This is a genomic window from uncultured Cohaesibacter sp. (assembly GCF_963556055.3).
In the GTDB taxonomy this organism is placed as follows: domain Bacteria; phylum Pseudomonadota; class Alphaproteobacteria; order Rhizobiales; family Cohaesibacteraceae; genus Cohaesibacter.
The window spans coordinates 55,507-104,263 of record NZ_CAUVYE020000011.1 but is presented as its reverse complement, the minus strand read 5'-3'; the positions used below and the strand labels follow the sequence as shown (position 1 = coordinate 104,263).

The 48,757-nt window shown below is 55.8% G+C and carries 44 protein-coding genes, 1 pseudogene and 1 riboswitch; of the genes and pseudogenes, 28 read left to right on the top strand and 17 right to left on the bottom strand.

Translation table 11 applies throughout. The annotated features are described in order from the left end of the window. Positions 1-115 precede the first annotated feature (115 nt). The 5 genes from ACHZB8_RS06340 to ACHZB8_RS06320 all read left to right on the top strand — a co-directional run bounded on the left by ACHZB8_RS06340 (position 116) and on the right by ACHZB8_RS06320 (position 5,237). Positions 116-1,183, top strand: coding sequence for a DUF2157 domain-containing protein (locus ACHZB8_RS06340; RefSeq protein ID WP_316859422.1), 1,068 nt, complete (start codon positions 116-118; stop codon positions 1,181-1,183). Beyond that, a complete protein-coding gene (locus ACHZB8_RS06335; protein WP_316859421.1) occupies positions 1,183-1,509 on the top strand; it encodes a hypothetical protein in 327 nt (108 codons plus the stop codon). The genes ACHZB8_RS06340 and ACHZB8_RS06335 overlap by 1 nt, the downstream gene beginning before the upstream one ends. Before the next feature lie 206 nt (positions 1,510-1,715). Beyond that, the gene (locus ACHZB8_RS06330; RefSeq protein WP_316859426.1) at positions 1,716-2,408 is read left to right on the top strand and encodes a DUF4401 domain-containing protein; all 693 of its coding nucleotides are present in this window, start codon (positions 1,716-1,718) and stop codon (positions 2,406-2,408) included. Continuing rightward, positions 2,401-2,931 (top strand): GDYXXLXY domain-containing protein, encoded by a 531-nt coding sequence (locus ACHZB8_RS06325; protein ID WP_316859420.1) that lies wholly within the window; start codon positions 2,401-2,403, stop codon positions 2,929-2,931. The genes ACHZB8_RS06330 and ACHZB8_RS06325 overlap by 8 nt, the downstream gene beginning before the upstream one ends. A gap of 131 nt (positions 2,932-3,062) precedes the next feature. Further along, a complete protein-coding gene (locus ACHZB8_RS06320) occupies positions 3,063-5,237 on the top strand; it encodes a hypothetical protein (RefSeq protein ID WP_316859419.1) in 2,175 nt (724 codons plus the stop codon). Positions 5,238-5,421: 184 nt separating this feature from the next. Here the strand turns inward: ACHZB8_RS06320 and ACHZB8_RS06315 are convergent, their stop codons facing one another. Continuing rightward, complete coding sequence (locus ACHZB8_RS06315) at positions 5,422-6,147, bottom strand: hypothetical protein (protein ID WP_316859418.1); 726 nt, start codon at positions 6,145-6,147, stop codon at positions 5,422-5,424. Positions 6,148-6,167: 20 nt separating this feature from the next. After that, the gene (locus ACHZB8_RS06310; RefSeq protein WP_316859417.1) at positions 6,168-7,199 is read right to left on the bottom strand and encodes a hypothetical protein; all 1,032 of its coding nucleotides are present in this window, start codon (positions 7,197-7,199) and stop codon (positions 6,168-6,170) included. 352 nt (positions 7,200-7,551) lie between these two features. Between ACHZB8_RS06310 and ACHZB8_RS06305 the strand changes: the two genes are divergently transcribed. Further along, complete coding sequence (locus ACHZB8_RS06305) at positions 7,552-7,929, top strand: hypothetical protein (RefSeq protein ID WP_316859416.1); 378 nt, start codon at positions 7,552-7,554, stop codon at positions 7,927-7,929. 670 nt (positions 7,930-8,599) lie between these two features. Here the strand turns inward: ACHZB8_RS06305 and ACHZB8_RS06300 are convergent. After that, positions 8,600-11,230 (bottom strand): bifunctional acetate--CoA ligase family protein/GNAT family N-acetyltransferase, encoded by a 2,631-nt coding sequence (locus ACHZB8_RS06300; RefSeq protein WP_316859415.1) that lies wholly within the window; start codon positions 11,228-11,230, stop codon positions 8,600-8,602. A gap of 493 nt (positions 11,231-11,723) precedes the next feature. Here ACHZB8_RS06300 and ACHZB8_RS06295 point away from each other — a divergent pair, with 493 nt between their 5' ends. After that, the gene (locus tag ACHZB8_RS06295; protein ID WP_316859414.1) at positions 11,724-12,098 is read left to right on the top strand and encodes a hypothetical protein; all 375 of its coding nucleotides are present in this window, start codon (positions 11,724-11,726) and stop codon (positions 12,096-12,098) included. Positions 12,099-12,182: 84 nt separating this feature from the next. Here the strand turns inward: ACHZB8_RS06295 and ACHZB8_RS06290 are convergent, their stop codons facing one another. The 4 genes and pseudogenes from ACHZB8_RS06290 to rsmD form a co-directional block, all read right to left on the bottom strand. Beyond that, the gene (locus ACHZB8_RS06290) at positions 12,183-12,929 is read right to left on the bottom strand and encodes a universal stress protein (RefSeq protein ID WP_316859413.1); all 747 of its coding nucleotides are present in this window, start codon (positions 12,927-12,929) and stop codon (positions 12,183-12,185) included. A 370-nt stretch (positions 12,930-13,299) separates the two neighbouring features. Further along, positions 13,300-13,422 (bottom strand): hypothetical protein, encoded by a 123-nt coding sequence (locus tag ACHZB8_RS06285; protein ID WP_316859412.1) that lies wholly within the window; start codon positions 13,420-13,422, stop codon positions 13,300-13,302. An 8-nt stretch (positions 13,423-13,430) separates the two neighbouring features. After that, a complete protein-coding gene (locus ACHZB8_RS06280) occupies positions 13,431-14,207 on the bottom strand; it encodes a DMT family transporter (protein ID WP_316859411.1) in 777 nt (258 codons plus the stop codon). A gap of 299 nt (positions 14,208-14,506) precedes the next feature. After that, positions 14,507-15,065: pseudogene (rsmD, locus tag ACHZB8_RS06275) on the bottom strand (16S rRNA (guanine(966)-N(2))-methyltransferase RsmD). Positions 15,066-15,374: 309 nt separating this feature from the next. On the opposite strand from rsmD, the gene ACHZB8_RS06270 reads away from it, so the two are divergent. Next, complete coding sequence (locus ACHZB8_RS06270; RefSeq protein WP_316859410.1) at positions 15,375-15,761, top strand: GntR family transcriptional regulator; 387 nt, start codon at positions 15,375-15,377, stop codon at positions 15,759-15,761. Beyond that, the gene (locus ACHZB8_RS06265; protein ID WP_316859409.1) at positions 15,758-16,177 is read left to right on the top strand and encodes a MotA/TolQ/ExbB proton channel family protein; all 420 of its coding nucleotides are present in this window, start codon (positions 15,758-15,760) and stop codon (positions 16,175-16,177) included. Before ACHZB8_RS06270 ends, ACHZB8_RS06265 begins: the two co-directional genes overlap by 4 nt. Positions 16,178-16,244: 67 nt before the next feature. On the opposite strand, the gene ACHZB8_RS06260 is transcribed toward ACHZB8_RS06265, so the two are convergent. Further along, positions 16,245-18,167: a pseudouridine synthase gene (locus ACHZB8_RS06260; protein WP_316859408.1), complete on the bottom strand. Its 1,923-nt coding sequence runs from the start codon at positions 18,165-18,167 to the stop codon at positions 16,245-16,247. Between the two features lie 109 nt (positions 18,168-18,276). Here ACHZB8_RS06260 and ACHZB8_RS06255 point away from each other — a divergent pair, with 109 nt between their 5' ends. Continuing rightward, positions 18,277-18,765: a nucleoside deaminase gene (locus ACHZB8_RS06255; protein WP_316859407.1), complete on the top strand. Its 489-nt coding sequence runs from the start codon at positions 18,277-18,279 to the stop codon at positions 18,763-18,765. 88 nt (positions 18,766-18,853) lie between these two features. Here ACHZB8_RS06255 and ACHZB8_RS06250 read toward each other — a convergent pair whose 3' ends face one another. Then, on the bottom strand, positions 18,854-19,144 hold the full coding sequence (locus tag ACHZB8_RS06250; RefSeq protein ID WP_316859406.1) for a helix-turn-helix transcriptional regulator: 291 nt from the start codon (positions 19,142-19,144) through the stop codon (positions 18,854-18,856). A 118-nt stretch (positions 19,145-19,262) separates the two neighbouring features. Here ACHZB8_RS06250 and ACHZB8_RS06245 point away from each other — a divergent pair, with 118 nt between their 5' ends. Next, positions 19,263-19,487: a hypothetical protein gene (locus tag ACHZB8_RS06245; protein ID WP_316859405.1), complete on the top strand. Its 225-nt coding sequence runs from the start codon at positions 19,263-19,265 to the stop codon at positions 19,485-19,487. 14 nt (positions 19,488-19,501) lie between these two features. After that, a complete protein-coding gene (gene mutL, locus ACHZB8_RS06240) occupies positions 19,502-21,538 on the top strand; it encodes a DNA mismatch repair endonuclease MutL (protein ID WP_316859404.1) in 2,037 nt (678 codons plus the stop codon). Here the strand turns inward: mutL and ACHZB8_RS06235 are convergent. Next, the gene (locus ACHZB8_RS06235; protein WP_316859403.1) at positions 21,521-21,916 is read right to left on the bottom strand and encodes a hypothetical protein; all 396 of its coding nucleotides are present in this window, start codon (positions 21,914-21,916) and stop codon (positions 21,521-21,523) included. The genes mutL and ACHZB8_RS06235 overlap by 18 nt on opposite strands. Before the next feature lie 194 nt (positions 21,917-22,110). Here ACHZB8_RS06235 and ACHZB8_RS06230 point away from each other — a divergent pair, with 194 nt between their 5' ends. Then, entirely contained in the window at positions 22,111-22,461 is a 351-nt protein-coding gene (locus tag ACHZB8_RS06230; RefSeq protein WP_316859402.1) for a diacylglycerol kinase, read from the top strand. Positions 22,462-22,478: 17 nt separating this feature from the next. Then, positions 22,479-23,009 carry a hypothetical protein gene (locus tag ACHZB8_RS06225; protein WP_316859401.1) on the top strand — a complete coding sequence of 177 codons (531 nt, stop codon included), beginning with the start codon at positions 22,479-22,481 and terminating at the stop codon, positions 23,007-23,009. A gap of 69 nt (positions 23,010-23,078) precedes the next feature. On the opposite strand, the gene ACHZB8_RS06220 is transcribed toward ACHZB8_RS06225, so the two are convergent. After that, positions 23,079-23,339 carry a DUF2061 domain-containing protein gene (locus tag ACHZB8_RS06220; RefSeq protein ID WP_316859400.1) on the bottom strand — a complete coding sequence of 87 codons (261 nt, stop codon included), beginning with the start codon at positions 23,337-23,339 and terminating at the stop codon, positions 23,079-23,081. Between the two features lie 223 nt (positions 23,340-23,562). Here ACHZB8_RS06220 and ACHZB8_RS06215 point away from each other — a divergent pair, with 223 nt between their 5' ends. Next, entirely contained in the window at positions 23,563-24,414 is an 852-nt protein-coding gene (locus ACHZB8_RS06215) for a helix-turn-helix transcriptional regulator (protein ID WP_316859399.1), read from the top strand. A 26-nt stretch (positions 24,415-24,440) separates the two neighbouring features. On the opposite strand, the gene ACHZB8_RS06210 is transcribed toward ACHZB8_RS06215, so the two are convergent. Further along, positions 24,441-25,079: a hypothetical protein gene (locus tag ACHZB8_RS06210; RefSeq protein WP_316859398.1), complete on the bottom strand. Its 639-nt coding sequence runs from the start codon at positions 25,077-25,079 to the stop codon at positions 24,441-24,443. 251 nt (positions 25,080-25,330) lie between these two features. Between ACHZB8_RS06210 and ispH the strand changes: the two genes are divergently transcribed. From ispH to ACHZB8_RS06190, 4 genes are all read left to right on the top strand, one after another. Continuing rightward, a complete protein-coding gene (ispH, locus tag ACHZB8_RS06205) occupies positions 25,331-26,338 on the top strand; it encodes a 4-hydroxy-3-methylbut-2-enyl diphosphate reductase (RefSeq protein ID WP_316859397.1) in 1,008 nt (335 codons plus the stop codon). Positions 26,339-26,424: 86 nt separating this feature from the next. Further along, positions 26,425-27,390 (top strand): homoserine kinase, encoded by a 966-nt coding sequence (locus ACHZB8_RS06200; RefSeq protein WP_316859396.1) that lies wholly within the window; start codon positions 26,425-26,427, stop codon positions 27,388-27,390. A 124-nt stretch (positions 27,391-27,514) separates the two neighbouring features. Beyond that, positions 27,515-28,096, top strand: coding sequence for a hypothetical protein (locus ACHZB8_RS06195; RefSeq protein WP_316859395.1), 582 nt, complete (start codon positions 27,515-27,517; stop codon positions 28,094-28,096). Between the two features lie 98 nt (positions 28,097-28,194). Continuing rightward, a complete protein-coding gene (locus ACHZB8_RS06190) occupies positions 28,195-28,851 on the top strand; it encodes a hypothetical protein (protein ID WP_316859394.1) in 657 nt (218 codons plus the stop codon). Positions 28,852-29,093: 242 nt separating this feature from the next. Here the strand turns inward: ACHZB8_RS06190 and ACHZB8_RS06185 are convergent, their stop codons facing one another. Continuing rightward, positions 29,094-29,774 carry an invasion associated locus B family protein gene (locus ACHZB8_RS06185; protein WP_316859393.1) on the bottom strand — a complete coding sequence of 227 codons (681 nt, stop codon included), beginning with the start codon at positions 29,772-29,774 and terminating at the stop codon, positions 29,094-29,096. Positions 29,775-30,177: 403 nt separating this feature from the next. Here ACHZB8_RS06185 and ACHZB8_RS06180 point away from each other — a divergent pair, with 403 nt between their 5' ends. The 3 genes from ACHZB8_RS06180 (at position 30,178) to ACHZB8_RS06170 (ending at position 33,630) form a co-directional block, all read left to right on the top strand. Next, positions 30,178-30,849: an HAD-IA family hydrolase gene (locus ACHZB8_RS06180; RefSeq protein WP_316859392.1), complete on the top strand. Its 672-nt coding sequence runs from the start codon at positions 30,178-30,180 to the stop codon at positions 30,847-30,849. A 163-nt stretch (positions 30,850-31,012) separates the two neighbouring features. Beyond that, entirely contained in the window at positions 31,013-31,570 is a 558-nt protein-coding gene (locus ACHZB8_RS06175) for a molybdopterin-dependent oxidoreductase (RefSeq protein ID WP_316859391.1), read from the top strand. Further along, a complete protein-coding gene (locus ACHZB8_RS06170) occupies positions 31,567-33,630 on the top strand; it encodes an EAL domain-containing protein (protein WP_316859390.1) in 2,064 nt (687 codons plus the stop codon). The genes ACHZB8_RS06175 and ACHZB8_RS06170 overlap by 4 nt, the downstream gene beginning before the upstream one ends. A 225-nt stretch (positions 33,631-33,855) precedes the next feature. Here ACHZB8_RS06170 and gcvH read toward each other — a convergent pair whose 3' ends face one another. The 3 genes from gcvH to ACHZB8_RS06155 all read right to left on the bottom strand — a co-directional run bounded on the left by gcvH (position 33,856) and on the right by ACHZB8_RS06155 (position 36,851). Next, complete coding sequence (gene gcvH, locus ACHZB8_RS06165) at positions 33,856-34,230, bottom strand: glycine cleavage system protein GcvH (protein ID WP_316859389.1); 375 nt, start codon at positions 34,228-34,230, stop codon at positions 33,856-33,858. A 68-nt stretch (positions 34,231-34,298) separates the two neighbouring features. Beyond that, positions 34,299-35,435 (bottom strand): glycine cleavage system aminomethyltransferase GcvT, encoded by a 1,137-nt coding sequence (gcvT, locus tag ACHZB8_RS06160; protein WP_316859388.1) that lies wholly within the window; start codon positions 35,433-35,435, stop codon positions 34,299-34,301. A 237-nt stretch (positions 35,436-35,672) separates the two neighbouring features. Beyond that, a riboswitch (glycine riboswitch) is annotated at positions 35,673-35,785 on the bottom strand. Between the two features lie 226 nt (positions 35,786-36,011). After that, positions 36,012-36,851, bottom strand: coding sequence for a methyltransferase (locus ACHZB8_RS06155; RefSeq protein ID WP_316859387.1), 840 nt, complete (start codon positions 36,849-36,851; stop codon positions 36,012-36,014). Between the two features lie 638 nt (positions 36,852-37,489). On the opposite strand from ACHZB8_RS06155, the gene rnhA reads away from it, so the two are divergent. Further along, entirely contained in the window at positions 37,490-37,927 is a 438-nt protein-coding gene (rnhA, locus tag ACHZB8_RS06150) for a ribonuclease HI (RefSeq protein WP_316859386.1), read from the top strand. Between the two features lie 179 nt (positions 37,928-38,106). On the opposite strand, the gene ACHZB8_RS06145 is transcribed toward rnhA, so the two are convergent. Beyond that, positions 38,107-38,469 (bottom strand): hypothetical protein, encoded by a 363-nt coding sequence (locus ACHZB8_RS06145; protein ID WP_316859385.1) that lies wholly within the window; start codon positions 38,467-38,469, stop codon positions 38,107-38,109. 768 nt (positions 38,470-39,237) lie between these two features. On the opposite strand from ACHZB8_RS06145, the gene ACHZB8_RS06140 reads away from it, so the two are divergent. From ACHZB8_RS06140 to ACHZB8_RS06120, 5 genes are all read left to right on the top strand, one after another. After that, positions 39,238-39,618: a type II toxin-antitoxin system ParD family antitoxin gene (locus ACHZB8_RS06140; RefSeq protein WP_316859384.1), complete on the top strand. Its 381-nt coding sequence runs from the start codon at positions 39,238-39,240 to the stop codon at positions 39,616-39,618. A 202-nt stretch (positions 39,619-39,820) separates the two neighbouring features. Then, complete coding sequence (gene thrC, locus ACHZB8_RS06135) at positions 39,821-41,239, top strand: threonine synthase (RefSeq protein ID WP_316859425.1); 1,419 nt, start codon at positions 39,821-39,823, stop codon at positions 41,237-41,239. Between the two features lie 108 nt (positions 41,240-41,347). Next, positions 41,348-42,640, top strand: a complete 1,293-nt coding sequence (locus ACHZB8_RS06130; protein WP_316859383.1) for a pitrilysin family protein — start codon at positions 41,348-41,350, stop codon at positions 42,638-42,640. A 277-nt stretch (positions 42,641-42,917) separates the two neighbouring features. Beyond that, positions 42,918-43,520 carry a GNAT family N-acetyltransferase gene (locus ACHZB8_RS06125; protein WP_394706131.1) on the top strand — a complete coding sequence of 201 codons (603 nt, stop codon included), beginning with the start codon at positions 42,918-42,920 and terminating at the stop codon, positions 43,518-43,520. 473 nt (positions 43,521-43,993) lie between these two features. Further along, positions 43,994-48,622, top strand: a complete 4,629-nt coding sequence (locus ACHZB8_RS06120; RefSeq protein ID WP_394706130.1) for an EAL domain-containing protein — start codon at positions 43,994-43,996, stop codon at positions 48,620-48,622. Positions 48,623-48,757 lie beyond the last annotated feature (135 nt).

Below are 48,757 nucleotides of genomic sequence, written 5' to 3'. Positions count from 1 at the left end.
ACAGGCAGATCTCATGTGTGTGGACGCGTCAAATCCGTGCTTTAGATTGTCCTGTGTCGTGATATCGTCAAGATTTGCAGGAAAATTGTGAAGGTACCACAGGAAAGTCGACGTCATGCCATCGCAGTCAAAAGGTCATACACCATCGGACCTGCTCAAAAGCATCACGGTTGATCGTCATCTGCTTGATGAATTGGCTGCCCAGGGCGTTATCGATCAGGATACCCGGCTGAAGAGTCTCGGCTGGTTGCATCCCCCCCATGAATGGGCGCGCTGGGCGATGCTGCTGCTTCTGGCGTTTGGCAGTGGGCTCGTTCTGGCCGGTATCGTCTTTTTCTTCGCCTTCAACTGGGCCTCCATTCCCGATCTGGTGAAACTTGCGATGATCGAAAGCGGTATCGTGATCACGGCCGGGTTGAGCTGGTTCCTGTCTCTCGAGCGTTTCCTGTCCCGTCTCTTGTTGCTGTCAGCTGCCGTGTTGACGGGCGTTTTCCTTGCGGTTTTCGGGCAGATCTACCAGACCGGAGCAGATCAGTGGCAGTTTTTCGCCCTTTGGGCCGCACTGATAACCATCTGGACAGTGATAGCCCGCTTTCTGTCTCTTTGGGTGCTGTGGCTGGGGCTTGTCAACCTCTCGCTGTTCCTGTTCTGGAGCAATGAGCCGGGTCTGCGCGATGCCTGGCAGCCGTTGGTGTTGCTTGCCCAGGCAGGCTTGAACGGTGCCTTCCTTCTTGCCCGAGAGCTGTTGGCCCCAAGTGCCGCAGAGGTGAGGCAAAGTCGGATCGAGCTGGATTTCGAGTGGCTTTCTCCCCAATGGACGCGCTGGCTCCTGCTTGCCGGAATGCTGCTGTTTCTCTTTCCCACCATGATGATCTGGGTGTCGGACTGGCAGACCTCGGACATGATCATCAGAGTGAGCGCGCTGGGGGCAGCGCTTCTGAGCGCATTGCTATTCATAGCCCACCGCTATTGGCGTCCCGATGTGGCGGCTCTGGCGCTGCTGATGCTGATGATCTGTATTCTTGCGGTCATCGCATTCGCGGTCATCCTGTTCGACAATGTCCTTGAAAGCATTGGCACCACCTTTTTCACCGCGGTTTTTGCCATCATCAGCTTTGCGGGCGCGGCGGCCTATCTGCGTCATCTGCTCTCGCTTGATATTGAGGCAAGGGGAGGGCAGTGATGGAAGACAATACATCGAGCGGTTTTCTGGGCGAAGCGCCAGGCATTCTGCAATGGTTCAATTTCCTCCATAACGAGGAAGGCTTCGACCGCCCGCGGCTGATGATGATCAGTCAGGAACTCATTGCCATGAAAACCCGAAGAGTGGCCGAAGCTCCTCTTTATTTGCGGGCCTTGAGTGCGGTTGGGGCGATCATTTCCGGCTTTTTGCTGCTTTACCTGCTTTGGCTGTTTGGCCTGTTTGACCTGAGGCAAGATCAGCCTCACGATCAACGGGCTGCTGTTTTGTGTCCTTTCAGCCTTTCTCTACCGGTTGGGCTCGCATGATGGCAGGCGACTTCAGGATTTCTATATCCAGCTCGCGCTGACTTTCCTCCAGGTTGGCAAATTTGCCCTCGTTGCCGGGCTGGTTCAAATCGGTCATGACCTGTTTGCCCTGAGCTGGTTCTGGACAATCTCGGTGATACTCGGGCTCGTTGCCATATTGAGTTTTCTTGCCTTTCCCTCATCCATAGAACGCTTTTTTCTCAGCCATCGCCTTTTTGCTCTCTCTCTGGGTCAGCCTGCTTGCGGATTGCCCCAGGGAGCTGCAATTGATCGGGTTTGATGTGCTGCTTGCTGCCCATCTTTTCGCTTTGGCGGCCTTTCTTGTCTGGCCGGTGGTGCGCCAGACCCTGACGAGCCTTTATGGTGCCTTGCTGATCTCGCTCTGTCTGGCGGTTGGGGTGATCAGTTCTCTCGTGCATATCGACCGGACATCCTGGGTCGACATGCCCGATCAGTTCGCCGGCATTTTTGGCTTTGGCTATAAATGGTCGGTGCTGGTGGCGCTGGCGCTCGCTCTGGCGGCGCTCATCCTTTGGGTGGCAGGGCAAAGAAAACGGCGTTTCAACGAACCGCTTGTTGTCTCTCTTGTCGGCGTGTTTTGCCTTGCACTTCTGTCTGATCCGGGGATCCTGCTGGCGCTCGGTTTGATGATTCTGGGATATGCGACCCACCGGCCCGCGCAAATTCTTCTCGGTCTTGCCTTCGCGCTGTTGTTCGGTTTCTTCTATTATTACATGCTCGAGCTTTCCCTGATGCAAAAGTCTATGGTGCTGATTGCCTCCGGGCTCCTGTTGCTGTTCGGGGCCGGCTATATTTATCGGCGCGGCTGGCACAGGCCACCCCGCGAGGCGACAGAACTCCGCAGAAGCGATATGTCCAAGAGAGGTGGTCATGCGTAACCATCTGATCCTGCTGGCACTGCTGCCGATTCTGGCCTTTGTGAATCTCGGTATTTTTGACAAGGAAATGCTGAAGCGCGATGGCGAACCGATTTTGCTGGAACTGGAGCCGCAAGACCCCCGGTCTCTCATGCAGGGTGACTATATGCGACTGCGATATTCCCTTGCCTCCGAGGCGCGTCTTGATTGGCAGCAAGCCATTGAGCAAAACGGCGAGAATGTCCGGGAGATCCCACCGCGCGGGTTGCTCATCGTCACGCTTGGCGAGCACAAAAGGGCTGTCTTTTCCCGCTTTTATCAGAAGGGCGAGTCTTTGGCGCCAAACGAGCGGCTGTTCGCGGCCCGTTTTCCCACCAAACGGACAAGCTCGGACATAGAGATCGAACCGCAATCTTTCTTCTTCCAGGAAGGCCATGCCGCGCTCTATGCAAAAGCCCGGTATGGCATCCTGAAACTTGGAAAAAATGGCGAGCATTTGCTGATCGGCCTGGCTGACGAAACCGGTACGCAGATTTCCCCATGATCGTGTGGCTCGTCCCTTGCTATCTGTTCAGCTCATTAACGGGACAATAACCATAAACCACTAGACTCCGGGTTTGACAGCCGACGCGCCGAATGGTGGCGTTTTACGCTCATCATACCCATGAGAATTCTATGCTTGACCTTGCCAGATTGCTAATGTCCGTTGCAGGCCTGTTCATTCCGGCCGGGCTTGTCATGTTGATGTCTGGCCGGGTCAAATACCGCAATGAGCTGGACACCAATGTGCGGATCTTGACCGCCTTCAGCCTGTCCCTCATCTGCTATTGGCTGGTCGGCTATGGCTTGCTGAATGGTGATACATTTCATGGGTTTGTTGGCTGGAATGGATCGATCATAGGGCGGTCCGACCTGTTGTCGGGAGAGGCGGATCTGCGTGTCGTGAGCCTGTTTACCATTCCGCCGATCGCTGCTGCCTGCGCGATGACCGAGCGCGGTAGCGTCTATTCGGGCAATCTGCTTGTGGTCATCGTGGCGGTGCTGGTCGCGCCAGTGACCACGCATTGGAGCTGGCCCCATGAAGGGGGCACCGGCTGGCTGATGGCAAGCGGCTTTCAGGACGCCGGTGGTTCCGTCGTCATCTTCCTGTCTGCCGGATTTGTTGCCGTGGCCATCTCGCTGGTGCTCGGTCCTCGTATGGGACGGTTCCCTGAGGAAGGCGGGCGCCCCAGAGGTCATAGCCCGACCTGGCATGGCCTTGGTGCAATCTGTCTGGTGACCGCTCTTGTTCTGCTCACGGCGATGCGGGCCGAAAGCCTGCAAGACATATCGGCGGCCATTTTTGTTTTCTTCCTTGGTGCCAGCTTTGCGACAATCGCCGGAAGCCTGATGATGAAAATCTTGCGCAGCAATGATACGACGCAGGATCTGACAACATCCGTTTTGTCCGGAACCGTGGCTCTTACCTCGGTTGCCTCTTATGCCGAGCCCGTGGATGCTGCCCTGACCGGCATTCTTGCCGGGGCGCTTTCCGTGAGTTTCAAGCGTATTCTGGCCGCCTCCGAAATTGATGATCCCGGTGAGCTGATATCTGCCTTTCTCTCCGGTGGACTGATTGGCTGCTTGCTGGCTCCGCTCGCCTGGGCCGGGCTCATGGATTCACTGACGCAGCATCTTGTGACCCAACTCATCGGAATTGGAGCCATCGCTGCCTGGTCCTTTGGCGTGGCATTCATCTTCGCCCTGATACTGAAGCGCTTCTTCAATCTTCGGGTCAGCGAGGCCGACGAGAAAAGAGGGCTTTCCGTCGCGCACTATGGCTATATCAGCGAGCCTGACTATGTCATATCGGCCTTCGTACGCAGTTATGGGCGCGAATATCACAATGCCAGCGACCACGATGGCGAACTGTCCAGACTGTCGGAACAATTCAGCAAGGCTATCATCAAGCTGCATGGTGAAACCGGAAAGGCGCAGGACCGGATCGTGTTTGGCTGCACAAATCCCCAAAAGGCGGCGACCATGGTCTCGCGCATCCGGTTGGCCGAAGATAGCGTCCGGGTCAAGGCCGAAGACATCCTGATGTTGATGGAGAACCTGCTTTCCGGGCCGCAGAGCCAGAGGATAAGTGAGGATTTTTCCCTTTGGCAGCAGGAAGTGTTGGAAATTCTCCTCGAGCCGCTCTTGCAGGATCTGGAAAAACTGGTCCGCCATCTGCCTTTGCAGGCCGAACTGGATGAACTGGAGGGGACGGTCATCACGTCGGTCGAAAGCATGGCCCGATGTGCACATAATATCGAGTTGCTGCGAGATCTGTCGGAAGCACAGTCAAGCGGTTATTTCTCGCAAGATCATCCTTGCGATCTGGCGGTGCTGCTGCAAGAGAAGACCGAGCGGATCATCGCCCTGTCCGAGATTCACAACCGCCCGGTTCAGATCGATTGCCCTGTCAAAAGCGGCTTGATGGTCAATGGCGATGCCAATGGCTTTGCCAAACTCATGTCCCTGACGGTGGAAGGTGCGTTCAATCGCTTGCTGAAGCAGGCGCAACGACCAATCCGCCTCGAGTTGCGCGAACACAGCTCAGGCAACTATATCGTGCTTGATTGCATCGATACCGGCACCACCCTGTCTACCCGTCAGATACATTGCATCAAGGATCCGCTTTCCGAGAGCCTGCGCCTGAGGGAAATCGGCCTGCCGCAAATCCTGCCGCTTATTCTCGTGGCTCGTATTGTCGCTGCTGTCGGTGGAGAATTTGCAATTTCCAGCGAGTATGGTGCAGGCACGATCTTGCGTTGCCGCTTCAGGAAAAGCAAGGTAAAGGCCAGGGCGGCGGCCGCTGCGTGAGCCCCGGTCCCCGGACAAAATCCGCTTCATCCTCTCGAAACACCAATCCATCGCCACAGGCAGCGCAGGACCATGGCAGAGCGCTATCTGTTCATTCTCTTGCCAGTTTTCAGGGTGAAGGCCTCAAGCATGTCGCGCCCAGACCGAGGCTGGCCCGAATTGCGTCGACGTTGAATAGCGGGATCTAGTGCAGGATTTCCCGCGTGATGGAAGCCCGTGCGATGGTGATGAAATTCAGCGCCTTGCCCAGCTGGTCGCCGACAGATCGGGAGCAATCAAGCTCGATCCAGCGCGTCCAGTCATGATCAATGCCCGCCATCGCGAAGGCATCGGATCCCGAATCTGGCCCGTTGGCGCTTTGCATTTCAATGTTGCTGTTCCGACTGTCGCCGCCATCGATCGCTTTTTTCATGTCATTGCGGCTTTGCACCAGATTGAACGCAATAAGGGAGTTTTCGAGACCGAAATCGGATGCCAGATCACTCAACTGCTGTCTGTTGACCGGATTGCCGAACCATCCTTCCATGATGACCGAATACCCGGCCGCCAGAGCGAGGCGGGCCTTGTCTGCCATCCGTCGGTAAACCAGCTCCCAAACCGAAAAGCGATGCGCCGTTGTCGGCAGGCAATGCAGGTCGGAAATTTCGTATAGAGCGAGGATTTCCTGCTCTGCCGACAAATAGAGCGCGCCGGGCATCCTGCCAACCAGAGGTGCGAGCATGCGCGAGAAATGGGAGCGGTCCCGCTGGCGTCCACCACCCACCGCAATGATCCGTGTCTCGTCCTGCAACAGGCTGTCCCGAGCGGTCCTCAAGTGGTTCTGAAAGCCGAACTCATGTGGTTGAGGCGCATTGGTCGTTGTGATGGTCCGTTTCTGATACAGGCTTCTTGCCGCTTTCAGAGACTGCATGAAGACATAGAGGTCAAAGGTCAACAGACCGTTGAGGGCATGGCTGTCAAACTGTCGGCTGCAATAATGGGAAATACCCAGTTTGCCTGCTTGTTGAGATTTCGCGACCATAACTCGCCGACAAGCGCGGCAATATCATAGAAGGGATCGCCAATCAGCTCTGTCATCGCGCCGTGTTCATCTTCGACCCGTGGATTGATCAGGCAGAAATTGTCCCTGAGATCAACAACATTGCTCAGTTTCACATCGCCATGAATATGGCGGAAGAGCCCATGGTCCTCGCGATGCAGAATTGCTGGCTTGGACCGGTCAAGCTGGCCCTTGGCGCGGTTAAGGCAGGCGCGCAAGGTGTTTTTCTTGGTCTTGCTGTCACAGGATCGGACAAAAGGCTCCAGATCCTCAAGCGACTTGTAAAGGAAGGTCAGCCAGCTCTCGCCCTGCTGGTCAATCACCTCTTCGCCGGATTTGGGTTCGAACAGATGAGCCAGCTTCTGGCATTCGATATAGTTGGGCTGATAATGCTCAACGAACCGGTCAAAGCTGTTGGACGCATCGTAGCGATGCAACACGATCACCCAGTCTGCGATGACATCCTGCTGAAGCGCGACATGCTTGAGGCTTGGCTGCTCGCCATTGGCTGTCTGGGGAACCTGCATGAACAGCGCGGCATCCCGTTGCCAGACCGGAACCAGCCCGAGATAGAGTTTGGGCGAATAAAGCTGTCCGAACTCGATTTCCCGCAAGGCAAGCTGATAGCGCTCTTCCAGAGAATGCCGTCTTGGTGGTTCGCCTGACGCCGCATCTTTGGGACACTGGCGAAAGAGTTTGAAACAGTAGGGGCCGGACAGGAAGAGATAGTAATTGGCGGTCTCAATGCACTCTACCGGACCCGGCAAGCCGTAATTGGAGGCCGACGCGAGGAAATTCACCACATGCGTCTGGTCGTGCGCATCTACGCTCCCATGCTCGGCAAGGGCGCTATAGAGCGTCCGCTTGGATTCGCGGGAGCAAACAGAATAGTCTTGATTGCTCTGGGGACTGTGAGCGTCCATGGACCTGCCTCGAAAAAGATTGCAAAACTCTTGCAAGCCAGTCACGGGCCAGAAGCCAGCCTGCACGTCGAGTTGCGCAAAGTCTGTCTTTAAACCTCCCCAAGGGCATTGATGAAAATCAAGTTAAGTAAAACGCCATAGACTATTTAAGCAATGTTGTTTTTCTCCCTTGGTTTTTAGTATTATTGAACAAATTCATCGCTTCATGCAAAGATTATTTGAGAAAAACGTAAGAATTACAGTCGGGCACCGTGTTGATGGTGCGGGTTTCTGTAGCACAAACCTGTATTGGGGTGGAAATGCACGGAATCTGACTGTATGGGGACGAGAAATAGCTGAAACGGAGAAGAAAATGGCCGAAAGCGTAATGACCAAAGTGCGTCTTAACCTGGCGAGAAATGCCGACTTTCCCAGCGGCAGTGCGCAACACGGCTATGAGTTTGTCGCTCCTCTTGATGAAAATGGCTATATCGATGCCGAAGTCTGGCGTGTCCGTCGCAAGGAATGTCGGGTCCGCCGCTTCTGGGAGGGCGAACTGGACGAGCATGGCCATCTCATTCACAGACCCGGAGGTAGCTGGGCCTTTACTTATGACATCGACGGCGAGGATGATGTCGAGGCGGGCTATCGTTTCGGTCTCCATGCATTCAAACGTGGCGAATATGTTTCGATCAAGGATGAAGATGGAGATCTCTATACTTTCCAGGTGGCGACGCTGGTGCCTGTGTAGGGCATAAGCAAGGATCCTTAGGGTAAAAGCACGGTGGGCTTTAGTCTATAACATCTTGATTATATTGCTTGATTTAAATCAAAGAGCGATAGGTAAAGAATCAGGATGCTGGGTTTGCTTGCGAATAAAAAACACAGCCATACAAAAAAACTTTTGTTCCTTTTCAAATTGAACAATACCCCGTCGCCAGCAATCAAAAGCTAGGATGGCAAGGCACAAGGCAAGACAGCAATTGGAAAAGCCAGAGAGACGTTTTGCGGCGAAATTCTCAAGACTGCGCTTTTCTGTGGGGCGGGAATGCAAGTCCCCCAAAGTTGCATTCCCGCTTTTTCATGCCCGCACGGCTGGTGCGGATCAAAAAGCTCAAAAATGTGCGAATCGGGTCGGTCGATGTGACGGTTGAAGAATGGCCTTTGCCCGGCGGAGCCCCTAATCGTCGGCAGAGCCATTTGTGTAGCGAAGCAGCACAAGACGGATTTCAATGAGAGAAAGCTTCCCTGACCTTGGCACATATGAAAAGGGCCGCGCGCCTCTTGGGGCGTCGGTCGACTTGGCCAGAAAACCGGAAGCTGGAAACCAGGAAGCTGGAAACCGGAAGCTGGAAACCAGAGGCCAGAGAACCGGAGGCCAGAGAACTAGGAAGCCGGGAACTGTTAGCCTCGCTCCACCTTCAGAGTTTGCGCGAAATTTTCGGCACGTCGAAAACCATATGGACCAGATCCGGATCATCGGGATCCATTTTTGTTTCAAATCCAAGTGCCTCGCACATTTGTCGCATGGTCTTGTTGGTGCGCAACACCTCGCCAGCCACTTCCCTGAAACTGTCCTTTTCAGCATAGGCCAGAATCAGTTTCATCAGCATCCAGCCCAGCCCCAAGCCCTTGAGGTCTGAGCGGACCATGACCGCATATTCTCCGCGTTCATGGTTGGCATCTCCCATCAGGCGTACAGAGCCGAGCATGTCGCCGCTTTCCTTGTCGAGCGCAATAAAGGCCATCGAGCGGGCATAATCGATCTGGGTAAGGCGGGCGGCAAAAGCATGACTCATTGTTCGCGCTGCCGAGAAGAAACGCAAGCGCATGTCCTCATCCGTGACATGGTCGAAAAAGTCAGGGAACAGGGCCTCGTCCTCGGGGCGCATCGGACGAATGACGGCCACACGGCCATCCTTGAGTTCCCGTTCCTGTTCCCATTCGTTGGGGTAAGGCTTGATTGCAAAGCGCTTGTGAGGGTGAATGTGTTCAGAAACAGCCGAGACCCGCACCCTTGCATCGGCAATAATGTTGCCATGGGCATCGGCCAGAACCGGGTTGAAATCCAGTTCATGAATCTCGGGGAAATCGGCGATCATCTGGCTCATTCTCACCAGCATCTCGGCAAGGCTGTCCTTGTCGCATGCCGGTGTGTCGCGATAGCCCTCAAGACGCCGGTTGACGCGGGTCTTCTCGATCATGTCGCGGGCCGAAAGCAGGTCGAGGGGGGGCAGGGCAAGGGCCTTGTCGCGGATGACTTCAACCGCCGTTCCCCCGCGTCCGAACACCATGACCGGCCCGAATATGTCATCCACCAGCATGCCGAACAGAAGCTCGATCGCATGGGGCTTGCGGATCATGGGATGCACGGTGACGCCATTGATTTTGGCATAGGGATAGGCCTCGCGTGCGCGTTCGAGCACCTGCTGGGCGGCGGTAGCCACCGCACCGCTGTTATGCAGATCCAGAACCACACCACCGATATCGGACTTGAACTGAATGTCCTGGCTGTCGATCTTGACCACCGCAGCCCCATATTTCGAGATGATGGGGGCGGCCAGCTGCGCCGCTTCACTTGCTGTGCTGGCGGCATAGGATGCGGAAATCGGCAGGCCATAGGCCTCCAGCAACGTCGTCACCGAGACCGCATCAAGGCATGTCTTGCCCGCCATGATGGCTTCGTCAATCACGGTTCTTGCCGCTTCATAATCAGGCTGGAAAGACCCAAGGGCAGGGGGCATCCGCATCAACTGCTCTTGTGCCTGCATGTGCTTGACCACATAGGAATAGCCGCGAATGGCATCTGCCGGGGTCTCGAAATGAGGAACGCCCGCCTCTTCGTAGAGCCGTGCCACATCGGTCCCGCCGCCAAGATGAACCGCAAAGACCGGGATACGGCGCTTGCCTTTCTTCTTCCGCTCCTCAAGAAGATCGATGAGGCAATGGGCGCTTTGTTCCCCCGATGCGATGGCCGAGGGGCAGAAAATCGCCAGAATTGCATGGATATGCTTGTCATCCATCAGCACATCCAGCGACTTCTTGTAGCGCCCGAGATCCGCATCGGTGACGATATAAACCGGATTGCTGCGAGACCATGTCTCGGGCAGGATGGCGTCCAGACGCTCGATCGTGTCCTTGCCCAGAGTTGCCAACTCTCCGCCTTCATCGACCAGATTGTCAACCGCGAGCACACCGATGCCGGAGCTGTTGGTGACAATCGCAATGTCCGGCCCCTTGAGGCTGCGCACATGGGTGAGGGTCTCTGCCGCATCGAAAAACTCGTGCAGATCATTGACGCGCAGCAGACCGGCCCTCTCGAATGCCGTGCCATAAATGGCATCAACCCCGGCGAGCGCACCCCTGCGTGAGGCGACGGCCCCTTGCGGATGGCGACCCGATTTCATCAGGATCACCGGTTTTGTGCGCGCCGCAGCTCGGGCGGAAGACATGAATTTTCGGGCATTATGGATTGATTCCACATAGAGCAGGATGGCGCGCGTCCGGGAATCCATGGCGAAATAATCCAGCATGTCGCCGATATCGACATCCAGCTTGTCACCGAGAGCCACAAGTCCGGAAAAGCCCAGTTTATGGTGCGCTGTCCATTCTGCAACACTCGTCACCACGGCGCTGGACTGCGAAATCAGGGCAAGGTCGCCCGGCAGCCCCGGCACATGGCTGAAGGAGGCGTTGAGGCCTGCCGCTGGCGACAGCACGCCGATGCTGTTCGGGCCGACAAGGCGCATCTTGTATTTCTGTGCAATAGAGAGAGCTTCCTGCGCCAGGGATCCTTCTCCCTGTCCCATTTCAACCGCCATGATGATGGCTCCGCGGCAGCCTTTTTCTCCAAGCCGCTCCAGGATCTGGGTAACCGAGTGCGGCGCAGTGGCAACGATTGCCAGGTCAAGCTTGGCATCAATGTCCAGAACGGACTGATAGACGGTCTTGCCAAACAGCTCCCCGCCTTTGGGATTGACCAAAAAGAGCTTTTCGCGAAATTTGCCATCAATCAGGTTGCGGGCGATAGCGTAGCCAATGCTCCCCCTCACGCTGGGAGGCTCCCACAAGCGTCACATTGCGGGGTCTGAAAAAGACATCGAGATTAAAACTGCTCATGATTTTTCAGCCCTCCGCTTGTCATGAGGATCCATTTTTCGCGTGTCATCGCTGCCAGCGTCGATTTCGCCAAGCAACCATGCGGAAAAGGACAATCTTTTGAAACCTATGCAGACTTCAACACCAACATCAATTCTCGGAAAGTCGACGTTCCAGCCCGGCAGATTGGCGCGTTTCTTGCCGGTTTTGGTTTCGGGATTTTTTCGAAGGACCGGATCGTCAGGTTTTAAATATGCAATTGAGAAGTGATTAATTGTCAAAAAAGGCAATGGTAAATAGAGTTGCCTAAAATTTTAATTGAATTGAAAATAAAAATTGAAAGGAAGCAAATATTGGACAATCAACAACCTTGATCATATGAACAAAAATTTAAAACCTTGCTGTTAATCTGTCCAAAAGTCGGCTAATTGTTATTGGAGGCGCCGCGTGGAACCAGAATGGAACCAGTTTGAAACGGACGACATCAGTCATGAAATCCGAAGGATTCGTGCTGATATCAACAGCTTGGGCAATAAGATCCGGGCCGCCGACTATGGACACTCTTCAGATACCAAGTTGGTCACCAAGCAAATGAAGGACCTGAACGAGCAAATCAACATGCTCCTGCATCAGGTTGCTCCGATCGAGGAAATTCATCTCAAAAGCCTGGCGGTTGAGTCGCGGCTCGAGCGCGTGGAACGTCGTTTGAAGAAACAGGATGAAATCAAGCAGCTCATGTCGGTGGAACAATTGCGCCACACATGGTTGCCGATTTATGCCGTCATTCAACTTGTCTTGAGTTGGGCGATTTTCTTCAAATAGGTCGAAAGGCAGACAGATGGTCAAGGAAAAACCGGTGGGCCCAGGGGCCCGCCGGTTTTTTGTTTCTCTTTCGTCTTGTTTGCGTCAGTGGGCCATAAGGCACGGAACGGTCATTGCGCCCAGCATGTCGCGCGTGGCACCGCCCATGATGAATTCCCGCACGCGGCTGTGGCCATAGCCGCCCATCACGACCAGATCGGCCCCCATCACATCGACATGACCGAGCAGAGTATCTGCGACGCCGGCTTCACTGGATGTGATCTTGTCGACCGAAACATTGACGCCATGTCTTGAGAGATAAACCGCCAGATCGGCTCCCGGATCTCCGGGCAAATGCAGTTTCTCGGCATCAACCAGCACGACCCGCACCTCTTCGGCTTTCTCCAGCAGCGACATGGCCGCATAAACGGCATGGGCCGCCGTCTTGGAGCCATCCCAGGCAACCATGATTTTCTTGGCCGAGAAGGCTTCGACGCCGACATAAGGCACAAGCAGGATCGGGCGGCCAGAATCGAACAGGGCTGCCTCGATCAAATCCGGGCGTAGCGGCTCGGGGCGATCGGGATGATCCTGACCGATGATGATCAGGTCGCACATGCGGGCATGATTGAGCAGCGTGTCCAGGCCTCCGGGCATGATGTCCAGCATCCGTGTTTCGAAGGAATTGGTATTGAGATCGGCATATTCACTGAAGCGCTCAATGGCCGACTGAGCTTTTTCCTTTGCCCGGTTGCGCGCATCGGCAATGAACTGATCCGGCACGGGTTGCACCATCATCGCAGGAACAACGGGCTCGATCAGCGGAGCGACGCCAGTCAGATGAGCGTCCATCTGATTGACCAGTTTCGCAGGCGATCTGAACCGTGGCGGTAGTCAGATCGGTTTCAATGTCCAATAGGCAGACAACGTCTTTGATGGCCATTGTGGCCTCCTCTTCATCGGACCTTGGGCAAAAAGCCTGAAAAGGGCTCTCGAAAGGTCGGTTGCATTCAAGATCGCCCCACCAGAGAGAGGTCCCCTGGCGGCCGGTTGACAAAATTATGGCGCTTCCTCTTGCCAAGCCGCTTTGACGGGGATCAAGAGCAAGGCCTGTTTGACACGATATGGCATAGACTTAGTGCGTAAGACGATATTGAAATAATGGTGGAAATCTTACCGCTTTTGCCATTTTGGTCGATAATGATGCGCCGATTGCCTTTGCCTATCGCTCGACCCTCGCAAGGGCGGCGGATGATTGCTCCGCCTCGCTGGTTTGCTTGAGACTATATTCACGCCGAATGGTGAAGGCCCCTGCCGCCACCACAATGGCACTTCCGAGCAGCATCACGATTGTCAATTGCTCTTCGAAGATGAAATAGCCGATAATGATTTCATAGACCAACTGAAGATAGGTGATTGTCTGCAACCGTTACGGATTCCGTCAAGGCCAGTGCGCGGATGAGACAATAGTGACCCGGCGACCCCGATGATGCAAAGCGCAAGCAGCCAAAGCGCGTCCGGGCCAGCCACCGGGGTCCAGAAAAACGGACCGATGGCGCTGGTGATGAGCATCCCCACAACACCGGTATAAAAGAAGCTGACGCGAGGCGAGTCATAGCGGCTCGCAAGTCGTGTATAGATATTGTAAAGGCCGAAGGTGAAGGTGCAAAGCACCGGAACAAAGATAAGATTGCTGATTTCCTTGCCGAACGGATTGATGATCAGCAACATGCCCGCCATGCCGATAACGATGGCCAGCCAGCGCCGCCAGCCCACCTTCTCGCCAAGCAAGGGCACCGACAGCAGCGCCACCACCAATGGCGAGGCAGAGAACACGGCCTGACTTTGCGCCAACCCCACATAGGCAAAGCACAGGATGGAAATCACGATCTGGGCAACCAGAAGAAAGGCCCTCAAGACTTGCAGCCCCAGATGATCGGTATGAATTGCCTGCCGGAAGCTCACACCAGATCGCATGGCCCAGAAAATGGCGGACAGCGCAAAGGCCCAATAACGCACCATGGTAATCAGAAAGGGCGAGTAACTCTGTCCTACCACCTTGGTAATGGAATCCTGAACAGCAAAAATCGAAACGGCAAGGATCGCGAAAAAGGGACCGGAAAGTCTCATTAAGTCATCTTTCAAGGCGGGGAGGAAAAACTGTCTTCAAGGTGTCAGGGATGGCTCGTCCGTAATGGTCTGGTTGTGTTAATTCTTGTCGCAATTATCAGGTTGAACCACCCTAAATACAAGTGCTTATTACGGAAAATTATGAAAGCCGCGTAACACTTGAAGGAGGATTTTAAGCCGCATTTGATCGTGCTTGTCAATAGTGCGGATCGATTTGTCCATCGGCAAACCCCGTCTTCCGATGCAAGATGGCAAGGAGCGTCAGGACGTTGAGGCGCTTTGCGCGAGGTTCCTCGGCGTCAGCCGCCATAGCGCAGAAATGTCAGTTTCGTATCGCCGTAGGAACGGCATTCGATCTCTTCAAAACCGTCTGGAGCAGCAAGCTCTGCCTTGTCATCCTCTTCCCAGACGATCAGGGCACCGGGCACGAGCCAGCCCCCCTTGAGCGCACCTGGCAAGCGCCTGCTCGCCCAGCCCCTTGTTATAGGGTGGATCCATGAAAACCAGCGTGAAAGGCTCCATGGTGCCGATATCGCCGAGCCGGGTCGCATCGCGTCTGAATATTTTGGCCACGCCGTTAAGACCGAGCGTCTCCATGTTGGTTCGAATAAGACCGCGCCCCTCCGTGCCGTCCTCGACAAACAGTGCCGCCTTGGCGCCGCGTGAGAGTGCCTCGCAACCCAGAGCCCCGGTGCCGGCAAAAAGGTCGAGTACCCGAGCCCCTTCGACCACATGATCATATCCATGGGCCAGAATGTTGAACAAGGTTTCCCGCACCCGGTCCGTCGTAGGCCGAATAGCCTGACTTTTCGGGCTGGCCAGAGATTTGCCTTTGAAACGACCACCAACAATGCGCATGCTTGAATTTTCCGAATAACAATATCTTCGGAGACCTTGTGGCACATATTTCCCATGCTGTCATCTCCTTGCCTTTCCAGAAAAGCAAGCTGGGGAACCTCATGGCCTCTGCTTGTGGCACCTCGGTCTTTGCCCTGATGGTGGAGTACAAACCCAGTCAAGCCAGTGAACGGTCTCAAGCTTCTTTTTCCCGCCCGATTCAGGTTTGGTTTACCAACAAAATAAGCGGTCGTTGCGATTTCGGAAATAAGGTGTATTAGTGTAATGGTACAGTGATACAGAGGTGCAAATGACGGGGACGCAAAAGCAATGAATGAAACCGGGAGCAGAGGAAAAGCGGTTCAGATCGCCGAGGCAATCATGGAAGAGATTCTTGCCCAGACATTGCGGCCAGGTAGCCCCGTCCCGTCCGTCCGTGAAACCGCCATGCAAATGGGTGTGACACCGAACACGGCAGCCAATGCTCATGCCCGTTTGCGTGATTTGGGGATCATTAAACCGGAACGCGGAACCGGCAGTCTGGTTCAGGACGATGCCATGGGGATAGCGCGAAACTTCATCATGCAGACATTCGTCGAGCTTGAATTGCCTCTCCTGGCCCGGCGCATGAAACAACTGAATTTGAGTGAAAAAAACTTGATTGATCTTTTGAAACAAACGGATCTGAAAGACAACGTTATAGGAGAAAGCAAATGAAAATGTCCTATTTTCTGGGGCTTGGACTTATTCTGACCGTAACCGGTGCAACAGGCTGGTTGTCTGGAGCCAATGACTATCTGATTGACTTCATAAGCTTGGCCATCATTCTGGCCACCTGCCTGGCGGCCTTGATTTGCAATTTCGGCTTGCGTGGAAGTTTCAGCGCCATTGCCGCGCTGGTCCTGTCAGATCAGACGATTTCGTCCGGGTTTCGAAAATCGGCTGCCTTGACAGTTATCTTGTCAGGCCTTTTGGGCGGTTTGCTTTATCTGGTGATCGGGGTTATCGCAACGCTTTCCAGTGTCGAAGATCCGTCCTTGCTGGCCTCCTCCATTGCGGTGTCCTTTATCAGCCTGCTTTACGGATCGCTGGTTGCTCTGCTGGCTGTCCCGTCCTATGTCGCTGCCGAGTAGGGGACCGGCAAACCAATAAAAAAGAGGGCGAATTTCGCCCTCTTTTTGTATTTGACAAATCTTGATATCAGTCGCGATCTGAGCGGCCGCGAGGTCCGCCCGGGCGACCAGATGGGCGGCCCCTGTCGGATCTGTTGCCCTCGAAGCGTCCAGCGGAGCCACGCTCGTTGGAGGATCTGTTGCCCTCGAAGCGTCCAGCGGAGCCGCGCTCGTTGGAGGATCGGCTGCCCCCGGGACGGCCTTCGCCAAAGGGGCGCTTGCCTTGAGGTCGGTCACCGGCTTTACCCTTGCCGCCATAGCTCTTGCCGCCGGATCTTGATTTTTCAATGCGCGCATTGGGATCAAGCAGATCGGCCTTGTGCGGCTTGCCGCCAACCTTGCGAACAGATCGGCCTATGATCTTCTTGCCGTCGGCCCCGTCTTCGCGGAAGACGAAATCGGTTCTGCGTGGGGCTGCCGGATTGAACGGCTTGCGCTCGGCATAGGGAATGGCATTGTAGCTTTCCTTCTGTCGGTCATCCCCACGATCCCGATCCCCACGGCCCCGCTCGTTCCGGTCGCCGCGATCATCATCTTCAAAGCGTCTCTTGCGCTCTTCCTTGCGGTTTTTCTGGTCAGACATGACCCGGGCACCTTCCTTGGCCGAAAGATATCCGCCTTTGGCACCGCCTGAGGATTTGCGTTCGTTCTTCTTGTCTTTTGTCGGTTCTTCCTTGGCCAGTTCGGTCAGGATCGGGGCATCGAAATCGGCACCCGCTTCCTCGATCAGGCGTGAGCCGAGCTGTTCGCGCAGCACCCGGCCGCGCACTTCCTGCACCTTGCCCTCGTCCAGATCGAGCAACTGGAACGGACCGTAGGAAACGCGGATCAGCCGGTTCACCTCAAGGCCCAGATGGCCCAGTACCTTTTTCACTTCGCGGTTCTTGCCTTCGCGCAAGGCGACGGTGATCCAGGCATTGTCGCCCACCGAGCGTTCCAGTTGTGCATCAATGGAGCCATAGAGCACGCCATCAAGCGCGATCCCGTCCGCAAGGCTGTCAAGCTGGCTCTGGGTAACATGGCCATAGGCCCTGACGCGATAGCGTCGCAGCCAGCCGGTCGCGGGCAATTCCAGAACACGGGCAAGGCCGCCATCATTGGTGAGCAGCAACAGCCCTTCAGTATTGATATCGAGCCGCCCGACCGAAATGACCCTTGGCAGACCTTCTGGCAGTTTCTCGAAAATGGTTGCCCGGCCTTCCGGATCGGATGTGGTTGTCACAAGGCCACGGGGTTTGTGAAACAGCCACAGGCGCGTGCGCTCGCGCACCGGCAGGGGCGCACCGTCAACAAGCACCTTGTCGCTTGGCTGAATATTGATGGCAGGGCTTTCAAGCACTTTGCCATTGACACTGACGCGACCGGACGTGATCCAGACCTCGGCATCCCGGCGCGAGCAAAGACCGGCGCGCGCCATGATCTTGGCAATGCGCTCGCCTTCTTCAAGAGCGCGGGTCGGCGGTGTGTAGGCCGGTCCCTTGGGCTTGTCGTCCTTTACCGGTCCGTTGGAGGGTCTGGAGCTTTTGCCTGCCATACGCGGCGCAGAAGGATGGGACTTGCGTGCACCATCTCTCGAGCGGTCGCCAAAATGGGACTTGCGTGCGCCATCTCTCGAGCGATCGCCAAAGCGGCGGCCCTGATCCTCGTCCCGATTGTCACGGGAATCCCTGTTGCGGCTTGGTCTTTTATCGGCTTTGCTGCGATCCGGGCCATCGTCCTCGCGCCGCAGGGCGCGTTCTTCGCGCGTTTCCTTGCGCGCGTCCATCGCAGGAGACCAGCCACCGTCTCGCGGTTTGCGGTCTTGGCCAAATTTGTTGTTGCCATGGCCTTTTTTCTTGAAAGAAGAGGCCGGTTTATGTTTATGGGCGCCATCCCGGCGCGCATGTTCGGATCCGCCTGGCGACCTCTCGTCGGCAGAACGGGACCCATTTCGAGCAGATTTGCGTTCCATGGCGAAAGCCATTACCACAGCAGTGGGGACAATAGCGAGGAAAAAAAGAGAGCCAAAGTTGCATGGCTGCCAGATTTGCTCCGCAAAGCTAACAAATGGGAAAATACGGATGAGCGCATTGGGCAAAGGCGAGGAAACGGGGGAGAACATGGGCTCGAGCAGTTTCATGGAACGGGCGCTTGAACAGGCCCGTCTGGCCGAAGCGCGCGGCGAAGTGCCCATCGGGGCGGTTCTGGTGCATGAGGGTGTCGTGATCGCCGCGGACGGCAATCGCACCATCGAATTGAGTGATCCCACGGCGCATGCAGAAATTCTGGTCATCCGGCAGGCTTGCGCAAAGCTTTCGAGCCAGCGTCTGCCTCAGTGCGATCTCTATGTCACGCTCGAGCCGTGCCCGATGTGTGCGGCGGCCATTTCCTTCGCCCGCATTCGCCGCCTCTATTATGCCGCATCGGACATCAAGGGCGGAGCAGTGGAGAATGGTCCATGCCTGTTCGAACAGGCCATATGTCACCACAAGCCCGATATCTATTCCGGCTTTCATGAAAGCGAGGCGGCAACGCTGCTCAAAGAGTTTTTCAAGGAAAAAAGAGACTAGATCATGGGTCTCGTGAGCCTCATGGGCTTCGTGATCTGGGGCCACCGCCACGGCGCGGACGCCGTGGGGCCGCTTCAAACGCTTCGGTCTAGTGTTTGCTCTTCATAAGTTTCTCGACAAGAAAGACAATCTTGTCAGCAAAATAGAGTCGGCTTTCTGTTGTCAGAATGCCGTCGCTGTCATCCTTGCAGAAAAACATAATGGAGGAGACCGGAACGCCGAAAATCTTCGAATAGCGTGTGATGATTTCAGGTGTTGGCCTGACTTCTCCCTTTTCATAGGAGATCACGGCTTCGGAGGACACGCCAAGCTTGTGTGCAACCTCATGGATTGTCATGCTTTCATTTTCTCGCATGAGCGTGAGAATTCGATGGATCATAAGCAGTCCTCTCAAGACCCTGTTGTTTGATTATCCTCCCGCTTCCAAAGTAGCGATCCCGGCAATCTTTGCAAGATCTATGGTGTTATTACTTAGTTTGCAACCACAGGAAACAAATTTGTATCTGATAGAAAAGAAAGAACCGGCAGCAGAACAGGATCGGCGGCCAGATATCCGCTATTCCGGGCGGCATGATGAGGCGCAAAATGTCGACAAGGTGCAGGAGGGGAACAGCCTGCCGCTTGGCAATTGCGAATCCCTGACGCTTTGTGGCACTCTGCCGTTTCATCACATGGCGCAGAGACCTGATTCTGCCCTCCTTCTCCAACCCGACCCGACATAGCGAAACAGTCCCTCATGAGCGAGACCAACCCTTCAGCCATTTTGCAGCTTGATGAAGCCACCATCAACAAGATCGCCGCTGGTGAAGTGGTCGAGCGCCCTGCAAGTGTGGTCAAGGAACTGGTTGAAAATGCCATTGATGCAGGGGCAGACCGGATCGAGGTGCTCACGGCCGGTGGCGGCAAGAATCTCATCCGTGTCACTGACAATGGCTTTGGCATGACCAAGGCCGATCTCGTCATGGCAGTGCGTCGCCATTGCACATCGAAGCTTGATCCCGATGATCTGATGGATATCCGCCATCTGGGCTTTCGGGGCGAAGCCTTGCCCTCGATCGGCTCCATCGCGCGGCTCGACATCACCTCGCGTCACAAGAGCGAAGACCATGCCTGGCAGATCGCCGTTGAAGGCGGCAAGCAGAGCGAGCTTCGCCCTGCTGCCCTTTCGGTTGGCTCGCGCGTCGAGGTGAAGGATCTGTTTTTCTCCACACCGGCAAGGCTCAAATTCCTCAAGACCGACAGGGCCGAGAATGCTGCCATTTCCGAGATCGTCAAGCGGATAGCCCTTGCCCATCCCGGCATTCGTTTCACACTCTCGGGCGAAGACAGATCGCGCCTTGACTATGCCTCTGCCGAAGGGCCGGAGGCCCATCTGGTTCGCATGGGACAGGTGATGGGCAAGGCCTTCCGAGAGAATGCCGTCGAGATCGACGCCTTGCGCGATACCGTTCGCCTGACCGGCTTTGCAGGTCTGCCGACGCTCAACCGGGCCAACAGCCTGCAACAATTTGTCTTTGTCAATGGCCGCGCGGTGCGGGACAAGATGATGCTGGGGGCAATCCGTGGGGCCTATTCCGATTTTCTGTTCGGCGGACGTCACCCTTGCGTCGTGCTGTTCATCGATCTCGATCCGCACGAAGTGGATGTCAATGTGCATCCCACCAAGGCCGACGTGCGCTTTCGTGATCCCGGCCAGGTCAGAGGGTTGGTGGTCGGAGCCATAAGGCAGGCCATCATGGCGGCTGGCCATCGTGCCACCAATACCGGCGGAGCGGCAACCCTTGCCTCTTTGCGTCCCGACGGTGTGCGCACAACCGATATCGCCCAGGGGCGGCAAAGGGGAGCGGCTGAAACAAGGGGCTCCCATTTTTCTCATGTCCCTTCGCGCCCTGTTGACTGGGATTGGCGCCAGGGTCCCTATGCTCCCTTGCCCGACAGGCAAGAGCCCGGACCTGACGCGGACTATCAAGCTGGCAGGAGCGGGCTTGAAGAGGATGCCGCCATCCGTCTTGATCAGGCGCAGCCGCAGGGACTTGCCAATCCGTTTGATGCGCAAACCGGAGAAGGGCAACGCCTCGCAGAGCAACCGGGCCTGCAAGGCATGCAAGAGACGCAAGGGCGCATGGCTGATCTGGTTGCTCCCTCGGCGGATGCCCGCGCCAATGACACGGACCTCGACCCGCAAGCCCTGTCGCGCCCGCTTGGGGCTGCGCGGGCCCAGATCCATGAAAATTACATCATCGCCCAGACAGAAGATGGTCTGGTGATTGTCGATCAGCATGCCGCCCATGAGCGACTGGTCTATGAGAAGCTCAAGGCTTCGCTGGCTGAGAAGGGTATTGCCCGTCAGGGCCTGCTCATTCCCCATGTGGTGGAACTGGACGAAGAGGATGTCACGCGCCTTGAAGAGGCTGCGCAGGATCTTGATCGTCTCGGTCTGACGCTGGAAGCCTTCGGTCCCGGAGCCGTGGCCGTGCGCGAAACTCCTGCCATTCTGGGCAAGCCGAATATCGAACGCCTTGTTCGCGACATTGCCGACGATCTGGCCGAATGGGACAGGGCCAATCGTATCGAGGAAAAAATCCTGCATGTTGCGGCCACCATGGCCTGTCACGGCTCTGTCCGTTCAGGCCGACGCCTGCGCGCCGAGGAAATGGATGCGCTGCTGCGCGAAATGGAAGCCACGCCCCATTCCGGCCAATGCAATCATGGCCGTCCGACCTATGTCGAGCTGAAACTGTCCGACATCGAACGCCTATTTGGCCGCAGTTGATGGATCTTTGGCAGGAGCCCCGGCGCAGTCATATGAAAAGCTGTAGCGGGCATCGACAATCTTGCGCCCCCCACTGATCGAGCAATGGGCCCGTCCCGTCTGATCCAGATAGACACGAGCTGCTTTTTGATGCTCATCCTGCTTGGGCAGGACATTGGCCATGCCGAGCGACAGGCCATTCATCAGGCCAGCCTTGAGGGCGTGGTCGAGCGGAGGCGTCGTGGTGATCGTCTTTGTCTCGGCATTTTCAAAAATGCGATAGGACAGCGGCCCGACCTGAGCATGCTTGACATCGGGCAGGGACTGAATCGCTTCGCGAGAATCGGTGACACAGCCAGCGAGAAAGGCACAAAACACAAATGCAACAACCCGTCTCATTGAAGCGTCCTCACAACTCAATTCTGAAACTGATAAACCATGGATTGTCTTGAATTGCAATTGCATCCCGTTTTTTGCCCGGCAGTCGCTCCCCTCTATCCCCGTATCATCCCACAAAGGTCTGTATGTCATCTCCCTGTCATAACAATCGAGTCAAAGAGAAGCCAACTTGAACAGGGCATGACGAGCGTTGCATGAAACATTTGGCGCATATTCTGATGGCGGCGGGCTATTCGTGGGGAGGCCTCAGGCGCCTTTTGCATGAAACCGCAGCGCAGGCGGAAGTGATGTTTTTCGGTCTGCTATTGGTTGTCTATGGACTGGTGGGGGCCAGCCTCGGCCAATTTGCCATTCTCATCATGCTGTTTCTCTTCACCATTGCCATTGAGGCCCTCAACACGGCGATTGAAGTTCTGGTCGATCATCTCACCAACGAATTTGCCGAATTTGCCCGCCATGCAAAAGATTTGGGATCCTTTGCAGTCTTTTGTTGCTTGACCATGATCAGTCTTTACAGTTTGTATGTGCTTTATACCCACCTCTAGTCAAAGCTGGCCTGCTGATGAGCATTGATACTTCCACCCGCGTTTCCGTTCGCAATCACCTTTCTGCGCTTGTGCGCCTGCGCAAGGCGGTGATTGGGTGTTGCCTGTTCGCCTTGTCCTTTTATCTTCTCTTCGTTGTCCCGTATGAGGGACTGAGCGCATGGCTGCTGCTGGCCATGATGCTCATTGCCTTTCTCTCGTTCGGGCTTGGCTGGTCCGGCCTCTCGCAAGGGGTGCTTGGCTGGTCACGACAGGTGGATTTCGATTTCAGCAAATGCGAGGTCAGCCAGCGATCCCCCTCCTTTCTGGGCCGCTCCCGCGCCTATGTCGTTCCTTTCTTCCGAATTGCCGATTTCAAGATCCATGAAGGCCCTGTCTCGGGCGAGGGGGGATTGATGAAACAGTCCATGATCGACCTGCTCGACAAGGAAGGATCCGTGATGATCAAGGCCGGTATGTTTGACAGCGCCGCCGACGCGCAAGCGATGGTGAACCGGATTGGTGACGCGATTACAATGGCGCATCAGCAGGAAAAGCCAGGCTATTGAGATCCCGCGAGAGGGGTGAACGAAAAGCCTGCTTCCGGACCGATATCCGAACCTGTCGATGGGATTACCCTATCTGATCCTCTGATCGCCAGAGGGGAGCTTGTCTGTGCTTGCGGTCGCTTGCTCAATGACCCGTCCCCATGGGACTTGGGACCAGAGTCTTTCATGCAGACAATAAAACAGGAAGCTGATCAGTGCCGAGGACACCGCAATCCCGCCGCTTGCGGTCAGTGAACCGGTAAACAGCAATCCCACCAGCGTCATCGAGACAAGGCCGAGCAACTGCCAGCTTAGCGCCTTGGCAATGGTTCTGGTTCTGGTGTCCATCATCTGCCCTTTCTTGCAGCAACAGCCAAACACAGCAACAGGACACCGGTCCGCCACACAGTGCCGTCGGCTGATGTCGCTAAAGGGCTGATTTGCTGGAATGAATCCAAAAGCGTAAGCGCGAACGCGCCTGCTCCTCTGTAGCGCAAAAAGAGGGCATTGGACATTTGGTGAATTTGCTGCAAAAATTAGCTCTTGCAGATTTTTATCAACAATGGTGGGAATTATGGACAAGAGAGACCGTGCTATCCTGTTTCGCGAACGTTTGTCGGAGGCCATGGCCCATCTTGGTATGAGCCGTAGCGCGCTGGCGCGTCAGACAAATGTTGATCGTTCCACCATCGGACAATTGCTCAAGGATACGCTGCCCCGCCTGCCCAATGCACAATTGGCGGCAGACGCGGCCTCCGCACTCGGGGTCAGTGTCGACTGGTTGCTGGGCCTTACAGACCGGCCCGAGCGGCCCGGCGACATTCTGGCCTCTTCCCTTGCTCTCAGCCCCGCCGAGCGCAGCGCCGCCGACGCCCAGATCCTCGACTGGCACAGGGAAGCGGCTGGCTACAAGATCCGCCATGTGCCTGCCACGATCCCTGACATGCTGAAAACCGAGGCCATGCTGCGCTGGGAATATTCAAGCTTCTTCGAGCATGCATCGGTACAGGCCATTGATGCGATGCAGGAATTGATGTCCTGGTTGCGCGATGGGCAGTCGGATTATGAAATCGCCATGCCGATCCACGAGCTCAAGGCCTGCGCCTCCGGCAGCGCCTATTATGAGGGCGTAAGCGCTCGCATCAGGCACGAACAGCTTGTCTCCATCGCCCGCAGCTGTGAGGAAATCTATCCCCGTTTGCGTCTCTTTCTGTTTGACGCGCGCCAGATCTTCAGCGCTCCGGTGACGATCCTTGGCCCCAAACTGGCCGTGATCTATATCGGGGAATTCTATCTGGCGTTCCGTGAAAGCTCACGCATCGCCTCGCTCACCAGCCATTTTGACCATCTGGTGAGAGAAGCCTGTGTCGACCCGCGTGAAGTGCCGGGCTATATCGATGGCCTGATTGCCGCAGAGGGCTGGTAGCGCCAAGTCTGCGACCTGGCTCTGACCTATTTCTCCGGTCCCGGATCAAATCCGACAAGGATCTGCACATTGCGCTGTTGTGGCGTCGGGATGGCAATCGACTCGTCGACCTGCGCAAACAGGCCCGAGCGGCTCGGAGGCGTCAGCTGCACCGGTATTTTGTGCAGCTTGGAATAGAGCACGTCCTCATCCTGCTTGACCACGATGCGCAAGGGCAGCACGGCTTTGTTCATATCGACCGATTTCGGGCCGCCGAGCACGCGCCCGCCAACGCCGACCTTGATATAGGTCTCTGCGCCAAGCTCGGTGCATTCGCGTGCGGTCTGGGTGATGTTGGCCTGATAGATCAGCTTGTTGGGATTATTCTCGCCGCCCTTGACATAGGACTGGTAGAGATTGGTATCGCCCAGAATGCTGACGGAAGGACAGTAGCCATTGAGCTTCTTGGCGTTTGACAGGAACAACTGCGTCGTATCATCGACAATCGTCGCGCCGGTGTCGATGTTGGTCGTGGGATCGAAGGTTTCCGCTTTCTTCGTATCGACAGCAGACGAATATAATTTGGTGCCCCCGAATTTCGGGCCGTTGGGATCTGTCACGCAGCCAGACAGGGCCAAACCCAAAGCGGTCAAGGCTACCAGTTTGCTGATTCTGGAAAAGGACACCGACATCTTCAACTCTCTCTAACGCATCACTTTTTGCTTGGGAATGCCCTCTGGCCAATGGTGAAAGGCGACAGACGGCAAACACAACACCTTATTTGGGGCGAAGATATAGCATAATTGCGGCAGATGGCGAATAATAACCGCGCTCGGAATGACTTTTCCAATTGATCTCATCTTGACAGACAGCTTTTCAAGCCCTTCATATCGCTCTAGGCCTAGAGAGACACCCAATTCACCAAAGGCAGAGACATATGAACAAGACCCGCCCTCCCTTGGATATTCTCCTTTGCGCACCGCGCGGCTTTTGCGCTGGTGTTGATCGCGCTATCCAGATCGTCGAGCTGGCCTTGAAGACCTACGGCGCACCGGTCTATGTCCGTCACGAGATCGTCCACAACAAATTCGTCGTCGAAGGACTGAAGGCCAAGGGCGCGATCTTTGTCGAGGAGCTGGACGAAATTCCTCAGACGAGCCAACCGGTTATCTTTTCCGCCCATGGCGTTCCAAAATCGGTGCCCGAGGATGCCAAGGCGAAAAACTTCTTCTATCTCGATGCCACTTGTCCCCTTGTCTCCAAGGTTCACAAGGAAGCCGTATTGCATGATCGGCGTGGTCACGAAGTGTTGTTGATCGGGCATGCCGGGCACCCCGAAGTGATCGGTACCATGGGCCAGTTGGCCGACAAGGTGGTCACGCTGATCGAGACAGTTGAGGATGTCGAGTCTCTTGAGCCGAAAGATCCGGACAATCTGGCCTGGATCACCCAGACGACCCTGTCTGTGGATGACACCGCCGACATTGTCGCCGCATTGCAGCGCCGCTTCCCCAATATCAAGGGCCCGAACAAGGATGACATCTGCTACGCCACCACCAACCGACAGGAAGCAGTGAAACGGGTGGCCCCCAGAGCCGACGTGATGATCGTGGTCGGTGCGCCCAACAGCTCCAATTCCAAGCGCCTGAGGGAAGTGGGAGAGCGGGCCGGCTGTCGCCAGTCCATTCTGCTTCAACGCGCGACCGATATCGATTGGGACAGCCTTGGCGACATCTCTTCGGTGGCCATTACAGCGGGGGCCTCGGCACCTGAAATTCTGGTCGAAGAGGTGATAGATGCCTTTTCCACGCATTATGATGTGACGGTCGAGGTCATCACCATTGCTCAAGAGGATATGGTCTTCAATATCCCGCGAGAGCTGCGCGAGGCCGCCATTGCCAAGGGCGTTCTTGAAGCTGGCCCGATTGCTGAGCCGGTGAAATAGGGACCACCCGGTCAAGGGGTCAGGTCCAGCAGGAAAAACCGGAAAGAACCAAAAAAAAGAGCCAGAAGGAAAAGAAAGGGCTACATATGGCGGTCTATACCGAGGTCAGCGACGAAGAATTGAGTGCATTCGTTGCCAGCTACGACATTGGCGCGCTCACCTCCTACAAGGGTATCGCAGAGGGGGTGGAGAATTCCAATTTCCTGGTCCAGACAGAGACCGGCCCCTATATTCTGACGCTCTATGAAAAGCGGGTGAACCCATCCGATCTGCCCTTTTTCCTCGGCCTGATGGAGCATTTGTCCGAGCGCGGGCTCAATTGCCCGACACCGCTGAAAAACAACAAGGGCAAAAGTCTGGGCCATCTGGCTGGGCGCCCCGCCGCCTTGGTCACCTTCCTTGAAGGCATGTGGGTTCACCGACCCAGCGTTGAGCAATGCGAACAGTTGGGGCAAGCCATGGCCAAGATGCACAAGGCCGGTGAGGGCTTTGAGTTGACGCGCACCAATGCCCTGTCGGTGGCGGGCTGGCGGCCTCTGTTTGCCATGTGCGCCAATCGGGCCAATGAAGTGCAACCCGGTCTTCAGGCTGAAATCGAGTCCGAGCTTGAATTTTTCGAAATCCATTGGCCAAGGGATCTGCCCAAGGGCGTCATTCATGCCGACCTTTTTGTCGACAATGTCTTCTTCCTCAAGGGAGCCCTTTCCGGCATCATCGATTTCTATTTTGCCTGCAATGATCTGCTCGCCTATGACATCGCCATATGTCTCAATGCATGGTGTTTCGAGCCCGACGACATGTTCAACGTCACCAAGGCACGGGCCATGATCAAGGGATACCAGTCGGTAAGGCAACTGACGCTGGACGAATATGTTGCCTTGCCGTTGCTCGCAAGGGGGGCGGCTCTGCGCTTCCACCTGACCCGGCTCTATGATTGGCTCAATGTGCCTCCCGGAGCTGTGGTTACCCCCAAGGATCCGATCGAATATCTCAAGAAGCTGCGCTTTCATCGCTCCATCAGAACGCCCATGGACTATGGCATCGAGCGCTAGCGGCGGGGCCGGTCCCATGCGTCCAAGGTGGTAGGGAGCAGGGAGGAAGGCTTCATAAAGATGTCGTTTTCTTCAGAAAGGCTGGGAAAGCTGAGGGCTGCCCCGGACACGAGAGGATAGACTCATGAAAAGACTGCTGACTTTTGTATTGTTGCTCGGCACTCTGCTGCTGTCGGGTTGTTTCTTGCAGGCCCACAAGCCCCTGATGGACAAGGCGGAGCGGATCACCCCGCTCCCCGATCATTTTGCCGCCTATATGCTGGAAGATGACACCGGTGAGGTCACCAAGAGCGACGATGGCGAGCCCAGTCTCTTCGTTGGCGAGAGGCTGGAAAGCAATCTTTATCGCTATGAACTCGTCTCTGGCGACAAGGATGACATCGGCGATCAGAATTACGTCGCCTTCTATGCCTTCCCGACGCTGCCCGACGGTATTCTCATCGAAATGATGGAGCAGGAAGACAAGGACGAGGTTGCCTATTTCGCAGGGCGGATCAATGCCGATGGCTTGAAATATTACATGATGAATGTGAGCGACCAGCTGCAAGCCGAGGCCGACCGGCAGGGGATCGACCTCAAGGATGATTATGTTGGCAGCAAAAAGGATTTGCTGGCCTATATCAGCCTCTGGCTCAAGGATGAAAGTTCCGCACATTTCAGAAGCAACAGCAATGAGGGTGCATCCGTCATGCATATCCTGAAATAGGTACATGACGGACACGGACCGCCATCGCGTGCCGTGCATGTGTGGCAGGCAACCACAAAGAGGCCGGACGAGGCCGTCGCAAGGGGTAAGAGGATGACATGAGCTGTAGGATCGGCACCACCCAGAGGGACGACCCGTTTCTTTTTCGCAACCATTATCCATTGCCCGTAAGGGTGATGGTGGGGCTGTTCGGTGTCGTGCTCTGGCTTTTGCCCTACGCTCTGCTCATAGCCCCACAGTGGAACCATTTCAGCTGGCTTCTTGTCCCCTACGGCCTGTTGGGGCTTGCAGGCGCTGCGGCGGGCTCCTCTTTCCTGCTTTCGGCCAGTCTTGGTGAAGCTCGTGAGACACGGCTCGATCTTGACAATCAGCAGCTCATACAGACCGCGCGCGACTGGCTCATGCGCCGCCGTAAGACCGTGACCGCCTTCGCCGATATCTCTATCCTTGAGATGCACCAACCCCATTGGGCAACCGAGGAAACTGTCCTGACGATACACCCCGTGCTTGAAAATGGCGATAGCCTGCCAGCCTTCGGGTCCTTTCCATCGCGGCAAGAGGCCGACAAGATCCGCATTCTGATGGGCCATCGCCCCGAGGGGGCATCGGAGGAAATGCAGACCTGGACCGGGGTTGAGTTGTCGGCCCTCAAGAAGAGCATCAAGGCGCAGGAAAAGATCCGGGAATTGCAGGGCGAAGAGGGGCAGGGCAGACCTTCGCCTCAAGACAAGACACCACTCCGCCGCCTGCACTGATCAAGGGCAGAGGGGAGACCTGTGCTCAAGGGCAGGGGAGGAGAAAAGGCTTTTCTTCCGGCAGTGTGATCGGTCCCGATTTCAACAGCATCGCCACAGATTGGACAACGGATCTGAAGGTTGCCCGGCAACAACAGGCATGGCCTGAGCGCACCACATCCCGCACGGGAGGTCAGCACTGGCACCGGCCTTGCCAAACAGGAGATTGGCAAGGGCACACGAGGTCAGAGAGAATAGGCGGGTCAGTTCAGTGCTTCGAAGCCGGCCTTGAAGCCATCAAGCGCAATCGGAATGCCAATGCCTTCTTCAGGCGTCTGGAAGACGATGAAAGTTGCCAGTTGACCGGTTTCCAGCAGATTGATCAGCTTTTCATCCATGATCACTTCCGCGATGCAGCCCTGAGGCAGACAGCGCACAAAGCCCGCTCGACCCACATCGGTGGTGTCGATCTTGAGGCCAAGCCCATGCGGCAGAAGCACCCCGAGCGGGGTCAGAACGCGCAGAATGCGGGCCGACTGGTCAGCCGTTTTCAGAACGATCACGGTAAGGCCGACATTGTCGCGATCCGCAGCGGTGACATATTGCATCAACGCACATTGCTCGGACGGAGCGCCGGGAGGTGTATCACAACGGATTTCCCAATCGCCGCTTTTCGAGCGTACATTGCTCTGGGACGGGGCGGCGTAGGACTCGGCCATCTGGGTGTTGCCTTGCACCTCGGTTGTCGTGACAGGCCTTGCCTGGGTCGAAGTGGTGGTGTTTTGCTGCTGGCTGGTGTCTTGCGCGACGGGTTGATCTCCTCCCCTCTGCCAGAACAGCATCAGGCCGACTGCGATAAGGCAGACCAGCAAAACAGCGACTGCGATTAAGATCCAACGCATTTTGTTGCTGGAGGAATGATCCGGTGCGTTTTGGGTACTCATTGAAAGCTTCACCTTGAAAATTGCTCATGAAGGCCAGGAAGAGTGGCGAATGCCAGTCGTGCGATCTATTTGCCTGATTCGCTGCTGAAATGTCTTGCGATTGCTTCTGAATCTACCAGTATGTTTGAATTGTGGCGACAAAATAGTGGGAAAAAATATGAGTTGGATTGTCACTTGCCGCATAATTTCATTCGGCGGCTCGAGCAGACAACCATTCTCCGGTCGCATAGTCCGACCGCTTGCCCGCTCCGGGCTTTGATTTTAAACGCTATTCAACTTTTGTTGAAAAATATCTCGGGAAAGCATTGACCTTACAGGCTGAAAAGTCCATGTGTCTGGCGAAAAGCGCCAAGTCATGATGCGTGGTGAGCCAACTCGAGACCATGAGTCGGGGAAATTTAGAATGCTGGTTATTTTTGACTGCGACGGCACATTGATCGATTCCGAAATCATCTGGGCCAAAGCGACTATTGAGGTTTTTGCTGAAGAAGATCTCGAAATGGAGCTTGACGAGTATAACGGCACCTATGCGGGAATGACCAACCGGGAGATCATCCAGCAGATCGAAGAGGAAATCGAGCGCTCGCTTCCTCACGATATCATGCAGCGGATCGAGGACCGGGCGATGCAGAAGATCGAAAAGCTCGAAGTCATCGAAGGGGCTCACGAGCTGCTCGACATGCTCGACTACCCTCGCTGCATCTGCTCGAACACCGGTTCCGAGATGCTGGAAGCCAATCTGCGCAGAACTAACCTCTGGGATCGCTTCCGCCCCTATGTCTATTCGGCCATGGAAGTTGGCACCAAAGCGCCGAAACCCGACCCCAATGTTTTCCTGCATGCAGCAAGCACGCTTGATGTCGCCCCCGACCAGTGTTTTGTTCTGGAAGACAGCGTTCATGGCGTTCATGCCGCCTCCGAGGCCGGCATGCGCGTCATCGGCTTCATCGGTGCCAGCCACACCTATCCCGGCCACGGTGAACATCTGATGGATGCTGGTGCCGAAACCGTGATCAGACGTCTGGTCGATCTGCCCGCAACGCTCGAAGCGCTCAAGGAATGGCAGGACAAATAGGCAATGCCCCGATTTTTGGGGCATTTTAATCCTCTGTTTAGCCTAATCAGACAAAGCCTAAAATTTTAATCTATAAAAACAACAGGCGATTGTCTGTTTTTACCATTTATGAATGCGACCGTGTTTTGGTTTACCGTAACAACAAAACACAGGGACGGCGAAAATGGGAATGAGGGGCGGAAAAAGGGATTGCAATGCCTTTGGTCAGGCTTTGCGCATAAACGCCCGTATTCTCTTGCTGGTCATCCTTGCGGCTCTGCCTGCCATCGCCGTCGATGCCAAAGAACTGCCTTGCCCAAAAGAAAGAGTGATACTGTCCGTTTTCGGCAAGATCAGTCATCAGAATTATGAAGGCGTCGCCAAACTGGACCGGCCGATGCTTGCATCCATCGGCATGACAATGCTCAACACTCATTCGGTCTATTCCACCAATGCCCATGACTGGAACGGGGTGCTGATGCGGGATTTGCTCGCATATGTCGGCGCACATGGCCAAGAAGTCGAGTTTCGAGCTCTTGACGGATATCACATCACCATACCTGTTTCGGATTTCTTCGATTTCGATGTGCTGCTCGCCATGCAGCGCGATGGGCAGGATCTGAGCATAAGATCGCGCGGCCCGACCCGCCTCATTTATCCGATAGACAACAATAGAGCCCTCAGAAGCCAGAAATACACACCACGATTTGTCTGGCAGATCGAGAAGATGACCGTCAAATGAAGATTTATTCCAAACTTCTCGCTGCGGCCTATTTTTTCTCGGTTGCGATGCTACTGCTTCTGGAATTCACGCAATTTCAGGAAGTGGATCGTCTTCGCGTACAGATTTCCCAGAGCTATGAACTGATTTCCGGCCGTGACGAAGGCGTGCGGCTGGAGCTTGAATACAGGCGCCTGCGAGGCAAGCTCGCCGAATATGTTTTCCGTGTGCCTCAGAAAAAGATGGATGACGGTCAGTATGTCCTGGTCGAACAGGAACAGACCGTTGATCATCAGGAAGTCATGGTCTGGTTTGACATTTTCTGGAGCCGTGTATTTGGCATACGCCAGACAAGCAGCGGGTTGCCCGAAGAGCACGCCAACAGATTTGGCGCTCTGGTCGATGACATGAGAGACGTGCTGCGGGAAATCGATCCGCTGGTGCGGGATCTGCAACCGGGTGACTGGCAGACATTTGAAACAATAAGCGCAAAGCTCGCCTCCTATAGCGAAGAGATTTCGGACATCGCCACGACAATTGCCCAGGTGCGTGTCAACAAGGCCGCTGAATTGCAGCAGCGCTTGAATGATGCTCTGGTCTCGATGGATTCCCTGTTCTTGACCTCGGCTGCGGGCATGGTTCTGATCTTGACCCTGTTCGGCACCGAGGCTTTCAGAGCACGCAGAGAGGAAGGCAAGATCAAGAGTCGGGAGGCACGTGTGCGCTTTCTGGCCGAGCATGATTCGCTCACCGGCCTTGGCAACCGCAGTTATCTCAATCAGAAGATGGCACAATTCATCAAGCATTCGGAAGAAACCGGAGAAGGTTTCACGATGCTGCTGCTTGATCTGGACAAGTTCAAGGATGTCAACGACACCCATGGCCATCCGATTGGCGACCGGCTTTTGAAAAAGGCGGCAGCGCGCCTGACCGGTATTTTCTCTGCCACCCATGACACAATCGCTCGCATCGGTGGAGATGAGTTTGCCGTTTTGACCCGCATGGACCTTGTTCATACGGAATTGGCTGCGAACCGCGTCATTGATGCCTTGTCTTCGGCCTTCGAGCTAAGCGGCAATGACATCAGGATTTCCACCTCCATCGGTATATCGCGGTATCCTGACTTGTCTCATACGGCAGAAGAGCTTTTGCGAGACGCCGATCTGGCGCTCTATGAAGCCAAGAATAGAGGGCGTCAAACATACTATCTTTATGAGCCGACACTGAGTGTTGCGATCAATAACCGTGTACGTCTTGAATCCGACCTGCGCATGGCGATTCAACAAGACGGGCTTGGCCTTGAAGTCTACTATCAGCCACAGGTTACCTATGGGCGCTCGTCGGATCGTTATCACATCACAGGTGTTGAGGCGCTCGTGCGCTGGTTCCATCCGGAGCAAGGTCAGATCCCGACCATTGAATTCATCGAGATTGCAGAAAATGCAGGCCTGATCGGCCAACTGTCAGACTGGATCGTCCGTCAGGCCTGTCTCGATGTCGTTTCCTGGCACAATCTTGGCTACATGATCAATCTGTCGGTCAATCTCTCACCGTTCCAGTTGAACAATCCCAAGCTGCCCGAGGAACTGAACCGGCATCTTGATCATATCGGCCTTGATCCGGCCTATCTGACCCTCGAGATAACCGAGAGTGCCGATGTGCGCGACACCAAGGCGGCAACCGAACTGCTTTCCCAGCTCACGGACCGCGGCATCTCGCTGGCCATGGATGATTTCGGCACCGGCTATTCGAATCTTGGCTATCTGAAAAGCCTGCCGCTCGATACGCTCAAGATCGACCGTTCCTTCGTCATGCAGATCGAGGAAAAGGAAGAAGACCGCAAACTGGTTCGCGGCATCATCAATCTTGCTCAGGGCATGGGGCTGAAGGTCGTTGCCGAAGGGGTGGAAACCATCGATCAGGTCGCATTCCTGAGAGCGGAAAAATGCGATACATTCCAAGGGTATCTTTATGGTCATCCGATGCACAAGCTTGCCATCATGACCATGCTGGCTCAGTCCTTCCACAAGGAAAACAGTTTTGCCGATCCAGCCTGCACCAAAGTCCGCGTCAACGATTAGGCGAACGCAGACGGCAGCCTTCCCCCTTCAATCTCACATCTCTTCTTGCGTGCAAGCCCTTGATGGGGCGGGCAAATCATCTCGGCTGTCCCGCTGAGGCTGAGGCTGAGGCTGAGGATGAGGGCTTTTCGGCTGCCCGTGGGGGGCAGAAAATGATGACCCGCGAGAAGCCTTGCAATCGGGGTCATCACATCTGGTAAAGCGCGTGGAGAAGGGCCCTAGGGGTCAGCCTTCTTCTGCGACCAGTGCCTTGTAGGCATCTTCATCAAGAAGGTCTTCGAGCTGGCTCTTGTCCGCGATTTTCATTTTGAGGAACCAGGCGTCGCCCTCGGCATCGCTATTGACCATGGCCGGATCGTCTTCGAGCTTGTCATTGACTTCGGTAACTTCCCCGTCAATCGGGGCATAGACTTCGGATGCGGCCTTGACGCTTTCGACAACGGCGGCTTCATCGCCTTTTTCCAGCTCCTTGCCAATCTCCGGCAGCTCGACAAAAACGATATCACCCAGTTGCTCTTGCGCATGGTCGGTGATTCCTACGGTGGCGATAGAGCCGTTCACTTCAACCCATTCATGGTCTTCGGTGTAATAGATAGTCATTGATCAGGTCCTTCCTGGATCATCAAACAATGGGGAAACCCATACGATTTTCATCAAGGTCAATTCAGTCAGCTTTTCCGGACATAGCGCTGTGGAACAAATGGCATGGCGGCGACCTCTGCCTCCAGTGCCTTGTTTCGTACAATCAGATTGAGCTTTGTGCCCGGTGCAGCAAAGGAGGGCGTGACATATCCCATGGCGATAGGGGTCTTGAGGCTGGGGGCAAACCCGCCCGAGGTGACTATGCCAATGTCATTGCCATTCAGATCCGTAATCGTCGCACCTTCCCTTGCTGGTGCCTTGCCCGCAAGCCGAAGACCGATCCGAATGCGGTGAGGGCCGTTTTCCAGCCCGGACAGAATTCGGTCCGAACCGGGAAAGGCCTTGTCCTCGCGGCGGCTTTTCTGAATGGCCCAGCCAAGATCGGCCTCGGCCGGATCGATGCTGTCATCAAGGTCATGGCCGTAAAGGCACAGCCCGCTTTCAAGCCGCAGGCTGTCGCGCGCGCCAAGCCCGGCAGGCTCGACCTCTGGCTCTGCGAGCAGCAGACGCGCCAGAGCGTCTGCATCCTTGGCCGCACAGGAAAGCTCGAACCCGTCTTCGCCGGTATAGCCGCAACGGGAAAGACCTATTGCAATGTCACCGATCCGGTCCTGAGTCTGGGACATGAAGGTCAGGCTATCCGCTTTGGTGGAATGCCGGGCAAGGGCATCAATCGCCTTGGGACCCTGCAACGCAATGAGTGCCTTGTCGTCGAAGCGTGTCAGCTTGATTCCTGCGGGCAAATTGGCTTCAAGGAAGGCATAATCCTTTTCCTTGCAGGCCCCGTTGACGACCAGCATCAATCTGCCGTCAAGGGCAGGATCTTCCGGACGCGTGACGATGAAATCGTCAATGATGCCACCATCCTGATTGAGCAGAACGCTATAGCGCATGCGCCCCGGCTTGAGCTTGGTAAAAGCCGAAGGGGTCAGCGCTTCCAGCGCCTTCGCCGTGGTTTCATGATCGGGGCCTTCGAGCATGGCCTGTCCCATATGCGAGACATCGAACAGCGCTGCGGCCTCGCGGCAATGGACATGCTCGGCCATGATGCCGGCCGGATAGCGCACCGGCAGGGCATAGCCAGCAAAATCGACCAGACTGCCGCCCAGTTCTTCATGAAGCGTAAAAAGGGGAGTGTGCTTTGCCGAACTCAAATCAGCCATGACAGGTCTCTCTCTTCTTCTGGCGCCGGGTTGCGGGCGCCTTCGGGTTGCACGGGTGCGAAACGGAAAGGCCTTGCAAAGCCGGATCCAGATGCATCGGTGCCTCCTCTGTCGCAGAACCTGAGAGATTTCCCGCCTCCTTAAGCCAGAGCCAAAAGAGACAGCTGCTTCCTTCGGTGAGCCGAACGAGAGGCACAAGAACTGGGCCTGTTACGAACGACTTCTTTCCAGAGCGTCGCTGGCCGGGCGGTCCCTTGTGCCTGAGAGTTTCCGAGGCGGTTGCTCCTTCGGCGCTGCCTCAAGACATGCGACCATGGCAACATGTCCGGCAGCTCTCCCGCTGGCCTGGTGTCGTACCGTTCAAGGACGGCAGGACGACAGGATCGCGACATCAATCCTGTGAGCCAAAGGTGCGTGCGCCCTTGAATAAAGTCAAGCGCAATATTTTCGCGCAAGGCTGATTTTGCAGGGATTGTAAAAATCGAGAAAACAGGATCGGCCTGTTCCGCGCAAGCCATCCTGTCTGGCTATCGCAATTCTTGGCGTCTGACCGCGCAATATCAAGCTGCCGCGTTATCAGGCCGCGGCTTTTTCCGCCAGCACCAGATGGCCATAGATCGGCTTGCCTTCGTCAAGACGGACGATGATCATTTCGAAATGCTTCACCTCCATCCCGTTCTCTGCAAGCAGAGCCCGAACATAGCTTTCCGCATGGGCAAAGCGCTGCTTGCGGCCGACCTTGTAATTGACCCCTCCGAACTCCTCTTCGGGCAAAGTCTCGGAGGAAAAGGCAAACAGCCCCCCGGCATCAAGGCAGCGGCTGACATGGTGGAACTTCTCTTCCAGGGCGCCCAGATAGGGCAGGACATCGGTCGAGACAATGAGATCCCAGCCGGATGCCTCGCCCTGACCGTCATCCTCGATTTCTTTCAGAAATTCGACAACGTCACCCGCATAAAGGTCGTCATAGACTTCCTTGTCATAGGCTTCGTCCAGCATGCCCGTTGAAATGTCGACGCCGATCATGTGGTCGACATTTTCCTTGAGCGATATCCCGGTGAGCCCTGTCCCGCAGCCCAGATCAAGCATGCGGGCAAACTGCCGTCCGGGCTGATATTTGACAATCATCTCGCGCACCATCATCGGTACCGCATAGCCCAGATCATCGACAAGAATCTGCTCAAAGGCCGCCGCATGCTGATCGAACAGAGTTGCCACATAGGCGACAGGCGCTTTCTCCGGGGAAGGGCCGCGCTCCATGGAAGCAAGCCGCACTGAAGCGCCGGTATGATCATCCGGGTCGATCTCTAGCACCTTTTTATAAACCTCTGCTGCCTCGTCGAACTGACCGGATTTCTCAAGGGAAAGGGCAGTGTTGTAGGCTTCCTGAAGGGCGTCGATATCGATTTCGGTCATGGCTGTGGTCCGGACTTGAGGCAATGATGCAATGTGCCGCTAGAACTACACGTGTGGAAGCGCTCAGGCAAGCGGCTTGCGCACCCTGAATGCTCTCTGCACATGGCCAGAGAACATAAAACATGGTGTCAATTTCAAACAATATCCTCCCAAGGAGTGACCGGCTTATATGCCGCTGTATGCAAGGCTTGACCTTGCAATATTGCCACTGTTGTGATGATAAGGGGGCTTTGACGAGCAAAGTCACGTTTCTCACAGATGGAGCCTGTTCGGGCAATCCGGGGCCTTGCCCCAATCGCCCGCAGCGCGTATGCGCGAGGACGCGAAAAGCCTGAAAGCGGCCGCCGGAAAGACAACAAGGAATCAAGATGAGCAAAGTCACGATCTACACAGATGGAGCCTGTTCGGGCAATCCGGGGCCTTGCCCCAGTCGCCCGCAGCGCGTATGCGCGAGGACGCGAAAAGCCTGAAAGCGGCCGCCGGAAAGACAACAAGGAATCAAGATGAGCAAAGTCACGATCTACACAGATGGAGCCTGTTCGGGCAATCCGGGGCCTTGCCCCAGTCGCCCGCAGCGCGTATGCGCGAGGACGCGAAAAGCCTGAAAGCGGCCGCCGGAAAGACAACAAGGAATCAAGATGAGCAAAGTCACGATCTACACAGATGGAGCCTGTTCGGGCAATCCGGGTCCCGGCGGCTGGGGGGCGTTGCTGACCTTCGGTGCGCATGAGAAAGAGCTTTGTGGCGGCGACGCCGAGACCACCAACAACCGGATGGAGTTGCAGGCCGCAATAGAAGCGCTCAATGCTCTCAACCGCCCTTGTGAGATCGATCTCTATACCGACAGTCAATATGTCAGGGGCGGCATAACCGGCTGGATCTATGGCTGGAAGAAAAACGGCTGGAAAACCGCAGCCAAAAAGCCGGTCAAGAATGCCGAACTGTGGCAGGCGCTGGATGAGGCCCTGCAACGGCACACCGTCGAATGGCACTGGGTCAAGGGTCATGCGGGAGAGGAAGGCAATGAACGGGCCGACGAGCTTGCCCGTCGCGGCATGGCCCCTTTCAAGGGCTGATGGGCGCGGAAGCTCCGGGAAGGCCGTCGGGCTTTGACATCGAATCACGAAGCTCTATTCATGAAGAATGACGCATGAAGAATAGCGCATCAGACAAAACAAAAGGCAGGCTCCTGAGAGCCTGCCTGACGTTAGGTGTGTGAGTACGTGCTATTAATTCAAACTTGTGTGACCCCGCATTAGCGACGGGTCGCAAGGATCGACAGGCGACGCAGGCCTGCTCCTGGCAACTCACGGACATCGGTTGCCTGACTGGTAAAGACCAGGCCGGCAATTTCGCCCTGCTGCCAGGCGAGATTGGCATCCACCAGTTTCCCGCTTTTGCGATCGACAAGGGCAAGGCTCCGGGGCAGTTTGCGATCATCCTCGATCACGATCTTCATGCCACTGGCACTTTCGTCCCTGATCTCGCAATGAAGGCTTTCGGTGAAATTCTCCATGAACAGCCTGCCGTGTTTTTTCACGTCACGCCTGTGTTTTTGCCTGCGATCCAGATTTTGCAGCAGACTGGAAATGAACGAAGACTCTGCGATCTTCAACATGAGAGTGTCCCCACCTCTCTGGGATTGAATTCATTTCATCGTCAACCTTGAATGGAACGATAAACTTTCACTTCAAATTTTATAGAATTTACCTGTCAATTTCACCGAGGAATTGAAAAGGGCGTTAATGAAGCGTTAAGGGGTTTTGGGATTGGGTGCCATGGGTTGATTCGCTGAGTAGATTCAATCATTTGTAATGGTTAATCCGATCATGGGCCAAAAGACCCATGCTGTGACTAAATTTGATTTGAGGCTGTTTTGGACCGCCTTTTCCAGAGAATGGAATCTCTGTAAAAACGCGAAACGCACATCCGCAATCGCGCTTCACTCCGGAACGAAATAGGTACGTCTGGGGATAAAAAAAATGAAAAATCGAGCGCAAAAAAATTTTAAAAAACCACTGTCAAATTTCTTGACACAACCCGATCCCAGATTCATCAGAGGCTTATCGATCTGCTTTCTGGGGATTTGTGGATATTGTAAAAAGTGCTTGCCCGGTGAAGTGGATAATCTTGCGAAAAGAATCATTTTCAAATGCGTTCGGGATTGTAACACTGCCATCCATGACTTCCTCGGAACGGAACAAGGCCTGCTAACGACGGTTTGGTTTTTCAGATCGGCGTCAGGGAAAAAGGGCCTTTTTTGAACGCAAGGGTTGTGGAGAGGCAAGGGCAATCGTGATTGTTGTTTTGCGATCTCTTGTCCGGGGTGTCATTTGTCATGTGGACGTCAGGTGCGGCACATCTGGGATTTCTGCGTGACAACAGGATGGCAAGACCAGAAACGAAAGGCGAAGCTGACGTGAACAAGACAGACAAAGCGGTAGAGATCGGTGCCTATTTTGAACAGTTCATCTCTGAGCAGGTGGCAAATGGTCGTTTCTCCAATGACAAGGAAGTTCTACAGGCAGGCCTGAGACTTCTTGAAGAGCGGGAGTTGCGGATTCATCTGACCAAGAGCAGACTGGACAAGGACGGTTCGATTGCCTCTGACGATCTGGCCGCTTCTACGGCTGAAGCGGGAGATGTATCAAAGTCTGTCACGGAAACCATACGGGCGCTCGCAACAGCAGCAACCGACACTGACATCGACCTTCCCCCGATTCCCGTCACAAAAGGCTTGCTCCGCTCACAGATCGCGGCGGAATAGTTCTCCGACATTTGCAGTGGAACAAAAGAACGCTTTTCAAAGAGAGCAGCGCGAAGCCGTGCTGCTTTCTTTTTTGTAAGGCATGTTCGGCATCATGCTAACCTCTTGCCCTCGATATTGCGACGATGTAGTGTGCCGCGCGAGCAGCTGAAGCTTGCACCAACCACATCAGAGTCGTGCAGAACAAAAGGGCTTGAAAATCGTGAAATATGTGAGCACGCGGGGCGCGGCCCCTGAACTTGGCTTTTGTGATGCAATTCTTGCAGGGCTCGCCGGGGACGGCGGCCTCTATGTGCCGAGAAACTGGCCTGTTCTGAGCGATGAGGAAATCGCTTCGCTTGCAGGCAAGAGCTATGCAGACATCGCATTTGCTGTCATGTGGCCCTATGTCGAGGGAGAGATCCCGCAAGAGACATTCCGCACCATGATTTCCGAGGCCTATGCATCCTTCCGGCATGAAGCGGTGGTCCCTCTGGTCCAGACCGGAGCCAACGAGTTTATCCTTGAGCTGTTCCACGGCCCGACCCTTGCCTTCAAGGATGTGGCGATGCAATTGCTCGCCCGGCTGATGGATTATGCGCTGGAGCAGACCGGTGCCCGCGCCACCATAGTCGGGGCGACATCGGGTGATACCGGCGGTGCGGCCATCGAAGCCTTCAAGGGGCGCAGCAATACCGACATTTTCATTCTCTTCCCCAATGGCAAGGTGTCTCCGGTGCAGCAGCGCCAGATGACCTCGGTTCTTGACGACAATGTCCATTGCATTGCGCTCAATGGCAATTTCGACGACTGCCAGACCCTGCTCAAGGAAATGTTCGCCCATACGAGCTTCCGCGACCAGATCGCCATGTCCGGGGTCAATTCGATCAACTGGGGCCGGATCATGGCCCAGATCGTCTATTATTTCTCTGCTGCCCTGTCTTTGGGAGCACCGGCCCGCCCTGTTTCCTTCACGGTGCCGACGGGCAATTTCGGCGATATCTTCGCTGGCTTCGTGGCAAAGCAGATGGGGCTGCCCATCGACAAGCTGGTCATCGCAACCAACCAGAATGACATTCTGGCCCGGACGCTGGAGAGCGGCAACTACGAAGTGCGCGGCGTCACTCCTTCGGTATCGCCCAGCATGGACATACAGGTTTCCTCGAATTTCGAACGTCTCCTGTTTGAAGTGCACGACAGGGATAGCCAGGCGGTCAACCGCATGATGTCGGGGCTCAAACAGTCCGGCTCCTTCTCGATTGCCGAGGAACCGCTGGCGCGTCTGCGCGATCTGTTCGCCGCAGACCGGGCGAGCGAGGAAAACACCGCAGCCACCATAAAGTCGGTTCTCGAGACATGCGGTTATCTGCTCGATCCCCATTCCGCCGTTGGTGTTCATGTCGCCCGTACCCTTGCAAGGGAAGGGATCGGCGACGCCCCGATGATTGTGCTGAGTACCGCTCATCCGGCTAAATTCCCCGCGGCTGTGAAGGCTGCCAGTGGCCACTATCCCGATCTTCCGGTCTGGCTGGGTGATCTGATGGATCGGCAAGAACGCCTGACCGTCATTGACAACAAGCTCGAAGAAGTCGAGGCCTTCATTCTGGAAAGGTCTCGCGCCGCTGCCCTTGGAGACAAGTAGAGCGAGATGCTCAAGGGGCCGAGCAGCCATGCCCGGCCTTTTCAATTGATGCCTTGCACGGTTCGATGGGGCAGCCAGACGATTGCCCCGTCGCAATAAGGAGAAAAGATGACCGTTAACATGACCCGGCTTGCCAATGGCATGGCAGTTGTCTCCGATGAGATGCCGCATTTGAAAAGCACCTCTGTTGGCGTCTGGGTCAACGCGGGGTCGCGTTCCGAAAAGCGCGGAGAGCACGGGATTTCACACCTGCTCGAACATATGGCTTTCAAGGGTACGAAAACCAGAACATCTGCTCAGATCGTCGAGGAAATCGAGACTGTCGGTGGTGAGGTCAACGCTGCAACCGGTATCGAAAACACCTCCTATTTTGCTCGCATACTGGAGGATGATCTTCCGCTCGCGATTGATATTCTGGGTGACATTCTGGTCAATTCCGCTTTCGATGCCGATGAGCTGGAGCGGGAAAAACAGGTCATTATTCAGGAAATCGGCGCCGCCTATGACATGCCCGAGGACCGGGTCTTTGATCACATTCTGGAACTGGCTTTTCCCGATCAGGCTCTGGGACGTCCCATTCTTGGAACGCCCGAGACGGTTCATGCCTTTGTTCCGGACGATATTCGCACCTATATGGCAACCCACTATCATGGCCCGAACATGATTCTGGCCGCGGCCGGTGCTGTTCGCCATGAGGATCTGGTCAAGCTTGGCGAGAAGGCCTTTGGCGGCTTCAGCAACCGGTCAGCGGCCAGGCTGGAAGCCGCAAGATATGTCGGCGGCGAAAGCAGGGATTTGCAAAAGGATCTGATGGAAGCCCAGATCGTGCTTGGTTTTGAAGGCCGGTCCTACAAGGAGGGCGATTTCTATGTTGCCCAGTTGCTGGCGGCCATTCTTGGCGGAGGCATGTCGTCGCGCCTGTTTCAGGAAGTGCGCGAGAAACGGGGCCTTTGCTATTCGGTCTATGCCTTTCACTGGGGCTTTGCCGACAGTGGTCTTTTCGGCATTCATGCCGCAACGGGCTCCGAGCATCTTGACGAGTTGATGCCGGTGATTACCGGTGAGCTTTTGCGGCTGTTCGATGACCTGGGCGAAAAGGAGCTTGATCGCGCCCGCGCCCAGATCAAGGCAGGCCTGTTAATGGGTACCGAAAGCCCGTCTTCGCGCGCCAGCCAGCTTGCGCGGCAAATGACGCTCTACGGACGCCCCCGTTCTCTTGAGGAAATAGAACAGACCGTGGCAGACATCACCGTCAAAGACGTCCTTGCCCTGGCCGAGCAGTTATTTACCCGCTCTTCCCCCTCTCTTGCTTCTGTCGGGCCGGTTGATAGCCTGATGCGGGTTGACGAGATCGCCGAACGGCTTGGCAGCCGCAAGCCCGATTTGGAAAAAAGGGGCTAGGGATCGTCAAGAGGGCGGTGAAGGGGCTGGTCGGGCCGTCTTTTCTGTTCTAGACTTGGCAAGTCGGTGGACCTTGCCCTTCAACGGGGCAGGAGGTCGACACGTCTGGAAATATCCATGGACGCCAGCGCTGCTGATGCTGGCGGATTCTCCTGAACGATCTTGAGATCGGCACAGTTCGAGAAGGCGAAACAAAGGCAAGATCATGGTCCCTGAGAAAGCTGGTCGCTTCAGATTTTCCGCAGCATCCTCGATCACCGGTTCCTTGTCCGATCTGCTGGGATCTTTCTTGACCAGAAGCGACGGCGAGCGGGCGGTTCATCCCAGACTTTGCAACGACCATGTCTATTTGCGCTACCCGCACAAGACCGATTTCGACCAATGGGTTCATCTGAGGGCGGCCAGTGCCGGTTTTCTGCGCCCATGGGAGCCAATATGGCCGCATGACGACCTTTCCCTGGAAGGCTTCAGTCGCAGGCTCGAGCAATATGGACGGGATCGGCGTTCTGGTCGTGCCTTGCCTTATCTGATTTTCCGTAAATCGGATCGGGAACTCATTGGCGGTGTGAATGTCTCAAACATCCGCCGCGGTATTTGCCAAACCGCAACCATCGGCTACTGGATGGGCGTGGACTATGCAAATCAGGGACATATGAGACGCGCACTGGCCTTGCTGTTGCCCTATTTGTTTGATTGTCAGGGGCTTCATCGCGTTGAAGCAGCCTGTTTGCCCATCAACTACCCCTCGATCGCGGTTTTGAAACGGCAGGGGTTTCAGCTTGAGGGCAGGGCACGAAGCTATCTTTGCATTAACGGCAAATGGGAAGATCACTTGCTTTTTGCTGCGTTGCGGGCCGATATTGCCAATCTGCCGGACTGACATGATCCTGTGCAATGCGCAAGAGCAGGTGGGGCATGCGATAATGCATCAACCAGCCCGCTGACATGCGGTTTCTGATGCGGGGGGCGGTTCTGTCTCCGATCCTGTTCCCAAAGACGGTTTTTGTGGGGGAAGGCCGGCACCAAGAGACTGTCTGCTGTCCGGGAGGAAAGAGGCGACGCGATGCGAAGAATGACCGATGAGGCGTAGGATCTGACAAGACTTGCTTTGACAAAGCCTCTCGATAGAGCACCAGCGGAGCTGACCGGATTGAAGTTTTTGACAAATGAGCAATAGCAACAGGATACCTATCCGAGCCGTTTTTTTAACGGAATGGCCTTTTCCTTTTTAAAAAGGAAAAAACTTGACGTTTTCTGCTTGTGTGGCGACAAGCAAAATTTTAACTATGATGCACCGTATCTTTAAGGATACTGAAGCAAAGAGGGCTCCTTGTGAATCGCGTATCCGTCCTGATGATATCTCTTCTGGCCACGTTTCTCGGTCTGATGTCCGTAAGTGGAGCATGGGCTGTAGAAGCTGTTGAGGTGAATGCCGATACGGTTGTTCTCAATCTCGACAATGTGGTGGAATTCTATGAAGGGGAAGAGGATCGCCTACAGGTGTCCACGGCACCGGGGCCCGATGGAATCGTGCGTCGAATCGAAGTGCGCTCCCGCCAGCAGGGTGTCGTCCCCGGCTGGTTCGTTTTTGCCCTTGCCAACAATACGGATCGCCAGATTGACCGTTATCTGGTTGTTCCCCATTTTCGCATGTCTGGCTCTGGCCTGCTCAAGCCCGATCTGGGAGCGCGGCGGGTTCATGCCATTTCGACCTCGCAAGGTTTCGCGCCCGAGCGTATTCCGGATACCGATGCCGACGTTTTCCTCGTCACGCTTGACCCCGGCAACGTGGTGACCTTTGTCGGTGAACAAAGCAGCAAGAGCCTGACCAGCCTGACGCTCTGGCAGCCCGAAGCCTACAAGGATTACGTCAACAGCTATACTTTCTATCGTGGCATTGCGCTTGGCATCGCTGGGCTCCTGGCCCTGTTCCTGACCATCCTGTTCGTTGTCAAGGGCGCGGCAATGTTCCCGGCTGCGGCACTTCTGGCCTGGTCGGTTCTGGCCTATCTGGCAATCGACTTCGGCTTCATGGGCCGCCTGTTCGAAATCCCCACCGCTCACGAACCGACATGGCGCGCTGTGGCTGAAGTGGTCTTTTCCGCTTCCATCCTCATTCTTCTGTTTACCTATCTCACCTTGCATCGCTGGCACGTGCGTTATCTGCATGCATCGGGCATCTGGCTGATTTTCCTGATCGTCGTGCTTGGCGTCGCCTTTTACGATCCCTCTCTTGGGGCCGGTATTGCACGCCTGTCCATGGCCGTGACCTCGGTTGCAGGTTTTGTGGTCATCCTTTATCTGGCCTATACCGGCTTTGACCGGGCGATCATGCTGATCCCGACATGGATCCTGTTGCTTCTCTGGCTGCTGGCTTCGGCCTGTGCGGTGTCGGGGTTGTTGGACAATGATCTGGTGCGCCCCGCTCTCAATGGTGGTCTTGTGCTGTTGGTGATGCTGTTCTGTTTCACCATCATGCAGCATGCCTTCTCGGGTGGTATTCTGGCACAGGGTATCGTCTCCGATACCGAACGACGGGCACTGGCGATTGTCGGCTCCGGTGACATTGTCTGGGACTGGGACGTGCCGCGCGATCGCATTCACACCTCGCGGGATGCGGAAAAGATTCTTGGTCTGCGCAAGGGCGCTCTTGAAGGGCCAGCCCGCGATTGGCTGGAGCTTATCCATCCTCAGGACCGTGACCGCTTTACCGCCATGCTTGATGCCATTATCGAACAGCGTCGCGGCCGCGTGAATCAGGATTTCCGCCTGCGCGCCGAGGATGGCCATTATCACTGGCTGAAATTGCGCGCGCGCCCCGTCGTCGGAACGGACGGCGAGGTGGTGCGTTGTGTCGGCACCCTGCTTGACATCACCAATCACCGCATTGCCGAGGAGCGCATGCTCCATGATGCAGTGCATGACAATCTGACCGGCCTTGCCAATCGCGAATTGCTCAGTGATCGCCTGATCGCAGCCATGCAGCGCACCCAGGCAGAGGGCGCGGCCAGACCGGCAATCCTGCTCGTTGATATCGATAATTTCCGCGAGATAAACGACACCTATGGCCTGTCGGTTGGCGATTCCATATTGCTGACAGTGGCCCGGCGACTGGCTCGCCTGCTCAAGCTTCAGGATTCCATGGCCCGCTTCTATGGCGACCAGTTTGCCATTACGCTCCTGTCCGAGCAGCAGCCCGAGCGTATTGCCGTCTTTGCCGACAGCGCCCGCAAGGTGTTACGTGCGCCCATCGTCTTTGGCGAAAAGGAACTGGTTCTGTCCGTATCCATCGGCATATCGATTCATGACATGCAAGTGCACAAGACCGCCGAAGATATCGTCAATGATGCCGAACTGGCCCTTTATCATGCCAAACGCATGGGAGGGAATCGCATTGAACCTTTCCGGCCTTCCTTGCGTCAGCAGGGCAAGGTCCGTGGCCCTCTCGACAAGGATCTGCAAGAAGCGATCGAGCGTGACGAATTCGAAGTGGTCTATCAGCCGATTGTCGCCCTGCAAGATCGCATGATTCTGGGCTTCGAGGCGCTGGTGCGCTGGCATCATCCGCAGCGCGGCACGATCTCGCCTTCCGAATTCATTCCCGCTGCCGAACGCACCGGCTACATCTTGCCTCTGGGGCTGCATGTCATGGAGCAGGCAGCACGGCAGTTGAACAAGTGGCAGCAGAAACTGGACCGCATGGACGAACTGTTCATGAGCGTCAATGTCTCTTCCCAGCAATTGCTGCGCCATGATCTGATCAACGACGTCAAGACCATTCTGGCGCGTACCAATGTCAATGAGGGGACGCTGAAACTGGAATTGACCGAGAGTCTGGTCATGGAAAATCCCGAATATGCGTCTCAGGTACTGGTCAGACTGCGCCAGATGGGAGCGGGTCTCTCTCTTGACGATTTCGGCACCGGCTATTCTTCCCTGTCCTATTTGCAGACCTTCCCGTTTGATACGCTCAAGATCGACAGGAGCTTTGTTTCCAGCGACAAGGAAGTGACACCTGTCATCCTGCGCTCGATTGTCAAGCTCGCCCACGATCTGGGGCTCAACATGATCGCCGAAGGCATTGAGAATGAAGCCGCGGCAACCCAGTTGTCCCAAATGGGCTGCACCGCCGGTCAAGGCTTTCTGTTTGGCAAACCGCTGTCCCGTGAGGATGCCGAAGCCCTTCTGACCAAACAGATCGAGCGGATCGAACAGATCGAGCAGGAAAAGAGAGCCTTGCGCCAGCAGGCACTGGCAGAAGAAGCCGCCCGCAAGGCCGAACGGGCACGGCGGGCCAAGGAAGAGCAGAAGCGCAAGGAAGCCGAAGAGCTTGAACGCGCTCAGGCTCATGCCCGTGCCGTTGCTGCCCAGAGCCTGAAGCAGAAAGAAGCCGAGCAGAAGGAAGCCGAGCGTCAGAAAAAGCTGGCAGAGCAGAAAAAACTGGCTGAACAGAAAAAGCTCGCCGAGCAGGAAAAACAGCGTCAGCAGCAGCATAAGGATCCATTGGAATCCGTTCTGGCCGAAAGTCTGGCTGCCGAACTGGAAGCGCCTGAGCAAGCCCCTCAGAGGTCAGAATCCCGACAGGCCGCAGAGCAGGGCAAGGACGCGGAGCGGAAATCCGCCTCCGCATCGACATCCGCGACGCAGCAAGGGACGGCCTCCAAAGCCGACGATGCACTTGACGGGTTTGATCTTGAACAGAGCCTTGAAGAGGCGGTCGGCAATGCGGCGCTCGAAGCGGTTCAGTCCATGACCGAACGCTCCGGCGATGGCAACAAGGACCTGTCGCAAAGAGAAGGCGACAAGGACAAGGAGAAAGCGCCGCAGACAGTCTCTGAATCCAAGACGCATCTTCATCAGTCCTCCGGGCCGGAAAGAGAGCCAGCATCCGGGCGCACAGCTGAAGCACGACCCATGCCTCCACATGCCACAAGGGAGCATGGTCAGCAAAGGCCAGCGACTCATCCGCATGCTCAGGCCGGGCATGGCCAGGCCACACATGGTCATGGGTCTCAGGGTCATGGGTCTCAGGGTCATGGGTCTCAGGGTCATGGGTCTCAGGGTCATGGGTCTCAGGGGCAGGGAGAACATGGCAAAGCGGCTCACGGTCAGGGTCAACATGGCCAGAGTTCCCATAGCCAGAGTTCGCATGGTCACGGAGAACATGGCCAGAGTTCACACGGCCAAGCTTCACACGGCCAGGGGGCTCATGGTCACGCCGCGCAAGCGGGAGCGCGTGGACCGGTTCTGCAAAGGCCGACAGGGCCCGCTCCGATGCATGGCGGTGCAAGACCGCAACAGGCAGGGCCATCCTTGCATGCCCATCCCTCTCACCGGCCAGCGCCGCATGACGCTGAAAGGCATGCCAATGCCGCTGATCAGGGACGTGGCGACCCCGGTGCTGCCATGATGCCACAACAGGGGCAAGGGCCGCAGTCGCACGCGCCGCACAGCTCCATGCCGCAACCGCCAAGGCCCAACGGCCCGATCATTCAGCCTCCGGCTCAGGCCCGTCTTCATCCGGGGCAACCGGACTCATCCGGCCCGAACGTGCCCAGAGGTCCACGGCTTCATGCGCATGCACAGGGTGGACCCGAAGCCAAGGCAACAACGCCTCCGTCTTCGGATGACAGGGCAGAGCAATCATCCCCGCGCGAAGGAACCACTTCCACCGGTGCTCCTGAAGAGGCTCAACAGCAAGCCAAACCCGATCTCATGGCAGCGACCGCAGTCAACATGATTGAGGCAGAGCAGCAGAAGCCGATCAACGGTCCCGCATTGTCCAATGTCGACCAGAGCCCCGTCGCTCAGGCTGCACATGCCGATGAGGCCGTGAATACGGATCAGGCCCAAGCCGCGACGCCCGAGGAGACAGCTGACGATAAGAGCGATCTGCCTTTCGCCATGCCGGATTTCTCGAATATCGATCAGGATATCGCGTCAGCCATTCAGCAAGCCATCCGCGGCAATCGCAAAACATGACCCCGCCGCGCCTTGTGCCTTTGCTCGCGCAAGGAAGGGCACATTCAGGTAGGACCGAATAACGTTCGCTCATGTGCACCATGCGCATATCTGAGCGGCTGGGGCCCTCGTGCCTGTTGACGATATCTGGCAAAG

What these genes read in the sequence shown, in the direction of transcription:
- ACHZB8_RS06220 (WP_316859400.1), bottom strand. Translation starts at nt 23,339, where the DNA reads ATGATGGACACCAGAACCAGAACCATTGCCAAGGCGCTAAGCTGGCAG.
- ACHZB8_RS06270 (WP_316859410.1), top strand. Translation starts at nt 15,375, where the DNA reads ATGAATGAAACCGGGAGCAGAGGAAAAGCGGTTCAGATCGCCGAGGCA.
- gcvH (WP_316859389.1), bottom strand. Translation starts at nt 34,230, where the DNA reads ATGACTATCTATTACACCGAAGACCATGAATGGGTTGAAGTGAACGGC.
- ispH (WP_316859397.1), top strand. Translation starts at nt 25,331, where the DNA reads ATGAACAAGACCCGCCCTCCCTTGGATATTCTCCTTTGCGCACCGCGC.
- ACHZB8_RS06340 (WP_316859422.1), top strand. Translation starts at nt 116, where the DNA reads ATGCCATCGCAGTCAAAAGGTCATACACCATCGGACCTGCTCAAAAGC.
- ACHZB8_RS06315 (WP_316859418.1), bottom strand. Translation starts at nt 6,147, where the DNA reads ATGCAGTCTCTGAAAGCGGCAAGAAGCCTGTATCAGAAACGGACCATC.
- ACHZB8_RS06325 (WP_316859420.1), top strand. Translation starts at nt 2,401, where the DNA reads ATGCGTAACCATCTGATCCTGCTGGCACTGCTGCCGATTCTGGCCTTT.
- ACHZB8_RS06290 (WP_316859413.1), bottom strand. Translation starts at nt 12,929, where the DNA reads ATGGACGCTCATCTGACTGGCGTCGCTCCGCTGATCGAGCCCGTTGTT.
- ACHZB8_RS06235 (WP_316859403.1), bottom strand. Translation starts at nt 21,916, where the DNA reads ATGAGACGGGTTGTTGCATTTGTGTTTTGTGCCTTTCTCGCTGGCTGT.
- ACHZB8_RS06310 (WP_316859417.1), bottom strand. Translation starts at nt 7,199, where the DNA reads ATGGACGCTCACAGTCCCCAGAGCAATCAAGACTATTCTGTTTGCTCC.
- ACHZB8_RS06305 (WP_316859416.1), top strand. Translation starts at nt 7,552, where the DNA reads ATGGCCGAAAGCGTAATGACCAAAGTGCGTCTTAACCTGGCGAGAAAT.
- ACHZB8_RS06190 (WP_316859394.1), top strand. Translation starts at nt 28,195, where the DNA reads ATGAGCTGTAGGATCGGCACCACCCAGAGGGACGACCCGTTTCTTTTT.
- ACHZB8_RS06130 (WP_316859383.1), top strand. Translation starts at nt 41,348, where the DNA reads ATGACCGTTAACATGACCCGGCTTGCCAATGGCATGGCAGTTGTCTCC.
- ACHZB8_RS06225 (WP_316859401.1), top strand. Translation starts at nt 22,479, where the DNA reads ATGAGCATTGATACTTCCACCCGCGTTTCCGTTCGCAATCACCTTTCT.
- ACHZB8_RS06260 (WP_316859408.1), bottom strand. Translation starts at nt 18,167, where the DNA reads ATGGAACGCAAATCTGCTCGAAATGGGTCCCGTTCTGCCGACGAGAGG.
- ACHZB8_RS06255 (WP_316859407.1), top strand. Translation starts at nt 18,277, where the DNA reads ATGAGCGCATTGGGCAAAGGCGAGGAAACGGGGGAGAACATGGGCTCG.
- ACHZB8_RS06145 (WP_316859385.1), bottom strand. Translation starts at nt 38,469, where the DNA reads ATGTTGAAGATCGCAGAGTCTTCGTTCATTTCCAGTCTGCTGCAAAAT.
- ACHZB8_RS06175 (WP_316859391.1), top strand. Translation starts at nt 31,013, where the DNA reads ATGGGAATGAGGGGCGGAAAAAGGGATTGCAATGCCTTTGGTCAGGCT.
- ACHZB8_RS06250 (WP_316859406.1), bottom strand. Translation starts at nt 19,144, where the DNA reads ATGATCCATCGAATTCTCACGCTCATGCGAGAAAATGAAAGCATGACA.
- ACHZB8_RS06335 (WP_316859421.1), top strand. Translation starts at nt 1,183, where the DNA reads ATGGAAGACAATACATCGAGCGGTTTTCTGGGCGAAGCGCCAGGCATT.
- ACHZB8_RS06280 (WP_316859411.1), bottom strand. Translation starts at nt 14,207, where the DNA reads ATGAGACTTTCCGGTCCCTTTTTCGCGATCCTTGCCGTTTCGATTTTT.
- ACHZB8_RS06285 (WP_316859412.1), bottom strand. Translation starts at nt 13,422, where the DNA reads ATGCTGCTCGGAAGTGCCATTGTGGTGGCGGCAGGGGCCTTCACCATT.
- ACHZB8_RS06320 (WP_316859419.1), top strand. Translation starts at nt 3,063, where the DNA reads ATGCTTGACCTTGCCAGATTGCTAATGTCCGTTGCAGGCCTGTTCATT.
- ACHZB8_RS06120 (WP_394706130.1), top strand. Translation starts at nt 43,994, where the DNA reads ATGATATCTCTTCTGGCCACGTTTCTCGGTCTGATGTCCGTAAGTGGA.
- mutL (WP_316859404.1), top strand. Translation starts at nt 19,502, where the DNA reads ATGAGCGAGACCAACCCTTCAGCCATTTTGCAGCTTGATGAAGCCACC.
- ACHZB8_RS06155 (WP_316859387.1), bottom strand. Translation starts at nt 36,851, where the DNA reads ATGACCGAAATCGATATCGACGCCCTTCAGGAAGCCTACAACACTGCC.
- ACHZB8_RS06140 (WP_316859384.1), top strand. Translation starts at nt 39,238, where the DNA reads ATGGCAAGACCAGAAACGAAAGGCGAAGCTGACGTGAACAAGACAGAC.
- ACHZB8_RS06180 (WP_316859392.1), top strand. Translation starts at nt 30,178, where the DNA reads ATGCTGGTTATTTTTGACTGCGACGGCACATTGATCGATTCCGAAATC.
- ACHZB8_RS06185 (WP_316859393.1), bottom strand. Translation starts at nt 29,774, where the DNA reads ATGAGTACCCAAAACGCACCGGATCATTCCTCCAGCAACAAAATGCGT.
- ACHZB8_RS06195 (WP_316859395.1), top strand. Translation starts at nt 27,515, where the DNA reads ATGAAAAGACTGCTGACTTTTGTATTGTTGCTCGGCACTCTGCTGCTG.
- ACHZB8_RS06265 (WP_316859409.1), top strand. Translation starts at nt 15,758, where the DNA reads ATGAAAATGTCCTATTTTCTGGGGCTTGGACTTATTCTGACCGTAACC.
- gcvT (WP_316859388.1), bottom strand. Translation starts at nt 35,435, where the DNA reads ATGGCTGATTTGAGTTCGGCAAAGCACACTCCCCTTTTTACGCTTCAT.
- ACHZB8_RS06230 (WP_316859402.1), top strand. Translation starts at nt 22,111, where the DNA reads ATGAAACATTTGGCGCATATTCTGATGGCGGCGGGCTATTCGTGGGGA.
- ACHZB8_RS06215 (WP_316859399.1), top strand. Translation starts at nt 23,563, where the DNA reads ATGGACAAGAGAGACCGTGCTATCCTGTTTCGCGAACGTTTGTCGGAG.
- rnhA (WP_316859386.1), top strand. Translation starts at nt 37,490, where the DNA reads ATGAGCAAAGTCACGATCTACACAGATGGAGCCTGTTCGGGCAATCCG.
- ACHZB8_RS06200 (WP_316859396.1), top strand. Translation starts at nt 26,425, where the DNA reads ATGGCGGTCTATACCGAGGTCAGCGACGAAGAATTGAGTGCATTCGTT.
- ACHZB8_RS06170 (WP_316859390.1), top strand. Translation starts at nt 31,567, where the DNA reads ATGAAGATTTATTCCAAACTTCTCGCTGCGGCCTATTTTTTCTCGGTT.